Here is a 54,288-nt window from a genome sequence, read left to right on the forward strand (position 1 = left end):
CCCCCCCCCCCCCCCCCACCACTCCATAACTTCACCTCGCAACCTCGCCATGCCGAAATTAGGGCAGTAGGGCAGTAGGGCAGTAGGGCAGTAGGGCAGTAGGGCAGTAGGGCAGTAGGGCAGGGGTTCGAGCGCCCTTAAACATATTGCCCTACTGCCCTACTGCCCTACTGCCTTATTCCCCTTAACCACTCATTCCCCAGCGCCAGGGCGTCGGTAATCTCGAATCGTTCGGCAACGCCGACACGGATGATGTTCAGGCCGCCCTCGCGGGTGTAGCGGAATTCACCTGACGCGTTCGAGCCGGCGGGCCGACCGGCCTGGAATCTGATGACCCGGGTGCCGCCATCGGGCCAGGTCACGGTGATCTCGGCTTTGTCGCCCGTGTGGACAACGCCTGCCTTGCAGCTGGTCATCGGCTGGCCGACATGGCGCGCGCAAGGAATCTCGTTGCGGGCACCCAGCGCCGGCGCGGGCCTGCCTGGCGGCTGCAGCCGCGCAACGGTTTGCGCGTTGGCCGGAGGCGCCGCATTGGCGGCGCGATTGCGGATGGGCTTGTCCGCTGCCGCGGGCGCCTGCTTCTCGCCGGCCGAAGGATTTTCGCTGGCAAAAAGCGCCAGGCGGTAAGCATCCTCGATGGCCACTCTGCCGATTGCCTCAACGGCAGTCATCGTGGGTTCGCGACCGGTCGCATCCAGGCGCGCCGTCAGGTCCGGCGGTGGCTGATCTGCAGTTGCCGGGTTCGAGTCGCCGGCTGCAGCGGCCGTGCTTTCGCCGGTCGCTTCGATATCCACCTCCGCAACTGCCGCCGGATTCTCGGGGTTCAGGTAGCGCGCGGGAGCCCATCCCGCCAGTTGCGGGTTGTCAATTTCTGCGACCTTGCACCAACGATAGCCATTGACGTCGTTGCAGCCGAGATTGTTGACGCTCGTGCCATTCGGCAGCCGAGCCTTGATCTTGCCCATCGCCGATGCCGTGGCGCGGACGTTCAGGAGATCGCCCGGAGCAAGGTCGGTCACGATGGAGACGAAAGGCGCCTCCTCGGCCCTGGCCGGCAGCAGCGCCGTCAGCAGGAGAGGGGCGGCAATCAGCAGCGTCGTTCGGAGCGTAACTGTGCGCCTCATCATTTTGGCCGTGGGCGATATAAGCATTTCCGAGGCGCGGCCGGGCACAGAATCGCCGCCGCATTCCAGGACGATTTTATAAGCGACGACATGGCGCTATGTAAGCCGGAAAATGCGGCCGGGGAATGGTGTTCGGTCCGCGGCATGAGCAAGCTCAGCGTGCGGCATGAACGCGTTCCGCGTTCATGCCTGGGGTATGAACTCGTTGCGTTCAGTCGGACATAAATCCGGTGCGCAGTGCGTAGGCCCATTCCGGCCGCCCCGCCTGTTCGGCCTGCCGCGCTGCCGCCTCATGGTCATAGTCGACGGCGATGGCGTCGAAGCGGTCGGAGCGGCCCGGCCCACCCAATTCGACGATGCCGTAGCGTGCATGCGGAGAGCCTTGCTCGGAGACATGCGCCGGTGGCGTGTCGTCACCATAAGCGGGGCAGCCGATGCTGCCCGGATTGAAGACCACCGGGCCGTCGGGGATACGGATCAGTTCGCTGCGGTGGCTGTGGCCACACAGCACGATGCGGCAAGCGGGATCGAGCGTGGCCAGCCGCCGCTTGATGGCGACGAGCGGCGCGCGCGCCAGCCGGCCGTCGGCCATCGTATCGGTAAGGTATTTTTCGTCATGGTCGGGTCGGGCATGAAAGGCGGTCACGGCTGGGGCGATCTCCAGCGTGAGCGGCAAGGCCAACAGTGCCTCGCGCTGGACCGATGTCAGCCGTTCCTGCGCATAGCGGTCGGACGGCCACATGGCTTCATCCGCGGTATCGCGGGCGACGCGGCGGTCGTGGTTGCCGCGAACTGTCGGCAGGGCGAGCGCTTCAAGCCGCTCCATGGTTTCGCGCGGCCAGAGCGGGCCGGAGACGCAATCGCCGAGATTGAGGATGAGGTCAGCACCACCGCGCTGGCGCAGATCGTCGAGCACGGCGTCCAGGGCGAGGATGTTGCCGTGGATATCGGCGAGAACGGCAATGCGCATGGGAAGCTCCGTGAGTTGACGAATGACTGGCAGGGGAAGAGCGGACCCTACAGGACTTGGGTTCCTCGCCCCCACCAAAGTGGGGGAGAGGTGGCTCGGCGAAGCCGAGACGGAGAGGGGGACTGCGCCGACGTGATTCCGAATGCTTTTAGACAACTTTCCCCTGGTGTGCCACTTCAGAGGCCCCCCTCTCCGACCGCTTCGCGGCCACCTCTCCCCCGCTATGCGGGGCGAGGAACCCAAGTCCTGCTAGGCTAGGCGCGAACTTCAATCTCGGAGGCGCCGACCGCGGGCAGAGCTGGGTCGTCGACGGCTGCGGCAATGACGCTATCGAGCAGCCCCGGAAAGCGTGCATTGAGATCGTCGCGGCGCAGCGTGATCAGCCGGCTGGTGCCGACGACCTCGGTGCGGGTGACGCCGGCCTCGCGCAATTTGGCCAGGTGGTAACTGAGATTGGTCTTTGAGCCGAGATCGAGGAACTGGCTGCAATTCAGCGGCACGCCCTCCTTGCTGGCGAGATAGCGCACGATGGCCAGCCGGGTGGGATCGCCGAGCACGGCAAGCACGTTCGGCAGGCTGATCTGGTCGGCGGTGGGGTGGGGCAGCGTCATGCCGGAGAACTAAGCGCAATCAGGGCCGATTTCAACGCATCTCCTCCTGGTGGATGCCCTCAGTTTCCACCTCCCGCTACCTTATCCTGACATGGGGCTGTCAGCAGTGTTCGGCTATTCTCGGGCGGCTCATTGACAACATGCGCCATTATGTACAATTGTTCAATGACTTTTGAACTAAGGATTTCACCATGGACAAGCGCCTCTTCTGGCTTGCGCTCGGATCATTCACGATCGCGACCGAAGGCTTCGTCATCTCCAGCCTGCTGCCTGACATCGCGGGGGATGCCGGCATCTCGGTCTCGCTCGCCGGGACGCTGATCACCGCCTTCGCGCTCGCCTATGCGCTCGGCGCGCCGATCCTGGCGACGCTGACCGGCGAATGGGACCGGCGACGCGTCATCTTGTGGACGCTGGTGTTTTTCGTGCTGGGCAACCTGGCGGCGGCGCTCAGTTCCTCCTTCGAACTGCTGCTGATCGCGCGCATCGTCATGGCGCTGTCGTCCGGCCTGTTTGCGGCGACGGCGCAGGGGACGGCCGTGGCGCTTGTCGATGATCATCACCGCGCCCGCGCCATTGCCGTCGTCGTCGGCGGCACTACGGTGGCGGTGGCGGTCGGCGCACCCCTCGGCGCGCTTGTCGCGACGGTTGCGGGCTGGCGCGGCACGTTCTTTGCCATCGCCGGGCTCGGCGCACTGGCCGGCGCAATCCTGTGGTACCGGCTGCCGCGCGGCATCGTCGGCACCAAGCTGCCGCTCAGGCAGCGGCTGGCCGCAACGCTTCGCCCCGGCGTGCCGTCGATCCTGCTGACTACACTTTTGGCGCTCACCGGCGCCTTCACGGTCTTTGCCTTTGTCGCGCCGCTAGCCATCGAAGGCGGCGGCTTGAGCCCGATCGCGCTGCCCGGCATGCTGCTTGCGTTCGGTGTCGGCGCCGTCATCGGCAACATCGCCGGCGGGCAGGCGGCCGACCGCTTCGGTGCGACGCGCACCGTCACTTGGTCGCTGGCGCTGAGTGCGGTCATGCTGGTGATGCTTTCGGTCATCCCGGCCTTCCTGCCGCACAGCATCGCCGGGCCGGCGCTGATGGCCATGATGGTGCCGTGGGGCATCGTCGGCTGGGCCTTCCCGCCGGCGCAGGCCAGCCGCATCATCAGGCTGGCGCCCGACGCAGCGCCCATCGTGCTGTCGCTCAACGCTTCGGCGCTCTATCTCGGCGTGGCGCTGGGCGCCGTCGTCGGCGGCGCGGTGCTGCGCTATGGCGCGCCGGCTGATCTCGGCCTGATCGCAGCGGTGTTCCCGATCCTGGGTCTTGGCGTCATGCTGGCCGGCCACCGGGCCGCCCGGGCGGTGGCCATGCCGGCGGAGTAAAGGAAGATCGCGGAAGCGTGGCGCTGTCCTCATCGCGCTGCCGGGCAGAATTTGGGTTCCGAGCAAGGAACTCAGGTCCTGTAACCCCACACTACTTCCAGGTCCGGCGCCTCTCGATCTCGGCTTCGGACGGCTGTTGCTGGGCGAAGGATCCAGTCTTGATCTCACCGGCGCGTTCATAGCTCGCTATGATGACGCCGGTGGTCGATGCCTGTGAGCGGTTCAGCTTGAAAGCCGCCGGGATTGCGCCGCTGCCAAACAGCCGCTTGCCCTTGCCCAGTACCAGCGGGAAGGTCAGCAGGCTGATCTCGTCGATCAGGTCGTTGGCGAGCAAGGTCTGGACGAGTTCGCTCGATCCCTGGATGAGCAAGCCCGGCCCATCCTCCTGCTTGAGCTGGCGCAGGGTAGCCACGACGTCGTCGCCAAGCGACTGGCTGTTTTGCCACGACAGCGTGTCGGGCCGGTGGGTGGCCACATATTTGGTGACGGCGTTGAAACGGTCGGCGATCGGATCGTCTTTCTGGTACGGCCAATGCGCGGCGAAGATGTCGTAGGTCTTGCGGCCGAGGAGCAGCGCGAAGGGTTTTGCGAAGGTCTCACCAATAAAGGCGCCCCCGACGTCGTCCCAGTAATGGAACGTCCAGCCACCGAATTCGAAGCCGCCGAGCGGGTCTTCTTGCGGCCCACCGGGCGCTTGCATGACGCCGTCGAGGCTGACGAATGTCGCAGTGGTGATCTTCCTCATTGGATTCTCCCTTTCATTATCCGTGCCGTTGCCGCCGAATTTCGGCCAAAGGACGTGCGAGCGGAAGCCTGCCCGACAGGGCCGGAAAATTTCTGGGTCCCCGGCGCATATCGAGCGGCAAGCACGGGACGCCTCGACGCGGCGACGTCATTGCGACCGCCTGCCGCCAACACTTTGCGACGAGAACCAGACGTCGCCGATGACGGCGGTGGCGGTGCGGTCCGGTGCCTTGTCGGCCGTCAGCCAGATCTTTCGGCTGCGTGCCGCCTTGTCGCGGTCGATTTTTGTCGAGGCCGCCGAGGCGCCGATGCAAGGGATAAACCATGATCGCATGAACGGATCGCAGGCAAACCCCTTATCCGTGCGTGTCACCATCACCGCGAGGCCAATGCGCTCGGCCGGACGCCACGGAAAGACCATGCGGCCGCCGGGCTTCAGCGCCTTCAGCCATTCGGCTGGGGGTGCCGCAACGCCGGCATTGACATAGATGATGTCGGACGGTGGCAGGCCGCCGACGACCGCATCGCCATGGATGGCGGTCACATTGCCGTAGGCTTCGAGATTCTTGATCGCACGTTCGGCGAGACTGGAATCCAGTTCGAAAGCGGTGACTGCGCCGCCCGGCGAAACCAGTTTTGCCAGCAGAGCTGTGTAATAGCCGGTGCCGGCGCCGACATGAGTGACGGCCTCGCCGGGTTTTGGCGCCACCTTGCCGATCCACATGGCATGCAGGAACGGCTCGCCATTGTTGATGCCCTTTTCGGCGTCGAGCGACACCAGCACGTTCTGATAGATGTGAACAGGATCGGCGCTCGGCGTTTCTACCTTGCCGTTGCCGGCGACGACCGTCCACGGCCCGGGCCCGAGAAAAGCTTCGCGCGGCACCGCGGCGAACACGTCCTCGAGACGCGGATCGGCCGAACCTGCATTGGCAGCCATCAGTCGCGCGTAGAATTTTCTGGCTTCGGCAATTCTGGTCATGTCGCGTGAGAAGATAGCGCGATTGACCGAATTGTCGCGCAGCCCCACGAGCTCACTCAATGCATGGTCGAGAAAACCCTCAGCCGACGCGGCGAAGCGCGGCGCCGTGCGCTGCTCAAAGATTATATGCAGCTTGTCGCCGACCTGATCGAGAACGGCAACGAGGCCCGGTCGACATCGCGGCGCGGCTCGGCGTCGCCCAGCCGACGGTGGCCAAGATGCGGATGCGGCCGACAGTCCTGCCGGAACCGCCGCGCTGCCGCGGCGTTTGAGATCGTGCCAGCAATTGGCGCGAGACCGAGGAGGATACGATGGGCGTTGAACAGGCACCGACAGCGAAGGGCAAGCAAGCGGCCAAGGGATTAAAGCAGGCTGCGGCGAAGGACGAACGCAAGACCGAAGCGGATACTGGACGCCCGCTCAAGAAGGGCGGGGCCCGCTTCGAGGAGCGCTCGAAAAGCTCGGACGGCAAGAGCGCGGGCACCAAGCAGAAGATCTGAGCGTGACTGACCAAGTCCAAGACCAAAAAAAGCGCCGGCAGGGCTCTCAGCCGCGGGTGTCGTGCACGGACTGACCCCAGAGCCGGCGGGCCCGTCATGCGAAAAATACTGTGACTTGGCGCAACCATTGGGATAATTGTTTGTTGGGTCGGATCGGGCCATGAGATCGGCAAGGTACCGATACGTGCATCGCGGGGAGTTGCCATGCTCTGGAAAGGTCGTCGTCAAAGTGACAATGTCGAGGACCAACGCGGCCAGGGCGGCGGGCTCAACCTGCCGCGCGGCGGCCCCGGCCGTCTCCGCATCCCGATCGGCGGCCGCTCCGGCGGCGGAATGTCGCTGTCGACCATCATCATTCTCGTGGTCCTCTATTTCGGGCTGAAGGCCATCGGCATCGACCCGCTTCAGATCCTGGCCGGTGGCGGCTTGGTGCCGGGTGGCGGCGGTCAGATCACCGACAACAGCGGAGAACAGGGCGGTGGCACCGGGGCACCCGCCTCCGACGAGATGAAGCAGTTCGTTTCGACTGTCCTGGCCGAGACCGAGGACACCTGGACCGGCATTTTCCGGGCCGAGGGCCTGACCTACGAGGACCCCAAGCTGGTCCTGTTCAGCGGGCAGATCCGTTCGGCTTGCGGCTTCGCCTCGTCCGCGGCCGGCCCGTTCTACTGCCCCGGCGACCGCAAGGTCTATCTCGACACCACCTTCTTCCAGCAGCTCGACCAGCAATTCGGCGCTTCGGGCGATTTTGCCCAAGCCTATGTGATCGCGCATGAGGTCGGCCACCATGTCCAGAACCTCACCGGCATCCTGCCCAAGTTCAACCAGATGCGGCAGCAGATGGGCGAGGCCGAGGCCAACCACATGTCGGTGCAGGTCGAGCTCCAGGCGGATTGCTTCGCCGGCGTCTGGGCGCATTTCACCGGGCAGAAAGGCATTCTGGAACAGGGCGACATGGACGAGGCGCTGAACGCCGCCCAGCAGATCGGCGACGACACGATGCAGAAGAAGATGCAGGGCTATGTCGTGCCGGAAAGCTTCAACCATGGCACCTCGCAGCAGCGTCAAACCTGGCTGGCACGCGGCTACAAGAGCGGCAAGCTGTCGGACTGCGATACGTTCAACACCCCGATCTGAGGTGTTTGGGCTCTCGTTGAAATGGCGTTGAAAGGGGCGGCGGTGCAGCCGCGCTCATATCGACAGTTGATGTCAGGATGAAAATTCCTGGCCTGTTCCCTTATTGTTCTGTGGGGCTTGCTCGCCTATAACGAGCTTTCCACCTTCGCTGCGAGGCGGCTCCAGGAGTCGATACCGTCATGATCGAAGCCAAAACCGCCAGGCGGGGCCTTGCGCTTGTTTTCACCACGCTGCTGCTCGACATCACCGGCATCGGCATCATCATGCCGGTGCTGCCGGCCTATCTGCAGGAACTGACCGGCGTCGGGGTCAGCGAAGCGGCGATCGAAGGCGGCTGGCTGTTCTTCGTCTATGCGGCCATGCAGTTCCTGTTCGCGCCGCTGGTCGGCAATCTCAGCGACCGCTTCGGCCGTCGTCCGATCCTGCTGGCCTCGGTGCTGACCTTCGCCGTCGACAATCTGATCTGCGCGGTGGCCTGGTCCTATTGGGTCCTGTTCATCGGCCGGGTGCTGGCCGGCATCAGCGGCGCCAGCTATTCGACCGCCTCCGCCTTCATCGCCGATGTCAGCACCGACGAGAACAGGGCGAAGAATTTCGGCCTGCTTGGCATCGCCTTCGGCGTCGGTTTCGTCATCGGCCCGGTGCTGGGCGGGTTGCTCGGCGAATTCGGGCCGCGCGTGCCGTTCTGGGGCGCGGCGGTGCTTGCTCTGATCAACTTCATCGTCGGCTGGTTCTTCCTGCCGGAAACGCTGGAGCAGCATCACCGGCGCCGCTTCGAATGGCGCCGCGCCAATCCTCTCGGCGCCCTGAAGCAGATGCGCAATTACAAGGGGATCGGCTGGATCGGCCTGGTGTTCTTCCTGATGACGCTCGGTCACATGATGTACCCTGCCGTGTGGTCGTTCGTCGGCAGTTACCGCTACGGCTGGAGCGAACAGCAGATCGGCTTCTCACTCGGCGTCTTCGGCCTTGGCGGGGCGTTGGTGATGGGTTTTGTCCTGCCGCGCGTCATCCCACGGCTCGGCGAATGGCGGACCGCCGCCATCGGCCTTGCTTTTACCGCGCTCGCCGCCTTCGGCTATGCCGCGGCGTGGAAGGGCTGGATGATCTATGCGGTGATCGTGGCGACCTGCCTCGAGGCGCTGGCCGATCCGCCGCTGCGGAGCCTGGCGGCGGCCAAGGTGCCGCCCTCCGCGCAAGGCGAACTGCAAGGTGCGATGACGAGCGTGTTTTCGATCACCAGCATCATAACGCCGCTGCTTTATACGGGAATCTTCGCCTGGTTCACCGGGCCGAGCGCGCCGGTGACGTTCGGCGGCGCGCCCTTTGTGCTCGGCGGTATCTTTCTTGCTTTGTCGCTGATCGCGTTTGTGCTCAGGGTCGAGAAGCCGAGCGCGGTGAGGGACGTCACGACGGCGACGGTGCGAACCTGAATCAGGCGCGCTCCGCCAGCGCCGGCTCGCCGCGCTTTTCGCGGATGAGATTGACGAAGCGGCGGAACAGATAATGCGAGTCCTGCGGGCCCGGCGAGGCTTCGGGATGATGCTGGACCGAAAACACCGGCCTGCCAGTCAGGGTGATGCCGCAGTTCGAGCCGTCGAACAGCGAGACATGGGTTTCTTCGACGCCCGTGGGCAACGAGCCGGCATCGACGGCAAAGCCGTGGTTCATCGAGACGATCTCAACCTTGCCGGTGGTGTGATCCTTGACCGGATGATTGGCGCCGTGATGGCCTTGATGCATTTTGGCGGTCCTGCCGCCAAGCGCCAGCGCCAGCATCTGGTGGCCGAGGCAGATGCCGAAGACCGGGATGTCGGTCTTCAGCAAGTCCTGGATGACCGGAACGGCATAGTCGCCAGTGGCTTCCGGGTCGCCGGGACCGTTGGAGAGAAAGATGCCGTCGGGCCGCATGGCGAGGATATCCTCGGCGCCGGTGTTGGCCGGCACCACGGTGACCTTGGCGCCCAGGCCGGCAAGCAGGCGCAATATGTTGCGTTTTACGCCGTAGTCGATGGCGACGACATGCATGGACGGATCGGTCTGTTCGCCAAAGCCCTCGTCCCAGACCCACGGCGTCTCGCGCCAGACCGAGGACTGGCCGGAAGTGACGTCCTTGGCCAGGTCAAGCCCGATCAGGCCGGACCAGGCAGCGGCGCGGCGCTTCAGCTCCTCGATGTCGAAGATGCCGTCGGGCGCGTGCGCGATGACGGCGTTGGGCATGCCCTTTTCGCGGATCAGCGCGGTCAGCGCGCGGGTGTCGATGCCCGAAAGCGCCACTATGCCGCGTTTCTTCAGCCATTGGTCAAGACCAGAAGCGGCGCGATAGCTGGACGGATTGGTGACGTCGGCCTTGAACACGGCGCCGACTGCGCCGGCGCGGGCAACCGGGTTGAGATCCTCGATGTCCTCGTCATTGGTGCCGATATTGCCGATATGCGGAAAGGTGAAGGTGACGATCTGGCCGGCATAGGACGGGTCGGTGAGGATTTCCTGATAGCCTGTCAGCGCGGTGTTGAAGCAGACTTCGGCGACGGCGGAGCCGGTGGCGCCAAGGCCGCGGCCCTCGATGACGGTGCCGTCGGCCAGCACCAGCAGGGCGGTCGGCTTCTCGGTGGCCCAAGTGGGGGTCGACGCGGCGGTCATCGTTGCCATGGCGGCACTCCTAAAGGCTGCGCCCTTCAATCGGTCCGGCGGACCATTCTGCGCAGCAAACCGCGCGCAGCGGCGATTTCGCAGCCAGCGCGCGCAACAAAAACTCAGTTCATGCAAGGCCCAGTACATAGGGGAAGGCGCCAGAGCGGTCAATGATGCTACGCCCGCAGGCGCGATTTATTTCGTCGAACAATATCAGCGGTTTGCCGGGCGGCGTCGAATTTACCTTGGGCTTTCGGCACGGCTATTGTCCGTCGCATTCGAAGGAGAAAGCATCATGCGCGGCAAAATCGCTGAATCCCTGAAGAGCGCGATGAAGGCGCAGGACAAGCGCCGGCTGCCGACATTGCGGCTGATCCAGGCGGCCATTCACGACCGCGACATCGCCAATCGCGGCGCCGGCAAGGAGCCGGCCAGCGACGACGAGATCCTGCAGATACTGGCCAAGATGGTGAAGCAGCGCGAAGAGTCGGCCAAGGCTTTCGACGACGGCAAGCGGCCGGAGCTTGCCGCGCAGGAGCGCGACGAGATGGCCATCATCCGCGATTTCCTGCCGACGCAACTGGGCCAGGCAGAGACCGAAACGGCGATCCGCGCCGCCATCGCCGAGACCGGCGCCAGCAGCGTCAAGGACATGGGCAAGGTTATGGCCGTGCTCAAGGAGAAATACGCCGGCCAGATGGATTTCTCCAAGGCGAGCGGGATCGTCAAGGGACTGCTGCAGTAGGATTTTGCCGCTGCAGCGAGCTCGTAAGGCATTGGAGGAGGCGACAGCGAGGCGCCAGCCCTGGCCGCATATGATTGATTCTCAGGCGCTCTTCGGTTTCTGAGAGCGGGCGGGGCGGGCGGCAGCTCGCACCGACAGGTTCAGTGCCACGGCGGCGCGAATGAGCGCCTTCAACGCCTCTTCATCGATCTTGTCGCCCTCATGGATGTCGATGGCGCGCCTGGTGTTGCCTTCGAGGCTGGAGTTGAAGAGGCCAGATGGGTCCTCCAGCGTGGCGCCCCTGGCGAAAGTCATTTTCACGACATTCTTGTAGGTCTCACCGGTGCAGATAATTCCGGCGTGTTCCCACACCGGAACCCCTCTCCACTTCCACTCCTCGACCACTTCGGGATCGACCTGCTTGATGAGGGTTCGGATCCGAGCGAGCATCTCGCCCCGCCAATCGCTCAGCTCTTTGATTCTCGCATCTATCAATTGAGAGGGGGTGTCTCCTCCTGCTCCCTCCGTCGAGCCGCCCTTCTTCATGGCTGTTGTCGCTTTGGTCATGATTGGTCCCAGTGGCTTTGTGCACGTCGACGCCTGGCGTCTGGGCTTTGTGCCAATGCCGGGCGACAAACTCTCAACGTCGCGGAGGAACCTTCGTCCCTCCGGACCCGATTTGCAACGAGGATCACACGAAAATGGAGCTACGATTTGGCGGCGCTTGTTGAACATTGTCGGCGCCGCCACCAGCGCCAGCGACCTTTCGGCGACATGGGCTCGCAGAGATGCTCGCGAGCCGAGGCCGAACCATGAGGGGTCACGGCGATGTTGCACCGTCCCGATGGCAGACGCCCTTGGCTAATTCGCGATGCATCTCACAGTCGCTCGCCGGGCAATTGGCTGGCTTGCTTCACCCAGGCGGCAAATTGAGCTTCGTCGAGCTGGTCCTCATAAATGTCGAGGTAGCGCACGTCCTTGTGCTTGGACTCGCCGAGAGGGACAGGACGCAGCGACGTGCCCCGGAAGAAGGTCACTTTGACGTAGCGGGTGAAGACATGGAACGACAGGAACCAGCCCTGGCCCTTGATGCCGTAAAACGGCGAGTTCCATTTGACGGCCTTGTGCACGCCGGGGACGGTGCGCGCGATGATTGCGTCGAGGCGGCGCCCGACGTCGCTTTTCCAGCCCGGCATGGCCGCGATGTAGGCCTGCACGGGAGCGTCGCCTTCGGCCTTCGCGATCTGGGGGTTGCCGCCGGCGAGGAGTGCCGGCTTCGCTTCCTTGCCGGACTGCGGCTTCGGCGTCGCCTTGCGCGGTTTGGTTGCCGCGCCCCGCTCGGCGGCGGCCTTCGCCGACTTCTCGGACCTGTGGTCGGCCATTGTGTTCACTCCAAAGTAGGTGGACCCAATCGATGACATTTGATTTTAGAAAGCCGCCCCTGAAGATCAACTTCAGAATCCGAGGGCGGCAGCGGAGCGATCGTACGTCATGGTTGAACTCGTCAAACCGGCGCTTGAACATCTGCCGTCGTATAAGGCCGCCCTTGAGCGCGGCTGGTCGCCGGACAATGTGCGGCTGATGGAGGCGACGCGCGAGCAGCTTGCGGCCATCGAAAAGAATCCAACGGCCTTCCTCGCCGATCTCGACGACCCCGATGCCAAGGGTGGTCCGATCACCTTGCCTGATGGGACGAACGTGCCGCGCCTGCCGGGATTCCGGCGCTGGATCTGGGACGGCGAAGTCGCCGGCTCGATCGGCCTTCGCTGGCAGCGCGGCACCGCCGAGCTGCCGCCACATGTGCTCGGCCACATCGGCTATGCCGTAGTGCCATGGAAGCGGCGGCGCGGCCATGCGACAGAGGCAGTGAGGCTGATGCTCGGCGAGGCGAGGGCGCTCGGCCTGCCCTTCGTCGAGATCACCGCCAAGCCGGGTAATCTCGCCTCGCAGAAGGTGGTCCTGGCCAATGGCGGACGGCTCGTCGGGCGATTCTTCGAGGACGCTGCCTATGGCGGCGCCGAAAGCCTGCGCTATCGCATCGACCTGTAGCGCCTGCCGACTATTCGGCAGCGGCCGGCAGCGGCGGCATCGTGTTTCGGCGCCACTCCCAGATATGTGAGGCGAGCGCTACCGCCACGGCGACCAGCATGGCCATGGCGCCAACCACCGGCAGGCTGCGATAGCCATAACCGGCATTGAGCATGGCGGCGCCGAGCGAGGCGGCGAGCGCGATGCCGACATTGAAGCCGGCCGGGATAAGCGATGAGGCGAGATTGGAGGCGTCCGCCGTCCAGGTCAGGATACGGGTCTGGATCGGGGTGCCGATGGCAAAGCTGAGACCACCCCAGATAGTGGTCGCAACGACCATCGGCACCGGGTACGGGCTGGCGGCGTAAATGACGGCAAGTGTCACCGCCTGCATGAAAAGCATGGTGATGAGCGACGGCATCAGTTTCCAGTCGGCGAGCCGCCCGCCAAGAAAGACGCCGATCGTCGCGCCGACACCGTTGAGTAGCAGCACCCAGGGCACCAGGCCCTCGCCGAGGCCGGTGACTTCAAGCAGCGTCGGCGTGATGTAGGTGAACAGGCCGAACTGGCCGATCATCAGCATCAGCATGAGGATTAGCGACGTCCAAACCTGCTGGCGTGCGAGCACGCGGACCTCGCTGCCGAAACTGACGGGCCGGCGCGACGATCCCGTCCGGCGCGGTAGGAGGGCGGCCATGGCGGCGATGGAAACCACACCAAGCGCGCACATCACCCAGAACGTCGCGCGCCACCCCCAAATATTGCCGATCGCCGTGCCGGCCGGCACGCCGATGACATTGGAGACCGTGAGGCCCGACAGGATGAGCGCCACGGCCATTCCACGCTGATCCTGGCGGACCAGGCCGACCGCAACCACCATCGCGACGCCGAAGTAGGCGCCGTGCGCCACGGCCACTGCAATCCGCAACAGCAACATGGAGGCGAAGTCGGGCCCAAGGGCGCAGGCGGCCTGGCCGATGGTGAAGGCTGCGGCAAGGCCAAGCAGCAACGCCTTGCGGGAAAGCGTCTTGGTGGCGAGCGTCAACAGCGGTCCGCCGATCGCGATGCCGCCGGCGTAGCCGGAGACGAGGTAGCCGGCGGTTGGGATGGAGACGCCAAGGCCGTCCGCCACCTGCGGCAGCACGCCGGCGATGACGAACTCGGTGGTGCCGAATGCGAACGCAGCGATGAACAGGGCGATGAGGGGAAGCATGGCGCGGGAAGGCGATCCTTGAACGAGATGGCTCAAATCACGGACGAGAGCGGCGGGCAATCCAGAAATTCTCGACGCCGCTTTAGGTTTTCTTCATCGGTTCAGCCAGGCTCCGGCCGCACAAGGCTAGACGGTCGTCGTCTTCCTTCCGTAGGGGATTTTCAACCACGCCCGCTCGTGAAAATAGTAGAGCAGCGATTTGGTGATGACCTCGGTCACGCCGATGGCCGCAGCGAGCTTGATGCTGCCCGTCACGATGAGCGAAATGATTATCGTGTCGACCGTGCCGGTGACGCGCCAGGAAAGCGCCTTGGCGAAACTGCGCGAATGGGTATCCATAGACTTTCTCCCGGCGGATTTTAAGCGATCCTTAGAGCGCCTTGCGTTCTGGTGGAACCAAAACCGCGCTCCAGGTCTTTGCTTGACGCGTGTTGTCCGACGCCAAGCGAAGACGGTTGGCTGAAAAATGCTCTAGCCGACAGACAGAAGGGTTAGCAAAGACTAATTTTCGCGCGCCGGCTCCAGGCAATTCCCGCGCTGGGCCCAATCTATCCGGCCTTCAGCCGCGAGCCGGTGAGCAGGCCGCGTTCCTCGAGCACGGGGTAGGCTATCGAGGCAAGCAGCGAATTGATCTGCTTCAGGTCGCGGATTGTGTCGAGATGGATGGAACTGGTCTCGACGCTCTTGGCGGTGCCGTCGCGCAGCCGCACGAAATGGCTGGCGCTGGTCTCCTTCTCGCGGTCGCGCAGCCGATCCTTTTCCAGCACCAGCTGGCGGGCGGTCTCCGGATCGCGCGAGACCAGCACGTTGAAGGCAAGCCGCGCGTTGGCGAGCACCGAAGCATGGAAGCCGCTAAGCTCGCGCCAACCCTCGGGCGTGAACTCCAGCCTGCGCTCAAGCTTTTTCCTGACATGCACCAGCATGTTGCGCACGATGATGTCGCCGACCTGTTCGAGCTTGACGCAGGCGCCGATCAACTCCTGGCAGCGCAGCGCCTCGTCCTCGCTCAGCGGGTTCCTGGTGACCTTGGCCAGATAGAGCTTTATCGACGCATGTTTCTTGTCGACGCGGTCGTCGAGCGCGGCCAGCGCCTTGATCTTGTCGGCGTCGGCGCTTTCATAGAGCTCGATGATGCGCTTCAGCATGATCTCGACCGTCTCGCAGACCCGCACCACCTCACGGGTGGCGTTGGCCAGCGCCTGGCTCGGCACATCAAGGGCGCTGTCGTTGAGCGCGGACAACTCGACGACGTCGAGCGCTTCTGCCGGCGCCGGTTTGGTGCCGAGCGCCACGATCTTTTCCGAAACGCGGTAGACAAGGCCGGCCAGCGGCAGGCCGGCAACCAGGATCAGGATGTTGAAGAGGATGTGGGCGTTGACGATCTGGTCGGGCACGGTGGCGCCGGGAAAGGCGACCGGCGGCTTCAACCACAGGAACAGGATCAGCATGGCCAGCGAGCCCATGCCGCGCATCAGGAGATTGCCGATCGGTACGACACGCACGCCCGGCTCCGCATTGCGGGTGAGCAGCGGCGCGATGATCGACGAACCCAGATTGACGCCGAGCACCAGCACGATGCCGAGTTCGGGCGGGATGAAGCCGCGGCCGGCGAGCGTCACCATCAAAAGGACCGCGGCGATCGAGGAATGGAACAGCCAGGTGACCAGCGCCGCCAGCAGATAGGCGGTGACCGGGTCGCCGGAGAAGTAATCGACGACGACCGGCATCAGCGTGCTCTGGCGCAGCGGCTCCGAGGCCTGGCCGATCATTTCCAGCGACAACACCAGCAGGCCGATGCCGACCAGGATGCGGCCGAACTGGCGCCAGTCGCGCCGCTCGGTGGCCATGAACATGACGGTGCCGGCGACAAGACAGACCGGCACCAGCAGCGACAGGTCGAAGGTGAGCAGCTTGACCACCAGCGCCGAGCCGATCTCGGCGCCGCGCACGGCAAGCTGGCCCGATATACCGCTGACGATGCCGGCGCCGGCGAAGGACCCGACCAGCAAGGTGACGGCAGTGGAGCTTTGCAGGGCGATCGCCAGGCCGCAGCCGGCCAGAACCGCCATGAAAGGATTGCGCATGGTGGCGCGCAGCTTGTGGCGCAGCACATCGCCATAGGCGCGCTCGACACCTGTCTTCACCAAGCGGGTGGCAAACAGCATCAGCGCCACCGCGCCGGCAAGATGCAGCAAAACGACCGAACCGCTCATGTCAGGCTCGCATTCCGACAGCCACCAGCAATATGGGAGCCGTGATGGCAAAGGCGCAAAAGAGGGGGCGAATCAAGGACATTGCAAAGGTCGATACTACTCCGATTACTTTTAGCCGGATAATAAATTTTGCGCAATTCGGCCGGCTGTTGCGCGACAGGGCGTGTCGGAAATGGATGGATCGCAAAATGGTTGCATCGCCGGCCGGCTTCTTGATGGTCGCGCGCTCAAGTGCCGACGACCGCTTCAGATCAGGTTTGAGCCGAGTGTTGAGTTGGATGTTATAAATACATGAAATCATTACAAAAACCTAATCCGCGTGTTCAGTTTCGGTTCATTCTTCGGGCTCTATTGCTTGGGCATCGACAACCAAGGAGTACCCCGTCATGAAAACGCATCATTCTTTCCGCAGTCGCCGTATCGATGCTGGCTGCGACGTCCCTGCAGGGTCAGGCAGCGCCGCTGAACGCGCCGAATGCACCGCAGTCGACCTACAGCCAGGTCGACTGGAAGAAGCCGGACAGGCACGTCAAGACGCGCGTCGTGGTGAAGAAGAAAGTCGTCGTCAAGAGGAACCATTGGCGCAACGGCCAGAGATATTCGAGTTGGAGGCGCCACCAGCCGGTCCGCGACTATCGCCACTATGGCCTGCGTCGTCCGGGCCGTGGCCAGGAATGGATCCGCGTCGGCAACGACTATCTCTTGGTCAGCGTCGTCTCCGGCATCATCTTCGGCGCGATTGCCGCGCACTGACCGTCAAACGTCGATCGGCGCAATGCCGGACAGGAAGGAGGGCTTGCAACCGGCCCCTAAGCCTAACTGAATGTGGATGTTCAGTCGGATAGTCGATGGTTATCCCTGGCATCGCAACGACTTGCAGAGGCTTGACCTGCTGGAGAAATCCGAAGAAGCGAGCATCCTTCCGGTTTGCAGCGCTTCGGATTTCTCCTGCTTCTAGCCAGGATTGTCACAGGGTCAGCACTATGCGCGAGAGCCGGCCGAGTTCGATCAGTCGGTCGAGCAGGCCCGGCGTGCTTGCGAAATCGTCGGAACTCACGACGCCGATCGACGACGTGTCGACGCGGGTCCCGAACAGGATCAGGCATTTTTCTTCGTCGAAGCGCCGCGATGTCCAGATCATGCCGTCGAGTGTCTGATCGGCGTCGTGGATCGCTTGTGCCCAACCTCTTGTTGAGGGGTAGGAGGATGGCGGCGTGTCGATCAATGACTGACGGGTGATGCCCCACTTGTTGAGATCCGGCTCGAAAAGGCGGGCTAGCTTCAAGTTGCGATCGATCTCGATGCGCGAGCCGGCGAGTTCTTCGACCTTGCTCAGCGGGACCGACTTGAAGGTCGCTGCAGGGTTGATGTCGTGGAACATTGACTCGTATGCGGCGCATCCGAAAGAAGTCGCTGCGTACATGGTCGGCACCTGGATGCTCCGGCTTGTGAAGGGAGCGAACCTCGAGGAGCCGGAGCCGGGATTGAACTCGTGGGCGCGCCGGTTGCGTGAGTGTACGCGATGCAGTTCCGTCCCGGCGGGAAGCACGAGGACGTTGCATTCCAGGTCCGGAGGCGGAGCAGGGACGGATGTCAACCTGCCGCTTCCTCTCCCAACTTACGTGCCGCTTCGACGACCGCGTCTACCTTGCCCAGATTTTCCGAAGGAACCCCTCCGTCCAGCCACGGATTGGACGAAAGGAACCAGAAGGCGACCTGCCACTGGCTCATGCCGGGCGGCAGCGCGTCCAGTACCCGCGCAACCGCCGGATCAGGCTTGCCGTCCTTGAACTGGAACGCGGGAAACAGCTCGCGGCCACTCAACTGTATGGAGAACGCCTTCCTTTCGGCCTTCCACCTGGACCCCGTGGCGCTCCTGTTGCGGGCGCTGTGGCCTGCCAGTTCGGCTAGCTCGGCACTCGTGAGGCAGGGGACTTCCTCCGCGAACCTCACGCGCGCCCTGGCGTTGTCAGCCTCGATCTTCGATCGGACTGCCGACATGGGGTCGTTGGCGGGCAACATGGCCTCCACCAAGAGTTCCATGTTCCGCTCCGACATCTCGGCTCGCTTTCTTGCAACAACTGCGCTGATCGGTTCCAGCAACCGCACGGCGGCGGGATCCAGTTTTTCGGAGGCCCCCACACCGTCGAAGACGTCCCTTACCGCCTTCCTCACGACGGCTTTCAATCGCTTTAACCCTGCGGCCTTGAGGTTCCGGCTTCGGGCTACATTCTTTCCGCCGGCCTTCCTCGGCGCCTCTGCTGCGGTCAATCTTTCCATCAGCGTGTCCGCCATCAGCCGTTCGATTTCGGCCTCCTTGAGCATGCTGGACAGTGCGTTCGTCATTGGAGCCTCCACGAGGTGAGATCAGTAATGATCGACGCAACTTACTTATATCATGTGCCGGCGTTCTTCAAGCGGAAGGCCGGCAACGGCCGTTCCGGCGCAGCCTTGACACATGCCTGCCGGCGGCCTGCTGGACGGTGCCGGGTGTGTCTCAGGCAAGTTGATGAGAACCATTGACACGGAGTTCTTGACGGTGCGGCTGCCGACTACAAGATCGTGGGCACAGATATTCTCCGTGCGCTCACATGCATCCCACATTTCGGTTACGGGCCGGGGCTTGCAACGGCCGCCTTCTTTTTGCCCTGTGAAAACCGGGTATGGTTCGCATTAGGAGTCGTCGGGTTTCGCCGGCGTGATTATATGGACGCAAACGAGCCGTTTCCGATGCGCTTTCCACCTGCCTTCCTCGACGAGATACGCGACCGCGTGCCGATTTCCTCGGTGATCGGCCAGCGCGTGGCGTGGGACAGGAAGAAGACCAACGCGCCGCGCGGCGATTATTGGGCGTGCTGTCCCTTCCATGGCGAGAAGAGCCCGTCCTTTCACTGCGAGGACAAGAAGGGACGCTATCATTGCTTCGGCTGCTCGGTTTCGGGCGACCACTTCAAATTCCTCACCGAACTCGACGGAATGAGCTTTCCCGAAGCGGTCGAGAAGATCGCCGACATGGCCGGGGTGCCGATGCCGTTGCGCGATGCCTGGGAGGAACGGCGCGAAAAGGAACGCGCCAGCCTGACCGAAGTCATGGAAATGGCGACCGCCTTCTTCCAGGAGCGGCTGCAGGGACCGGAAGGCGCAAAAGCCCGCGCCTATCTGCGCGACCGCGGGCTGACGCCGGCGACGCAGCAGTCGTTCCGGCTCGGCTATGCGCCCGACAGTCGCAATGCGCTGAAGGAGCATCTTGCCGCCAAGGGCGTGCCCAAGGCCGATATCGAGGCATGCGGGCTGGTGCGCCATGGCGACGACGTTCCGGTTTCCTACGATTGGTTCCGCGACCGCATCATGTTCCCGATCCCGGACTCCAGAGGCAAGATAATCGCCTTTGGCGGGCGGGCGCTGGCAGCCGATGCGCTCGCCAAATACATGAATTCGCCCGACACCGAGCTCTTCCACAAGGGTAACGTGCTCTATAATTTCGCCCGGGCGCGCAAGGCAGTGGCCAAGGGCGGCACGGTGATTGCCGTCGAGGGCTATATGGACGTGATCGCGCTGGCGCAGGCCGGTTTCGAGAATGTCGTGGCGCCGCTCGGCACCGCGCTGACCGAAAACCAGCTCGAACTGCTGTGGCGGATGGCCGGCGAGCCGGTGCTGTGCTTCGATGGCGACCAGGCCGGTCTGAAGGCGGCATGGCGCGCCGCCGACATGGCGCTGCCGGCGGTCCAGGCAGGCCGCTCGGTGCGCTTTGCGCTTCTGCCCGAAGGCAAGGACCCCGACGATCTGGTCAAGGCCGAAGGGCCGGACGCGTTTGGCGCCGTGCTTTCCGAGGCGCGGCCGCTCGCCGACCTTTTGTGGATGCGAGAAACGGCCGGCGGCATCTTCGACACGCCGGAACGACGGGCGGAACTGGAAAAAACGCTGCGCGAACTGACCAGCCGCATCCGCGACGAGAGCTTGCGCTATCACTACCAACAGGAAATGCGCGAGCGAGTGCTAAGCTTTTTCGGCGCCCAGCGCGGCGCGCGCCAAACCTATCAAGGGGGGCGCCAAGATGGGCGGTCCGGCGGGCGCTTTCAGGGCAAGGGCTCAGCTGCTGGCGGGCAGTTCGCACGCGGCGGCAATGCCGGTGGACGCACCGCGATCACCGAAAGCCTTGGCCGCTCGGCGCTGGTCAAGCGCGGCAGCGAGGGGATGTCGGTGCGCGAGGCGACGATCATCGCAGCTCTTGTCAATCATCCGGCGCTGATCGACGAGAATTTCGCGCATGTCGAGTTCCTCGACCTCGCCAACACCGATCTGAAGCGATTGCACGCGGCGATCCTCGATGCGATGGCGCATGACATGGCCAACGACCGCAACGCGGTGATCGCGACGATCGAACGTGCCGGCTGCGGCGAGATCTGGGCGCGCGTGGTGGCGCTGATCAAACGGGCGCGGCAATGGCCGGCGCTGGAAACGGCCGGACTTGACGATGCCCGCGACGCCTTCAGCCAGGCGCTCCACTTGCAGCGCAGCGCGCGCACCTTACATAAGGAGCTGAAACAGGCAGAAGCAGCGCTCGCCAGCGATCCCACGGACGAAAACTACCGGCATCTCGTCGAGATCCAGGCGCAATTTCGTGATGTGCAGGCAACGGAGGCGCTGATTGAAGGGTTCGGCGTGTCTTCGGGCAGGGCCGGGCGGGTGTAGGTCGAAGCTTACGAAAGAGTGAAAGTGCAGAACCGTGCTTGCGCGTCGAATCAGCCGCGGCGCTTAAGTCGGGTAATTGATTCGCTTTTTTCATGCGAATCATGCGAGAGGCGCTTGACCTTCTGGCAGAATGACGGAATCAGGACGATTCGAAACGTTAACCCGCGCCGGCGTCGACGGAAATGCAGCGATGTGAGGTACCGGTCACTGGACAGGCGGTCAGCCTGACACAGTTACCAGGGTTAATCTGGACTTAACGAGAGATGCAGTTACTGGCCCGGGGAACGCGTTCTAGCGAGAGCGCATCTGATTTAACCGGTACGGCAGCTTACGCGGCTTGATACTTATGCGGCTAGATACCTGGCCGCTTGGAGAAAATAAAGAATGGCGACAAAAGAAAAGGAAGAGGTCGAGACCGAACGTGAAGGCGCCACCGATGGCCCTCTGCTCGACCTTTCCGACGATGCTGTCAAGAAGATGATCAAGGCCGCCAAGAAGCGCGGCTATGTCACCATGGACGAACTGAATTCGGTGCTGCCCTCGGAGGAAGTGACCTCCGAGCAGATCGAGGACACGATGGCCATGCTCTCCGACATGGGCATCAACGTGGTCGAGGACGACGAGCAGGGCGAGGAGCCCGAAGCCGCCGACGCGGCTGCCGACGCCGAGGAAGACGCCAACGAACTGGCCGAGCAGACCGGTACCGCCGTTGCTGCGACGACCACCAAGAAAGAGCCGACCGATCGCACCGACGATCCGGTTCGCATGTATCTGCGCGAGATGGGCTCGGTCGAGCTTCTGTCGCGCGAGGGCGAAATCGCGATTGCCAAGCGCATCGAGGCTGGCCGCGAGACGATGATCGCGGGCCTGTGCGAAAGCCCGCTGACCTTCCAGGCCATCATCATCTGGCGTGACGAGCTCAACGAATCGAAGATCCTCTTGCGCGAGATCATCGACCTCGAAGCGACCTATGCCGGACCGGAGGCCAAGCAGGCGCCGGTGGTCGAGCGGATCGAGGAAGCCAAGACCGACGACAAGCCGCGCCGTTCGCGCGAGGACGAGGACGACATCACCAATGTCGGCGGCGACACGCGCGGTCTGACTGATGACGACGAGGAAGACGAGGACGAAGCCAGCCTGTCGCTGGCGGCGATGGAAGCGGAGCTGCGTCCGCAGGTGATGGAGACGCTCGACGTCATCGCCGACACCTACAAGAAGTTGCGCAAGCTGCAGGACCAGCAGGTCGAGAACCGGCTGGCTGCCGCCGGCACGCTGTCGCCCAGCCAGGACCGCCGGCTGAAGGAGCTGAAGGACCAGCTGATCAAGGCGGTGAAGTCGCTATCCCTGAACACGGCGCGCATCGAGGCATTGGTCGAGCAGCTCTACGACATCAACAAGCGCCTGGTGCAGAACGAAGGCAAGCTGTTGCGGCTGGCCGAAAGCTATGGCGTGCGCCGCGAGGAATTCCTGAAGGAGTACCAGGGCTCGGAGCTCGATCCGAACTGGACGCGCTCGATCGGCAATCTGACCTCGCGCGGCTGGAAGGAATTCACCAAGAACGAAAAGGACGCGATCCGCGACCTGCGCGCCGAGATCCAGAATCTCGCCACCGAAACGGCGATCTCGATCCTGGAATTCCGCAAGATCGTCAACCAGGTGCAGAAGGGCGAGCGCGAAGCCGCGATCGCCAAGAAGGAAATGGTCGAGGCCAATTTGCGCCTCGTCATTTCCATCGCCAAGAAATACACCAATCGCGGCCTGCAGTTCCTCGACCTGATCCAGGAAGGCAATATCGGCCTGATGAAGGCGGTCGACAAGTTCGAATACCGCCGCGGCTACAAGTTCTCGACCTATGCGACGTGGTGGATCCGGCAAGCGATCACCCGCTCGATTGCCGACCAGGCACGCACAATCCGCATTCCGGTGCACATGATCGAGACGATCAACAAGATCGTGCGCACCTCGCGCCAGATGCTGCACGAGATCGGCCGCGAGCCGACGCCGGAGGAACTGGCGGAAAAGCTCGCCATGCCGCTGGAAAAAGTGCGCAAGGTGCTGAAGATCGCCAAGGAGCCGATTTCGCTCGAAACGCCGGTCGGCGACGAGGAGGATTCGCATCTCGGCGATTTCATCGAGGACAAGATGGCGATCCTGCCGATCGACGCAGCGATCCAGGCCAATCTGCGCGAGACGACGACGCGGGTGCTTGCTTCACTCACCCCGCGTGAAGAGCGCGTGCTCAGAATGCGCTTCGGCATCGGCATGAACACCGACCACACGCTGGAGGAAGTCGGCCAGCAGTTCTCGGTCACCCGCGAGCGCATCCGCCAGATCGAAGCCAAGGCGCTGCGCAAGCTCAAGCACCCGAGCCGCTCGCGCAAGCTGCGGAGCTTCCTCGACAGCTGATGCCGGGTAACGGATAGCAATTTAAAGGGCGCTGCGCAGGCTGTGTGAGAATCGAAACGATCCCGCTGATTGGCGGGGTCGTTTCGATGATGCAGCCCTATGCGGGTTGGGCTGATCTGAGGTTGATGCTGCGGATGCTGTTGTAGGCTAGGACCGACCATTTCGGTTCTGATCCCTAGAGGCTTCGGATGAGGAACCGCGATCATTCATGCGTTGCAGCGCTTCCTCATGGATATGTTGTCGTGAACCGCGGCATCGCCGAAAGTGCCTTTTCAGGGGGTCAATGTTCATAGGAACATTACCTTGAGCCTGTCCCACCAGCCGGGCTCGGGTTTTGCCGGTTTCCGGACGTTGTTGGTGAGGCCGTTGATATAAAGAACCATATTCAGCGGGTCGAACCTGAGGCCGTGGAACTTGGCAGCGAAGCGTCCGCCGCGATCGATGACGTGGGTGACGGCCCCATGCATCTGCTGGCCGTCTTTCAGCGGCTCGAAGCGTACATTGTAAGCCTCTGACAATTTCCGGGTCGTGCGGTCCGGCTGGCCCGGCCGTGTCGTCAAAAACATCCAGTTGCTGGCATCCAACCCGTGCGCTGGACCATAGGCATCGAGGACTTCGGACGTGTCCCTTACCGGGTCGGTTGTCACTGCCAGGAACTGCACCCTGTCTTTCATCGGCGTAGCGTTGACCTTGCGCTGAATGTCCGCGATCACCTCGGAATGGATTGGACACAGATCGGTACAACTCGCGAAGATGAAGGAGAGCACCACGATCTTGTCCGAGAAATCAGAAAGGCGGACGGCCTTTCCGTCCGCGTCGGCCAGTTCGAACGGCGGCGCAGCCGGTTCGTCGATGATCTGAAAGAACTTCTCCTCACTGCCCATCATCTTGTCGAGATCGGCGCCCGGATGATGCGCCAGCGCGGGCGGCGCGGCGGCCAGCAACAGAGAAAGCATTGCGATCAGGATTCTTACTTTCATAACCCATGCTTTCCAGTTGAGGAGGGATTTGGCGGGGCGCGGTCCAACCGCACCTGCTCCTGCTCCCGGCGGCTCATCTCCGCCTGATATTGTCGCTCCCGTTCAGGCCAGGTGCTCTTGATGAAGGTGAGCACGGCCCGGATTTCCTCGTCGGTCATCACACCCGCAAATGCCGGCATGTCGCTCTCGTAGCCGCCGCCGACGACCGCGGCCGGTCCTTCCTTGGTGACACGGAAGAGCACGCCGTCCGGATGATGCCAGGAGTGACCGGAGGCATCGTGCGGTGGTGCCGGCATGCGTCCCGAAAGCAGCGGGCTTTTCCAGTCGCGTTGTCCTTCGAGGTTGGCGCCATGGCAGGTGGCGCAACGCTCGGCATAGATCGTCTTTCCGAGCGCGACGGTGGCAGCCGAGACGCCGCCGGCCATCCGGTTCGCGAGCCAGGGCCAGGAAAATCCAAGGACTACCGCAGCCACGCCGAGCATCGAGAAGAGGACCGACGTCCTTTTCATTTGCCGCCGCCGAAGAACAGGTACTTGACCAGTGCGGCCGCCCCAAGGACGAGCACAAGCACGGCGAGCAGCCACGCGAAGCTCATGCCCCACATCATCATTCCGCTCGTGCCTTCCATCATCGCAGCCTCCTATTCCTTGGCGTAGACGCCGCCGGTCCCACCAGACTTCTGGATTTCGAGAATCTCGAACGGACCCTCCTTCGTGCCGGTCATGCCGGGGGAACCCATCGGCATGCCGGGCAGCGTCACGCCCTTGATATCGGGCCGCTCGGTCAAGAGCTTTTTGACCGTGCCGACCGGCACATGGCCGCTCACCACATAGCCGTCGATGAAGGAGAGATGGCAGCCCTCGGCTTCCGCCGGAATGCCCGCTTCCCGGCTCATGGCGGAAAGGTCGTGCGTCGGCTTGACGGTGACCGCGAAGCCGTTCTCCCTGAGATAATCGGCATAGCCTTCGCAGCAGCCGCATTGCGGGTTTTTGTAAAGCGTGACGTCCTTTTCGCCGGCAAGCGCCGGAGCGGCACTGGAGAGCAAGGACGCAAGGGCGAGAGCTTTCAGAATATTGGACATGTTTTTTCTCCTTTCGGGTTTTTCGGAAGATTAGGCGACGCGGAAGACCGCCATCATGCCACCGGCCTGGTGTTCAAGAATGTGGCAGTGGAACATCCAGTCACCGGGGTTGTCGGCGACGAAGGCGATCTCGACCTTTTCGCGCGGCGAAACCAGCACCGTGTCCTGCCATTCGCGATGACGGGTGGGCTGGCCATTGCGGGAAATCACCCGGAATGAATGGCCGTGCAGATGGATCGGATGATGCCAGGCTGTCGCATTGGTCATTGCGATGACATGGTTCTTGTTCCGCGCAAGCGTCAGCGCCGGTTTCATGTCGTGGCGAGCCTGGTCGGCGGCGATGCCATTGATGAACCAAGCGGTGCTGGAGTTCATGGTCTGCGTCATCCTCTCTCCGCCCATCATCGAATTCATGTCGCGCGTCGTGCCGCCCGGCGCACCCGGGCCGATGCTTTCACCCATGTCCTGGGCCACCATCCGGCCCAGCATGCCGCCGGTGAAAACGACCTCGTTGCGGGATGCGGTTTCGAGGTCCGGCTCCGGTAGCGGGTTGGCCGGCAAGGCCAGCGGCCAGTCGGGCGCGCGCTCGCGGAGCGGAGTGTCGGAATAAGCGATATCGACGAGCTTGTATTCCAGCCCTTCGTAGAACCGGTCGAAGATCGAAACCCGTCTACCGGGCTTGCCCGTCATGTCGAGGATCAGGTCGGCGCGCGTGGCCGGGCCAAGCACCACCAGCCCGCCATCCGGCGCGTGTGGCGCGACCGGCCGGCCGTCGAGCGCGATGACGATGGGCTGAAGACCTGTGAAGTCGGGGCTGAAGATGCGCGCATTGGCGGCGTTGATCAGCCGCAGGCGGATGCGCTCACCCGCCCTGACGGCGAAGGTAGTCGGCACGCGACCGTTGATAGTAACCGTGTTGCCGACGCGGCCGTTGTGGTGGATGTCGTGCCGGTTGCCGAAATCCTCGCTGATTGCGCCCGATTTGGTCAGCCGCCAGTCGTCGAGCACCCAGGTCACGTCGCGGTCGACGCGCGCCGGTTCGCGTTCCTCGATAATCAGCGGTCCGTAAAGCCCGCGCTCGACCTGCTCGAAGCTCCGTTGGTGCGGGTGATACCAGAAGGTGCCGGCGTCGACCGCATCGAATTCATAGACGAAGCGCTCTCCCGCTCTGATCGGCTTCTAGGTAAGGTGCGGGCGCCGTCCATGGCGTGCGGCACGCGCACGCCGTGCCAGTGCACTGTCGTTTCCTCGGCGAGGCCGTTCTCGACCACGACCCGCAGCCGCTCGCCCTGCCGGACCCGTATCTCGGGACCGGGAACAGTCCCGCCGTAGCACCAGGCGGCAATCTCGCCGGATGGTCCGGGCATAAGCCGCGTACGATCCGGCGCCGCCCGCAATTGCACCTCTTGCGGAGCCGCGGCATGGACGGGCGACCGCCACAACACGGGAAGCATCGCATCCGCGGTACTCGCGGCCGCCGATGCAAGAAAGGCTCGACGCGTCAGCGCCGGCATGGGAAATCTGGACATGGTTCAATCATCCTGAAAAGTCGGTCGATCGCGCACATGGCGGCGCGGAAAGACACCTCACGCGAAACTGCGATCACGGCCGGTACGACGCGCCCATGGTCGTTACACCGGCAACCGGGGAAGCCCTGCCGGCGTCAGCTACAGGATGATGGTTCGGGGAGGAGAGGGATCGGGTGGGCCGGTGTGGCCGACCAATTCCACCAGCGGTGAAGTCGCAATTTCGGCTGCCACAAAGGAAAGCACGAGACTGATCCGCGCAGGAATTGCTGCGAATGGCACAAGGCAGGCCGCACCGCATAGCTGAGGCTTGCCGCTGTCGTTGGGAGGGCAGGCATTACAATCGCCCATGTCTCCGTCAGCCATCGCAGCGGAAGACATCGCCAATGCCATGCTCGTCGCGTTAGTTGCATGCGCAACCGTGCCTGCTGCGAACACTACGAGCAGTACAATTGCGAAGATGTGGGCAAGTCTGCGCATGACGCTGCATGCTAGCCTGTTTCTGCGTCATGTCCAGTTACAGGCTGTCGCAGCCTCGACGTCGTGAATTGTCCCGAGTCTGGGAACAGACCTTCCCAGCCTGGCGTGGTAAATCATCGCTTGGGAGCGAGCTACCAGCTATGGGGCTCTCCAAAAATCCTCCTGATGACTTCGTCGGCGCGGGTGTCGAAACATCGGCCATGGCTGAGCAAAATACGGTCTGGCTGCCATGAGTGGATTTTTCGCAGCGCTGCCTTCGCCTTCCGCCGCTGAAGAAGGAGCGGCAGGCGCATACCGAAGAAGATCTGACCGTGAGGATGATACATACCGGTCAGTTTTGTGGCCGTTCGCCAAGGCTCGGCAATCTTGTCCAACTCGAGGTTAATGATCGTGTCGGTGAGGATCAGCGCCTTCGAGTCCCTGTGGAAGAAAATGTACTCCTTGAAGTACCCACCAGGGAAAAGCGTCTGGTCGATTTCCCGACCCCACTCTTCAGGCGGAGTAGGGCCGAGGTCTCTGGCAAACTCGATTGCTGTACGGCGGGCGCGGGCTCTTTGGCGGACGCGCGGCGAGGCCCAGGTGATCGCTTCTGGAAAGGTCTTCGCCCACTCTCCGATATGAGCGTAGTGAAATTGATTGGGCGACACGAGGTGACGGGGCGTCCCTAGCGCCTGTAGTTCGTTCGCCAGCCTCTTGTCGAACTTGATTGGCGAGTGGAGAAACAGATCCATTCGAAAAACGCACGACCGTCATTCGCGTCGTGAACGGGAGCGGCAATCTTACGCCAGCCACGGTCAGATACTCGAACGGCCCGTCGACGACACCGATGTTCGTCGCGACGGGTTTGTATACGTTGATCGGCTCGTAGAGAGAGGCGCCCATAGGCGATCGCCGAAGATTGATCCAAGCGACAGTCTAAGATGACGCTATCGCGCAAAGCTAGGCCCGATCGCATTATGTCCGCTCCCGGTCCGACCACGGCCGAAACGGGAAGGTCCGTTTCGGAGAAGCGCCAGAAACGTGTGAAAAAAACGGTGCTCCCTGGTCCTTCCGTTCGGCGACAAGAAGGGCGACATTCCACCGATTCAGACATTTCGCTTGTTCACGACGTCAAGAATCGAGCGAAGGCCCAGCGCTTTTGCAGGCCCTCATCATTTTAACACAGCCTGTGCGGAGCCCTTTTTCGTTCGTCGCACTGGGATTGTCTCGCCAGACGGTGCGGTTGTTGTTGCAGCATACCGGCTGTGGGAGGATAATCGCGTGTCGGATGCATTTTCTGGGCGACAAACCCGGATGCCCGCCCCGGCGGTGACGCCGCGCTCCGAGGCCCGGAGGGAGGTGTGCATGACAACCTATATCGTGCTGATCAACTGGACTGAGCAGGGCGCCAAAAATGTGCGCGAGTCGCCGAAGCGGCTCGATGCCGCCAAGAAGCTGCTGGGGGACATGGGCGGCTCGTTCAAGGCTTTTTATCTCACCATGGGCGAATGCGATATGGTGGCGGTCGTCGAAGCGCCCGACGATGCGGTGCTCGCGCGTTTCTCGCTGATGCTGGCGTCAGGCGGTAACGTGAGGACGCGGACGCTCAAGGCTTTCCCGGAATTGGCCTATCGCGAAATCATCGCCTCGCTCGGCTGAGGCGTGCGCGGCTATAGACCCGCGCAGCTGCCGGACATCGGACGGTCAGGCGCCGCTCGACGGCGCCCGGCCAATCCGGCCCGAAGGTGGCTGGCGCGAAAGTGTCTGGCCCGAAAGTGTCTGGCCCGAAAGTGGCTGGCCCGAAATGTTGCGGGGCGAAGGTGTTTCCCGGATAGTCAGCGCAGCACTTCAACGCGCGTATCGAGACACATGCCCAAGCCTCTGCTGACCGTCTGGTACAATACCCGTTGTCCGGTTTGCGATGCCGGCATCGTCAGGCAGAAGCGGGCGGCTGGTCGAGGCGATCAAGGCCGGGCGGATCGCGTTTCGCGACATCAATGCCGAACCGGCGGCGCTGGCCGGATACGGCGTGTCGCTGGAGGACATCCGCCGCCGGCTGCACGCAACCGATGCGGACGGCAGGCTGCTGGTCGGCGCCGACGTCGCAATTGCCGTCTGGCTGAGAACGCCGGGCGAGGGCTGGCTGGCAGCGCTGTTCGGCAATCGCGCCGTGCTGCCGCTGACGCGCTATGCCTATGATCGCTTCGCCGATCTTTTCTATGCCTGGAACCGGCGCAAAGGCCGCTGGTAACCGATATTAGCCAAGCTCGGTGACGAACTCAATCTGGTGGCACCGTTCTCAGATACATCGTAAGATATATCTTGACTCAACGGCCTCATTCGCATAATTGAGATATATCGTAAGACATAACTCAAGGAGCAGACGATGCACGGACATCCTCATTTCGGCGAGCATGCCGAGCGCGTTTTCGTGCATATGGCCGGCAAGTTCGGCGGTCGTGGCGGCGGCTTCGGCCCATTCGGCCACGGCATGAGGGGCGGCGGGCGCGGCGGGCCGGGCGACATGTTCCGCGCCGGGCGTATGCTGGCCGACGGCGATCTCAAGCTGATCACGCTGTCGCTGCTGGCCGAGGCGCCGCGCCATGGCTATGACATCATCAAGGCGCTGGAGGAACGCACCAGCGGCGTCTACAGCCCGAGCCCCGGCGTGGTCTATCCGACGCTGACCTTCCTCGAAGAGGCCGGCTATGCCGTCTCGTCGGCGGAAGGCAACAAGAAGGTGTTTTCGATTACCGAGGCAGGGCAGGCGCATCTCAATGACAATCGCGAGATGATCGACCATGTGCTCGATCATCTCGAGCGTTTCGGCCGCAAGATGGCAAAGGCGCGTGACTGGTTCGGCTGGAACGACGATGGCGAGGATAGCGGGCGTCGCGGCCGCGGCGGTTCGGAAAAGCGCGACGAATTCCGCGCCGTGCGCCACCGGCTACGCGCAGCCCTCGGCGACATTGTCGACGCGCCCGCTGAAAAACAGGCCGAGGCGATCGCGATATTGAAAGGGGCGGCCGAAGCCCTCGAAGCGCTGTCGCGCGACTGACTTCCAGGCCGGATGCGGGCCTTGCCCGTTTGCCTAAGGACCGCTAGTGAAATCATCCTGCACCACGCTATGTGATACAGGATGATTGCCGTTGGAGGGCGCGCTCATGTCTTTTCTGAAACGTCTTTTCGGCGGCGGCGGCGGCGCGGGCGAGCCAAAGAGTGCTGCACCGGCAAAGCAGATCGAGCACAAGGGATTTTTGATCAGCGCCACGCCGTACAAGGCGGAAGGCCAATACCAGACCTGCGGCGTGGTTTCCAAGGAGATCGACGGCGTGATGAAGGAGCACAAATTCATCCGCGCCGATCGTTTTGCCGGGCTCGACGACGCTGTCGACATCTCGATCAAAAAGGGCATTCAGCTGGTCGACGAACAGGGCGAGAAGATGTTCGGGTGAGACCCGATCGGTCTCCGGCGCATCTTGAAACGAACAAGGCAAGCGCCCTGTCAGGCGCCTGCCTTTGATTTCAAGTTGCCGACGGCTGGCGGCCTACGCCGCCGCAGCCTGTTTGCTTACGGTCGATGTCACCAAGGCATCCACCTTGGCTGATGCCTTGGCCAGAGCGGCAGTGACCGCATCCGGCCCCATGCCGACGCCTTCGATGCGGATGACTTCGACGTCGGTCATGCCGATGAAGCCAAGCACGCTGCGCAGGTAAGGGATGGCGTGGTCCATCTGCACGGCAGCGCCTTCCGAATAGATGCCGCCCGAGGCGAGGACGATGTAGACCTTCTTGCCGGTGACGAGGCCCTTCGGGCCATTCTCGCCATAAGAGAAAGTCTTGCCGGTGCGGGAGACGTGGTCGACCCAGGATTTCAGCGTCGACGAGATGCCGAAATTGATGAATCCGGTGGCGAGGATGATGGTGTCGGCCGCAAACAGTTCATCGAGCACGCCGTCGGAAACGCCGACGACCTCGGCCTGGCGCTGGGTGCGGGCCTCGGCGGGCGTATAGATGCCGGTCGAATAGTCCGGATCGATGTGCGGCAGCGGGTTTGCCACGAGATCGCGTGCGACCAGCTTGGCCGAAGGATCGGCGGCGAGCAGCTTTTCCGCAAGTTCAGTGGCGATGCGGGTCGAATGCGAGGCATTGCCGCGCGGACTGGATGTGACGAGAAGGATGGACATGGCGGGTCTCCAGGGTTGGCTGAACTGTCCCGACCTATATGGGCGAGCTGACCCATTTGAAAAACCGGTATATTTTATGTATGTTCCATCCAAATAGTGGATAGAACGATGCAGCCAAACCCGACGCTCGATCAGCTTCAGATCCTTGTCACCGTCGCCGACACCGGCAGCTTCTCCGCCGCCGGCCGCAAGCTCAACCGAGCGCAGTCGGTCATCAGCTACGCCATCGCCAATCTCGAGGCGCAGCTTGGGCTGAAACTGTTCGAGCGCGAGGGCACGCGCGAGCCGCATCTGACCGATGTCGGCCGGGCGACGCTGGAAGATGCGCGGCGCATGGTCGGCGTATTGCAGCGCATCCGCTCTCGCGTCGACAGCCACAAGCAGGGCCTGGAGGCTGAAGTCGCGCTGTCGGTCGATGCGACGCTGCCTTCCACCGTGCTGGTGCGCGTGTTGAAGGCGTTCGAGGCGCAATTTCCAACCGTGATGCTGCGCCTGCATATCGGCACGCTCGGGCTGATCCCCGATCATGTCGTCAATGGACATGCCGATCTCGGTATTGGCGGCCTGCTGGGCGAGGTCGACGCGCATCTTGTGCGCATTGGCTTCATGTCGATGGTGCCGGCGGCCGCGCCAAGCCATCCGCTGGCGCTGCTTCCCAAGCCGGTGCCGCTGGAGGAGGTGCGCGAACACATCCAACTTGTCGTCAGCGACCAGTCCGAGCGCACCAAAGGGCGCGACTACGGCGTCTATGCCTACCGCACCTGGCGACTTACGGATATGCGAACCAAGCATGCGCTGATGCGCGAAGGGTTGGGCTGGGGCGGACTGCCGCGATGGTTGATTGCTGACGATGTGGCCAACGGCCGGCTGGTGGAACTCGATCTGGAGCCGTATCGCGAAGTCCGCGCGCCGCTTTATGCCATGCACCGCGCCGACCGCAGCCCGAAGCCGGCTGCGGCCTGGCTGATCGACCAGTTCAAGCGCCAGCTTGGCTGTTTCAACGAGTTCGAGCCGAACCAGGGGCCTGGGGCGACAGACCATCAATCAGCGCCATGAGAACGGCACGGTAGTCCTCGGTCGAAGCGCCTGCTTCGATGGCGAGCGCCGCGCGGTCGAAGGCGGCGGCAAGCAGCGCGGTCAGCGCTTCCACCGGCAATCTCATCATGGACTGCGAGCGCATCGCGGCAACCAGGCCTTCGCGCAACGAGCGGTTGCCGTGGCGGTTGTCGATCTCGTCCATGGCGGCGCGGCCGAGCACGGCCGGCCCGTCGAGCAGCAGCAGCCGGGTGCGGCCGGGTGCGCGCATGGCGGCAAGATAGGCATCCGAGCCGGCGATCAGTGCGTCGCGGGCAAACAGCGAGGGCGGCGAGGCGCGCTCGATCTCTTCCGCCACAGCCGCCGCCTCCTGCTCGACCACTGCGGCGAACAGCGCCTGCTTGTCGGCAAAGTGGTGATAGAGCGCGCCGCGCGTGACGCCGGCCGCAGCCACGATCTCGGGCGTGCCGGTCTCCGCATAGGATTTCTCGGTGAACAGTTTTCGCGCCGCGGCGATCAGGTCGGCGCGCGTCGCTTCGGTGCGATCGCGGTTGGAGCGGCGCGCGCTTTTTCGTTGCATACATTCAGCCTGTATGTTAATGCGTATTCGCATGCAGACTGTATGTTATTTGACGGGAGAAGGAAAGATGAAGACGACAAGCTATTACCCGGTGCTGATGACCGGCGACGTTGCCGGCACGAAGGCCTTCTATGTCGCGCACTTCGGCTTCAAGCCGCTGTTCGAGAGCGACTGGTACGTGCATCTGCAATCAACCGAGGATCGCCGCGTCAATCTCGGCATCGTCCAGGGCGATCATGAAACCATTCCTGAGGAAGGGCGCGGCCGGACCTCCGGCCTGCTGATCAATTTCGAGGTCAAGAACCCGGATGCTATCTATGAGCGGGTCATCGCCGCCGGCCTGCCGATCCTGCGAACGCTCCGCGACGAAGCCTTCGGCCAGCGTCATTTCATCACCAAAGACCCCAATGGCGTGCTGATCGACGTGATCAAGCCGATCCCGCCGAGCGCCGAGTTTCTGGAGCAGTTTGTCGAAGGCGCGGCGGGCTGAGCGAGACAGGGGCTGGCAGGAATTGTCTGTAGATATCAGCTGAAGCCTTCAGCCGCGTGGCCGGTCATGTCTTTGCGGTCTATGCTGAGCTCATCAGCCTGGGCCCATTCCATGCGTGAAATCTGCCTTGTCCGCGCACCCTCCAACCTTGGCCTGCGTCCGCTGAGGCCAGGTCATATTCCGGGCACGTGGCGTGCGCCGCAGGCGTTGACCGAAGCCGGCCTGATCGAGACGCTTTCGCCCCTCAAAGTGGTTGATCTTGATCGGCCCGCCTATAACACGGAGCCGCAGCCGGGCACCCGGCTGCGCAACGGCAATGCGATACGCAGCTTCAATCTCGGACTCGCCGAAGTGGTTGCCGGCGCGCTGAGACGAGGCGAGTTCCCGCTGGTCGTCGGCGGCGACTGCGCGGTCCTGCTTGGCGCGCTGGCTGGTGCACGGCGATCCGGTCCGCTGGCACTGGTCCATGTCGATGGCCATAGCGATTTCCGCCATCCGGGCAACTACGACGTCGATGCTTCGCTCGGCTCGGCCGCCGGCATGGACCTTGCGCTCGCCACCGGACGTGGTGAGCCGTTGCTGACCGACTGGCCTGTGATCGCGAGCCCACTTGTTGCGGACGAACAGGTGGTTTAGATCGGCGAACGCGAGAACCGCAACCCCGACTTCGCCTGGCCCGACATCACTTCGACCGCGATGACGCTGATCGATGTCTTTGCCGCGCGGGAGCTCGGCGCGGCAGAGGTCCTGGAAAAGACCTTGACCACGCTGGCGCGAACCGGCTGGCCCTATTGGGTGCATTTCGATGTCGATGCGCTCGATCAGACGGTGATGCCTGCGGTGGATTCACCAGGCAGCCCCGGTATCGATCCCGACGATCTCATCGCCGTCCTCGCGGCGCTGGTGGCGGATCCGCGCTGTACCGGAATGGACATGACCATTTTCGATCCGGACCTCGATCCGACCGGCGAGTTGGCAGTGCTGTTGGTTTCGCTGCTTGGCCAACTGTTTGCGCCGCGATAGTTATTACGTCCGCGCCACCGGCATCAGCGTGACCTGAGAAATGCCGGAGCGGCGCACCACTGTGCACAGCGTTTCGCGGCCGATGCGCTCGGCGTCGAGCATGCGCACCAGATCGTCGACGCCGGTGACCGGGCGGCCGTCGATGGCGGCGATGATGTCGCCCTCTTTCAGGCCGGCTCTGGCGGCCGGGCTGTTCGCCTCGACACTGTGCAGGCGCACCGCCGTGCTGCTCGACACTTGCGACAAAAGGGCGGCGCGACGCGGCAGGGTTGTCGTGTCGGCCGAGACACCGATGAAGGCGCGGCGGACGCGGCCGAAGCGGATGATCTCCGAAATGACGAAATTGGCGGTGTTGGAGGCAACCGCGAAGGCAATGCCTTGCGCGCCATGGATCATGGCTGTGTTGACGCCGATAACCTCGCCCGCCGACGACACCAGCGGTCCGCCGGAATTGCCGGGGTTGAGCGCTGCGTCGGTCTGGATGACATCGTCGATCAGCCGGCCGGTGGAAGCACGCATCGAGCGGCCGAGCGCCGAGACGACACCTGATGTGACGGTCCATTCGAAGCCGAGCGGGTTGCCGATGGCAATGGCGATCTGGCCGCGCCGCAGGCGCTTGGAATCGCCGAGTGGCGCGATATCGCCAAAGCTGCCGTCGGCACGCACCAGCGCGATGTCGGTGTCGGGGTCGCGGCCGAGAACGCGGCCTTCTCTGGACACGCCGTCCGGCATGGTGACGCGGACGCTGCGGGCATCGCCGACGACGTGGAAATTGGTGACGACCAGCCCATCCGGCGTGATGACGAAGCCGGAGCCTCGGCCGCCGGCGCCACCGATGCGCTCGATGCGGCAGACGGCGGGACCGATGCGGTCCACGGCATCGGCGACCGTTGCCGAATAATCGTCGAGCAGCGCATCGTCGAACTGCAATTGCTGGGCGGGGAGGGACATGGCAGGGCTCCGTGTCTTTAGAGCAAGATGAAGGATGCCTATATGTGCGGAACGGCCGGATCGGCCGCGACCTGACCAGATGGCCAGTCCAACGCCCAACTAGCCGTCAGGCGAGTACCCGCCAACGCGCTGCCGAGCGATATCTGGGGTAGAGCGATGAGCGTCCATTGGACGCTCAAAGTGCGCTCTAAGACTTTGAGTTCTCGCATCGTGCTTTCCGACAAATCGATGCCGATTTTCGGGCCGATGCGAAAAAGACCCAGGAGACCGACATGAGCGACTTCAATCTGAGCGCATTTTCCGACGCCATAGCCGATATCGCCGCCGCAGCGGCGCCGGCGACGGCGAGTTTCGCCACGCATCAGCATCGCACCGCGACCGCCTTCCATTGGCGCGACGGCTATTTTGTCGCTGCCGAGGAGGCGGTTGAGGCCGGCGAGGAGATCGAGCTGACGCTTTCTTCGGGCGACAAGGTGAAGGCTGAGCTGGTCGGCCGCGATCCATCCACCGGGACCGCCCTTCTGAAGCCGACCGGCGCACCGGACGTGCCGCCGCTGGCCGAGGCAGGCACGGCGCGGCCGGGCCATCTGGCCATTGCCGTCGGCAATAGCGACGGTGCGTCGCTCGCTGCATTCGGAACGGTTGGTGAGGTCGGTCCGGCCTGGCGCTCTATGCGCGGCGGCACGATCGACCGGCGCATCAATCTGGCCGTCAATGCCGGTGGCCGTTTCGAGGGCGGCCCGGTGCTCGACGCCAAGGGCGCACTGATCGGCATGCTGCTGTTCGGGCCGCGCCGGCGGGCGCTGGTTATGCCTTACGAGACGATCGAACGGGCGGTGGCGACGCTGCGCGAGAAGGGCCATGTCGCGCGCGGCTATCTCGGCGCCGGCCTGCACCCGATCCGCAACGGCGACACGCATGGCGCGATGGTGATGAGCCTCGACGACAACGGCCCGGCGAAGGCGGCCGGCCTGCATCTTGGCGACATCATCGCGTCGTGGAACGGCGAGGCCGTGCACGGCCCGCGCGAGCTGATCCGCAGGCTCGGGCCGGACAGCGCCGGCGCGTCGGTGACGCTCGGCGTGGTGCGCGGCGGCGAACGGCGCGACGTCGTGCTGACCATCGGCGAAAAGCCGCTAAACTGAGAAGATCGATGGCAAGTCACAGGATCACGGGGCGGCGGCTGACGGTGCTGATCGCGCTCGATGACGTCGTGCGCGCCGAGCACCTGTCCACCGCTCTTGCCGGGACCGGCGATCTGCTGCCGATTGTGGCCGGTAGCAGCAATAGCGCCGACAGAGCGGATGTCGCGATCGTCGATGGCGTTTACCTGGAAAGAGGGGGCGTGGAAGGCGGGCCCAGCGATCCCGCGATACCTCGGGTGCTCCTGTCGCAACGAGCGAGCCGGCAGCGGCCGGCCGATACCGTGTTTGCCGTGCTGCCGCCGGCAGTGGACGATCTGCTTATCGCTGCCGCCGCGCGACTGGCGGCGGCTGGCTATCGGATCTCGGGCGAGGGCCGCCCCTTGTCCGATCGACATGACGATTTCGCCTTCCATGACGACGATCTCTCCGACGAGGAGCCGGTCGGCGACAGCGCCGGCCGGCCGGTGCTGTCGCCGCGCGAGAGCGAAGTGCTGGCGCTTTTGGCCGAGGGCGCGCCCAACAAGGTGATCGCGCGGCGCCTGAACATTTCCGTGCATACGGCGAAGTTCCACGTCGCGGCGATCCTGATCAAGCTAGGTGCGGCCAACCGCACCGACGCCATCGCCATCGCCATGCGGCAAGGCCTGGTGCTGGTTTAGTGAATGACGTCCCAAGGCAGGATGTGGGGCGACCATTGTCAAAGTTTGCGCTGCCCCTCATCCGCCTGCCGGCACCTTCTCCCCGTATAGTGACGGGGAGAAGGGAGCTGAACGCAGCCACGGCTCCATTCTTGCGACGTTGCCAGTTGGCGAAGGCTGTGATGAAGGCGTCCTTCTCCCCGTCTCTATACGGGGAGAAGTGCCCGGCAGGCGGATGAGGGGCAGCGCGACGCCGCGGAAATCCTCCGCAGCGTCACCATCTCTCGATGCTCCCCGCTCTTGTATCCGGCGACGGCACGGGGCAAGGATCGCGACCAACCGATTTGCAACGGAGGCGCAAGACATGTCGCTCAAGGGAAAGACGCTGTTCATCTCCGGCGGGTCGCGCGGCATCGGGCTGGCGATCGCGCTGCGCGCCGCGCGCGACGGCGCCAATGTGACCATCGCGGCCAAGACCGCCGAGCCCCACCCGAAGCTGCCGGGCACAATCTATACGGCGGCTGAGGAGATCGAGCAGGCCGGCGGCAAGGCATTGCCGATGCTATGCGACATACGCGAGGAGGGGCAGGTGGCCGAGGCGGTCGCCAGAACCGTCGAAAAATTCGGCGGCATCGACATCTGCATCAACAATGCCAGCGCCATCCAACTCACCGGCACGCTGGAAACCGACATGAAGCGCTACGACCTGATGCACCAGATCAACACACGCGGCACGTTCCTGGTTTCCAAAATGTGCATTCCACACCTGAAGTTGGCCGACAATCCTCACATCTTGAATCTGGCGCCGCCACTCGACATGAAGGCCAAATGGTTCAAGAACCATGTCGCCTATACGATGGCCAAATTCGGCATGTCGATGTGCACGCTGGGCATGAGCGCGGAGTTCGCCAGGGACGGCATCGCCGTCAATTCGCTGTGGCCGATCTCGACGATCGATACGGCAGCGGTGCGCAATCTTCTGGGCGGGGCGACAGTGGCGGCGATGAGCCGTTCGCCCGATATCATGGCCGATGCCGCGCATGCGATCCTGCTCAGGCCGTCGCGCGAAGCGACCGGCAATTTCTACATCGACGAGGAGGTGCTGGGCGCCGAGGGCGTCAGCGATTTTTCGATCTATGCGCCTGACGCGACAGGTCCGCTTGCCGGCGATTTCTTCGTGCCGGACGAGGTGTTTGCGAATTCGAAAACCAACGTGAAAAATATCTACTGACTGGCACCGGCATAGCCCTCGTTTCCCAACCGAAGCAGGAAACAAAAACCCCGCCGGCGAGGGGGTACCGGCGGGGCTCATGTGTCCCGCTGGAGTCGGGACAGGGCAGGGAAGCCCTAGCCAGAATCTGGGGTGGACGACCTCGCGATTCAATGCCTGGTTAAATCGCGACTTACATTCTCCTTCAACCTCGGCTGATTGCCGGAAATTGCCCAACCCGGAGAAACCGGGGTGGGCTATGTCTTCCCGCATAGATTCCAGAAACCAGTTCAGGTTTCTGAAACTGCGAGTTAATTCGCGCTGGCGACCGGCGCAACCAGCGAGGTGATGCGGCGGATGGCGACGCGACGGTTCTCGCGCTCCGGCTCCGACGTATCGACCTTGAGATACTCCTCGCCATAGCCCTGTGTCGTCAGGTTCTCCGGCGGGATGCTGAAGGCATTGCTCAGGGCTTCGGCGACCGCCTCCGCGCGACGGTCGGACAACGCGAGGTTCGCCTCCGGCTTGCCGACGGCATCGGTATGGCCTTCGATCAGGAAGGTTTCCGCCGGGTTCTTCTCCAGCAGCTTCTCCATGGCGCTGGCGACGCCTTCCAGTTTCTGCACCTCGGTTTCGGGGATCGAGGCTGAACCGAATTCGAAGTTCAGCGTGTCGAGGTCGATGCGGCGGGCGATGTCGCGCACGCGGGCCGAGCGCTTGACCTCGTCGATCGAGTAGAGGCGCTGCACCCTCTCCACCGGCGGCTGTTCAAGGAAGGCATAGTAGTCGTCCGGATCCTCGACCTCCTCGGAATCCAGAATGTACTCCTCGCGCGGAATGTCGATCCGAATCGGCGGCAGGTCGTCGCCTGGATCGCGCCAGTCGCCATCGTCCTCATAGTGCCGCTCGTCGACATAGCTCAGCACATATTCGCGTCCGTCGGGCGCGATGCGTGAACGCTGGACGACATCACCGTAGCGGTTGCGGATGGTGACGATCTGGATACCATTGTCACGCTCGACGATTTCCCGGGTGCGATTGCTCGACAACTCCTCATAGTAGACGTTCCGCGCGCCACGCCGCATGCGCGGCGCATCGTCGCTTTCCACGATCGTCTGGTTGTTGAACTGGAGGATGACGCGGTCGCCCAGTTCCCTGACGACGTCGACCCCGCGCGGGCGTTCACGGCGGCGGCGAATGTTTTCCTCGTCGGGCGCACGCTCAACGCGTCTGCCCTTTTCCTCCGTCGCCCGAACCATCCTCTCAAGCTTGATCGCCTGCTGGGCCGCCCTGTCGTCGGTGGGCGGCGGTCCCTGGTCGACCGGAGCCGGCCTCGGGGCTTCCGCCCGTTCGCCGTCCTGCTGGGTGGGCTGACCACCCGCGTCCTGGCCGCCGGTCTCTTGCGCGTTGTCCCTGCCGCCCTTGCGCTTGCGCCTGGCATCCTTCTGGCTGTCGAACACGGGAGCCTCGCCTTGGGCCGGACCCTCCCCTTCAGCGGGCGCGGCCTGTTCGCGCTCGGCGGGCTGCTCGCCGGTTGAAGGCTGCTCGCCTGTCGCCGGCTGTTCGTCGACAGGCTTCTTGCCGCGTTCCCTGGCCTGATCCCGGGGCTTGTCGCCCTCAGCGGGAGCCGTTTGCTGGTCGGTCGGAAGCGGCTCGGCCTGCTCGCCGGCTTCCTTGCTGGCTGGCTGTTCGGATGGTGCGGCTTCGATCTGCTGGTCCTGTTCCCGCTTCTTCCTCCGCGGCGTGACCTGCTCGTTGTCATTTGCGGGTGCGACCTCTTCGCCAGGCGCAGCCTGCTCGGCTTCCTGCTGCTGTTGCCGGTCGCGCTTCTTTCTGCGCGGTTCGGGCTGTTCGTCGCTGGCAGGCGCCGCCTGCTCGGCGGGCTTTTCGGCAGGTGCTGCTTCCTCCTGCTGTTGCCGGTCGCGCTTCTTCCTGCGCGGCTCGGGCTGTTCGTCGCTGGCAGGTGCGGCCTGCTCGGCGGGCCGTTCGGCCGGTGCGGCTTCCTCCTGCTGTTGCCGGTCACGCTTCTTTCTGCGCGGCTCGGGCTGTTCGTCGCTCGCAGGTGCGGCCCGCTCGGCGGGTGCGGCTTCCTCTTGCTGTTGCTGCTCGCGCTTCTTCCTGCGCTGACCGCCCTGCTGCTCCTCGCCGGAAGGCGCGGCCTGTTCCTCGCGCTTCTTGCGAGGCTTCTGCTCCGGTTCCGCCTGCGGTGCGCAGCCTTCCGCCGACTCGCCTTCGGGGCAATTCGATTGCACGGGGATCAACGGCGTGGCGGTACTCTGCGGTGGGTCGAACGCGGCGCTGCCCTGCAACGGGAATGCGCCCAACGGCGCGGACGCCATCAGCAGGCCAAGTGCCGTGCCTGCCAGAATCCGTGGTTGGCGTTTCATTAAAAATCCTCCTTTGGCGTCCCATCCCGGCCCAAACTGTTCATCAACCGGATTGGTTCCGGTTAGCGGGCATTAACGGCTACGAAGGGCAATTGGCCGGCGTTTTGAAGGCGACTTCGTGTTATTCCTATGGTGCCGGCCTATGGTGCTGGCCGGGTCTGCGGCTGTTGCGGTGCTTGACCTTCACCCGGCCAGGGGCCACATCCCGTCGATGGAAACGCCGTTCTGGAAAATCAAGACGCTCGAGGCGATGACCCCGGCCGAGTGGGAATCGCTTTGCGACGGCTGCGGCAAATGCTGCCTGTCGAAACTCGAGGACGAAGACACTGGCGCGATTTACTGGACGAGCGTCGGCTGCCGGCTGTTCGACGCCGAAACTTGTCGCTGTTCCGATTATGCCAACCGGTTGGCGCGCGTCCCGGACTGCGTCGGTCTGACGCCGCAGAATGTGCGCACCATCAGTTGGCTGCCCAAAACCTGCGCCTACCGGCTGGTCGCGGAGGGCCACGATCTCTACTGGTGGCACAGGCTGGTGTCAGGCAGTGCCGAGACGGTGCATGAGGCCGGCATCTCAATGCGGGGCCGGGTCAGCGCCAGCGAGACCGATCTTGCCGAGCCCGACGACTATTTCGAGCACATGCTGGACGACGAGCCGTAGCGACGGGCCTTCAGGACCCGGAACCGGCTGCCCGACAGCGCGTTTTCCACCCATGGTTCAGAACCGGCCGGATTGTTCAGAACCGGAAAGCCGAGAAGACTGCCCAATTGCTTGTGCTACATGAACCGGAAATGAACGGCCGGTTCCTAAAAAGTTCAGATACGTAAGCGTATTCTTCTCGCCATCGGTAAGACACATTGGTTCGATCAAAGGCGGGCGGAAGCCCTGAACAAGGAGAGAAGACATGTTCAACACGATCAAGACTGCGGCCCTTTCGGCGCTTATCGGCCTCGGCACGCTTGCCGCCATCCCCGCCACAGCCCATGCAGACAGCATCTATCTCGGCTTCGGCGACAACGACGAACCGCGCGTCGGCGTCTATTCCGGCGATGACGATGGTTACTACCGCGAACGCCGCCGCGAACGCGACTGGCGCCGGTCCTGCTCGCCAAACCGTGCCCTCGGCAAGGCAGAGCGCATGGGTCTGCGCCGTGCCCGTATCATCGACGTTGGCCGCCGCACAGTGAAAGTAGCGGGCCGCCAGTATGGCGACCGCGTCGTGGTCGTGTTCGCCAATGAGCGCGGCTGCCCGGTCCTCTACCGGTAAGCGTTCGGCACGTTGCCTACCGGCAACGGCCAGCTTGGTAGTATGACCTTCTGCGAAGGTCAGTCCGGAGTAGTAGAGCCCCCTGAGATAGAAGGGTGCGGCTCGAACAAACCCCGGAGGACCAGTCCTCCGGGGTTTTTTTAATGCAGCAAAATCGATGTTGCCGGTTACCCGCGCTTCAGCGGGCGGTCACTTCAACTCGAAAGTGACTGTGACCTGCACGGTGTAGGAATTCTCGCCGGCCTGCACCGGAACCGATTCGCGGGCCGCGTCAAAGGCCTTGGCGGTCATCGGTATCGGCGGCGGCGCGACGTTCTGGTCGGTGATTTCCAGCACCCGCCCGATGCTGACGCCGGCGGCTTCGGCCAGCGTCCTGGCCTTGGCCATGGCGTCGGCGACCGCCTTCTTGCGGGCTTCGGTGACAGTTGCCGTTGGATCCTCGTTGGAGAACGAGATGCCGCCGCCCTGGTTGACGCCGAGCGATACCGCCTTGTCGAGAATTTCGCCTGTCTTGTCGATGTCGCGGATGCGCACCGAAAGCGTGTTGGTCACCTGGTAGGCGATGAGTTCGGCTTCCTGGCTGCCGTCCGGCTTGTTGGTATAATTGTAGCGCGGGCTGATCTGGATACCGGCTGTCTGCAGGTCGCGCTCCTTGATGCCGGCCGACTTCATTGCGGCGATCACCGAGGCCATGGCGTCGTTGTTGGCATCGAGCGCGGCACGCGCGGTCTTGGCCTCGCGCATGACGCTGAGCGTCAGCAGCGCCAGATCGGGGGCCGCGGTCGCTTCGCCTTCGCCAGTGACGACGATGCGGGGCGGCGGCGGCGAATCGGCCGCGCCGGCCATCGCCGGAAAAGCGATTGCGGCGGCGAGCGCCAAGGGCAAAAGATGTCTGGTCATAAAAATCTCCTCGGTCTGCGATCCAGTCGCGCTTGTCGACTACCGCATCGGCATAAAAATCGGAATCGATTTTCGGGAAGCTCGATGCGTAGATTCAAAGCGTTAGGGCGTATTTTGTATTTTGCGCGTCTAAGTGGACGCACCTCGCTCTAATGTCTGAATATGGGCTGATTTGGACGATTTCGGCCAGCCCATCCGGAAAGCCTTGTGCGGTTCGGGGAAAAACATTAATCCAGCCGCGTGTGGGGCCTGTAGCTCAATGGTTAGAGCCGGCGGCTCATAACCGCTTGGTTGGGGGTTCGAGTCCCTCCGGGCCCACCATAACCTTTGATTTCATTTAGAAAAAGTGGCCTGGGCCCAAAACGTTTTGGGCCCATTATGGGCCCAAGGCAAAGACCATGGTCCCGGTTTGTTCCGACTCGATTTGATTATCTGACGATGCGGAGGTTAGCCCGTCGCGTCATGGCATCCCGTTTTGCCTCGCGCTCGTTGATAGCGCGAGCAATATCAACCGCGATCCGCTTCTTGTTGGCCTCACGCACATATTCATCAGTTACGGTCATGGAGGAATGGCCCATCGCTTCCATGATGGCCCGCGCTTGGATGTTGCATTCAGCGAGGTAGGTGCCGAAGGTGCGGCGCAGGCCATGGAGCGTGTAGCCGGCAGGAATTCCCGCCTGCCGCGTCCAGTGCTGCATCATACCCGTCAGGCTCTTTTCCGAAAATGGTCTGCCATAGGCGTTCTTCAAGACAGTGCCGCCTTTCGAGCGATCGAGCGGATCCATGGCCGCAGCGAGCTTGTCGACGACTGGAATGAACATCTCCCGCCCGCCATGGCGGTTGCGGTTCTTCTTCTGACGGAAATCAAATGCCTCGATTAGCACGAGCGAGCCGTCGAACAGTTCGATCTCTTCGGTTAGAAGATCATCCCACGCAAGCGCAGCGATATCGCCGCGACGATTTCCAAGCCAGAAGCCGAGTGCATAGCAGGTGCGTGCGGCTGTCCCGATGGGGTGTCGCTCCTCGAACCTTTCGCGAATCGTGATCGGCCAGGCTGGGTTCTTGGTCGATTTGGGCACTCGCACGCGGATGGACAACGAGGGATCGTCCTGCGGCTTTATCCATTTTTCGATGTCGGTCGCGACCCATACAAGCTTCTTTATGGCCACCAACATGTGTTTGGCGACCGTACGATTTGTCCTGAAGAGGCCTTCAATTATAGCGCGAAGCCGATCCGCGTCGAGGTGTTCGACTGGCGTTTCGCGCCACGTCAGCGGATAGGCAGGATCGACTTTCAGGCTGAGAAAGCGCTCGATCAGTCGCGCATTCTTCCGCTGCGTTGCTTCATCAAAATCCAGCCACTCCATCGTAGTCTCAAGTCGACGCGCGGCATGGCCAAATGTTTTTGGCAGTGCCCGACCGGGCAAATCGATAATAACTGCATTCTTATGTTGGCCCTGTGTGGCCTTCTCGTAAGCCACCTCGAACTCGGGATCTCCTGGCTTGCCGGGAAGGTGGGTTTCAGGCATGCCTTTTGCACGGTAGCGATAAACCAGCTTGCCATTCTTGAGACGCGAAGAGAGCCCAGGATAGCGCGCATCCTTGAAGGGCCTAGCCATCAACTTTCCTTCCAGACTTCTGCCGCCGCTGATCAACTCGCGGGGAGTTCTCCAGCATCGCTTGTAGCGAAAGGGTTTTGCTTTGGATGGCAACGCGCAGGAGCACCGGGTAGGGGAACCCTCTGCCTTGCTCTATGCCTTCCAAGGTGCGCTTCGGTATTCCCAGCGCCTTGGCCGCGGCTTCGGCAGTGACCCCGCCCTTGGCCCGCCAAGCTTTCACTTCTTGCGCAAGTTTCTCATTCTCGTTCACATTATGCCTTCCGCACAGGATAACATTGTACTACGCCTGCAGCGTACAGATAACGAGCGTAGTGTCTACCTTTTTTCTACGTCCCGTTTGCTTCGTTCCAACAGCTCTTGAAGGCCGCTATCTTTGTCCGGCAAAGAAGTGAAAGCTATGTCCAGGGCTATACGATCCCAGACGGCACGGCTGTTGATGCGCTTAGGCTTGGGCATCCGCCCATCGGCAACCATCTCGTCAAAAAGCGTCGATCCGACACCGACGTAACGAGCTGCTTCCTCGCGCGATAGCCCTCGTGGAGCATACGAGATTGCGTCGTTCTTCATGGACGCTGCCTCGGCCCTAAGAATCCTGGGTTGTTGGTGTCGAAGCACACAGTTTGTTGCCATTTCGCAGCTATGGGATCGTGCGCCTAAAAATAAGAAGAGCCTCGCTAAGCGGAAGCGGCCTCACTAGTTCGTGCGGCGTAAACTGGCAATAACGTGCGAACTGTGGATCAAGGGAGGAAAGCTGATTGTGCTGCAGGTCAGCGCTCGCCTTGCTGGGATGGCGATCAGAGAGCCACGCTAGGGTCACGTTTGGGGCCGAGAACTGCCTAGCCGCTTCGTTGGGCCAAGATGAGAAAAGCACTGCATCTAAGTTGTAGAGATCTCCAAAATCCTGCCTTACAAGCCGACGTGTGCTTATATGCACCGTGCTCGGCGGGCCTACCAAAAGACTGAAGACATTGAGAACGCTCCAGGGGTTTGCTTCTGGCGAACCGCAGGCCAATGACGGACGGCATGACGATCTCTATTCATCGGCGCCCGGATTGTACTGGAGCCGTCATCCGCGAAGTGCCAGGCCATGTCGTCATCATCCGCCGGAACGAAAATGGAACAGTCCAGAACGATTCTTCTAGATGTCGCATTCGCGACTCCGAAATCGACAGCTCTGTCCAACCGACCTCCCTGAATTCGCGTTAGGTAAGCGAGCCGGCGGCTTTAGCGTCGACTTTCTGTTTGGGGCTGACCCAAGAGCGAAGAAGCAACTTGTGTGAATCTAAAGAGCACATCTATAACCGCTCGGGGCAGTTCAATCCAAAGATTGAATCGGAGGGCATGCATTGTCGATTGTGGCGTCGTTACTTACGATCCCTGACGCCGCAGGGGGCGGCAAGGTCGCCATCGAGCGGTTGGATTATCAGACTGCCTGGGGTCTATCGCGGGCGATGGTGCTCCACTCTGGCGGTGAACCATACGCCGTCGGATTCGAGTTCCATGATGACATCGTCGAGCTGAAGGGCTCAGACAGCTCCGACAAGGCTTCCTTCTACCAGGTCAAGACCGACAAGGCCAAAGACTGGTCGCTGAACAGGATCGCGGCGAGGAAGAAGGTGAAGGGCGTTCACACCCCTTCGTTTGCATGGCGGATGTTCGAGAACCGGAAGAAGTTTGGCGCGGTCGCACAACGCCTGGTGTTCGTCAGCAACCAGCCGTGTCCGGCGCTCGGGAACGATCACAAGGACTATTCCTTCACGGCCGCTCCCAAGAAGGACCTCGAATCCTTCCTCAAGTCACTGCAGGCAGAAGACGGCTCGTTCAAGGAAGAGCATCTGAGCCTCTTCAGTTTCTCATACTCGCCGTTCAACCTCGGGAGCTTCGACAAGGCCCTACTTGGCGAGGTTACCACGTTCATCCACGATGAGACGGGCCTCGACAACATCGGCCCGAGGGCGTTCGCTCTCATGCTCGTCGACCAGTGCCGCAGGCGGTCTAGGCAGCTCTCGGACATAAGCGACCTTCCGGCGCTGCTGAAATCGAAGTTCGTGACCCGGGTGGACATGGAGCAGTGGCTCAAGGAATTGAAGGATAAGAATGAGAACCGGGTGCAATGGTCGGAGGTCTCGGGCTGGTTTGCCAGCATCACCGAGGCACAAGCGATCAAGCCGCACTTCTTCTCCTACGATATCGAGCGCAAGAGCAGGCTTGGCGCGTCTGCCCTGAAGTTCCAAGGGGACGTGAAGAAGCTGGTCGTGCCGCATATGGAAACAGGCAGATCTCTGATGGAGATGCTCGACGCCGCGCTTCCGGAGGTCCGGAAGATCGCATCCCATTGGTCAAGCGACGGGCTCCTGTCCAACGACTACCTAAGGGCGATCATGCTCTACGAGTATTGCTATGTCGGATAGTGCCAGGTTCCGACTCCTCGTCCGTAATCTGAGAAAGCGACAGAATGAAAAACTTGCGCTTCGAGAAGTTAGAGCTCCTGTCGACGATCGAGAAGAGAGCGAAGACGGTGGAGTTCCACCCTCGGTTGACCGTGATCAACGGCGAGAATGACGTCGGCAAATCCTCGGTCATAAAGAGCCTGTATTGGGCGTTCGGCGCATCGACCAAGACCCACCCGTCCTGGAAGAGGGCGAAGGTGAAGGCGCTCGTGACCTTCACCGTCGACGGAAACCGTCATTTCATTCTCCGCGACGGTTCCAGGATCGCGCTGTTCGATAAGGACTCAAAGGTGATGCTGTCGACCACGAGCATCACCTCAGAGCTGGGGCCCGCCTTTGCCGAATTGGTGAACTTCCGGCTGGTCCTTACCGACAAGAATGGCTCGTCAGGGACGCCGCCTCCGGCCTTCGCCCTGCTGCCGTTCTACATCGATCAGGACAACGGCTGGGGCCAGACGCTGGAATCGTTCGACAACATCCAGCAATACCCCGGCGTCCGCAGAAGCGTCGTCGAGTTCCATTCCGGTATCCGCTCCAACGAATTTTACGAACTGACCGCCGAAAAGCGGAAGGCCATGATCGAACGGGATGAAGTCGGACGCGACAAGAAGGCCGTCGAAAACGCCATCACAAAGTTGGGCCTGGAACCTGATTTCACTGGTCTGGAACTCAATAGAGTCGAACATGAGGCTTCCATCGAGCAACTGCTCCTGCGCTTCCGGACGTTGAGGGACGCACGACAGCGACGTGCCGCAGAGCTGACCGTCCTGGTTGACGAACGCTCGATAGTCCGCGAGCAAATGGAAATCGCAACCGCCGCCGCGAAGGAATTCGACGAGGATTTCCGCTGGGTGTCGAAAGTTGACGACAGCGAGATAATGTGTCCGACCTGCGGTACGGTCCACCAGAACAATTTCGCCAACAAATTTGCCATCGTCGACGACAGCGAGGCCTGTTCCGATTTCGTGAGCGACTGTCTCGAGCGCATGAGGGTTATCGCATCCAAGGCGAAAGTGATCGAGAACTCCATGCGGGAGACCGACCACACCATGGAGGAGATTTCGCGGATCCTGGCACACAGGCGGGGCGACCTCACCCTTGAGGACGTGATCAAGGCCGAAAGCCGGAGAAGCGCCCGGGCTATGTTGGACGCGCAGGTGTCCGAACTTTCGGAACAGATGGCCGGCATCGCAGGCGACATCGCGGCGGCCGATGATAAGCTCAAGGAATTCGAGAAGGGTTCCCGGAAGCGCAAGAAGGAGATCGAGGCCTTTTACGCGGCTGAGATGCTGAACTTCCTCAATGCCTTGGCTGTACAGAACATTGATCACGACTCGGTGACGAAGATCGACCGGAAAATTAACGATACTGGCAGCGACCTACCGCGCGCGGTCCTGTCGTACCATCTCGCCCTGATGCGAACCATCTTCAAGTTCACAACGGCTCTCACGGCGCCGATGGTTATCGACAGCCCCAACCAGCAGGACCAGGATGCCGGAAACGTCGCGGCGATGATCTCGCTGATCGTGGAAAGCCGCCCCCGGGACGGACAGACGATCCTTGGGACCGTTTCGCTACACGATCAGGAGATCGTTGACGGCAAGGTCATAACCTTTCACGAGAAGGGTGCCGTGCTCACCGCTGAAAAGTATGACTCCGTAGCGGCCAGCTTCCGACCATTTCTTGACCAGATGACCTAGGCGCGGGAAGACACTTGTGAAGCTTGTTCGATTCCGCATCTACAACTTCCGCTCATTCGGCCCCGAAGCGAAGGAAATCACCTTCAACGACACCACTTTCCTGCTCGGGCCGAACGGCGCGGGTAAAACCACTGTACTTCAGGCCCTGGCAAGAATGTTCAGCTTGGACCCGGCAGAGCGCCGGATCCGGAAGTCCGACTTCCACGTCCCATTCGACGAGGATTCCGCCAACTCGCCAGCATCACGAGTCCTTTGGCTCGAAGCGGATTTCGAGTTCCCGGACCTTGAAGCGAACGGAGACGATGATCCCGCCGTACCCACGCAGTTCACCCACATGCAGCTGATGGGCGAAACCGGGCCTGCCCAAGTACGCTATCGGTTCCTTGCCGAGATGGATAGCGACGAGGACATCGAAGAGCGCTTCACATACGTAATCACCGTCGACGAACATGGGGAACCCGCAACCGAAGGCAGGGTTTCGAAGCAGGAGCGGAATGCGATCCAGGTACACTACCTTCCTGCCCGCCGTGATCCCGCCGACCACATCTCGTATTCGGCGAACGCCCTTATAGGACGCGCCTTGCGGGCTGCAAACTGGTCGGCGCAAAGGGAGCAGATAGGCGACCTCACCCAGCAGATCAGCAATACGCTTTCGGCGAACGCCGCAATCGATCGCATGACCCAGGCGGTTTCCGATCGTTGGAGCGCTCTGCATAAGGGCGATTTCTTTAAGGATCCATCGATCTCCTTCGCCCGCAGTGATATCGAACGACTGCTCCGGCATCTCAGCATCGACTTCACACCCGGCCACGGCGAGAACGTGGTCGACTTCTCGCGGCTGAGTGACGGACAGCAATCGCTGCTCTACCTCTCGATCGTACTCGGAGTGCACGAGATCGGGATGAAGACAATGGCCGGAGACCTCGACGGCGCCTTCGATATCGACAAACTTCGGCCCGCAGTCTTCACCTTAATCGCGATCGAGGAACCCGAGAACAGCCTCTCCCCTCACTATCTTGGGCGCGTCGTGAAGGTGCTAAAAGAGTTCGGGAAGGGCGTCGCAGGGCAGGCGGTATTCGCAACGCACTCCCCAGCCATGATGCGCCGGATTCCTCCCGGCGAAGTCCGATACCTGAGGCTGGCCTCCGACCGTACGACCATGGTTAGGACCATCAGGCTGCCAGCTGCCGGAACGGAGGAAAGGAAGTTCGTTCGCGAGGCGGTCCAGGCGTTCCCCGAATTGTACTTCTCCAGGCTCGTCGTGCTTGGAGAAGGTGACAGCGAAGAAATAGTACTGCCCCGCCTTTTGGCAGCGAAAGAAATCCTTGCCGACGATTCGTCGATCTCTGTGGTCCCGTTGGGCGGCCGGCACGTGAACCATTTCTGGCGACTGCTGAGCGGCCTGGGGATCCCGTTCGTGACCCTACTGGATCTCGATGCCGGTCGCTATCAGGGCGGATGGGGAAGGATACGGAACGCCGCCAACAAACTTTCCGACTACGGACTGGCGCCGGAGGGTGAGATCGACGGAGTTTCCTTAGCCTCGATACCCGCGTGGAATAGCAATGACTCCGTCGTCTCCGACGATAAGGGATGGCTCGCGCGGCTCGAGGGACACGACGTGTTCTTCTCGGCTCCGCTCGATCTCGACTTCATGATGATGACTGCGTTCAGCGACCAGTACGACATCGCCGAGGCAGACCGCGAAGCGCCGGATGCGGCCACGACCACGCAGGTTCTCGGAAAGTCGCATGGAAATACCCACGACTATGTCGCCGCGGAGCTTTCATACTTCGATGCCTATCACTCCAAGTTCCAGCTCGGAAGCAAACCTTCATCTCATATCGAGGCAATGGCGAGCCTCACCGACGAGCAACTCCGCGACGACATGCCGGACGTCCTCGAACGACTTCTCGAACGCGTGAGGACGATGCTGGGAAATCTTCCTGAATGATCCGTGCGGAACATTGGAAACCTTCGGACGGGTTCGTTCTGGAGCCCAATGCCCTAGCGGCAGCAACAGAGACCGAAGCCAACCTAGCGCTCACTGCCGGACCGGGAGCCGGCAAGACGGAGATGCTCGCGCAACGCGCCGACTTTCTCCTGCGCACGCGAAGCTGCAGATACCCAAACCGAATCCTTGCGATCTCCTTCAAGGTCGACGCCAGCACGAATCTTAAGGCGCGTGTGAGGAGCCGGTGCGGCCATCAGCTTGCGGGACGCTTCGACAGCTTCACATTCCATGGCTTCGCACTCCGCATAATCCAGCAGTTCCGCCTCGCACTCACCGGGCATGACGCGCTGGCTGCGGACTTTTCCGTGGGGCCGGCTCGCATCCAGGGCCAGTCGATTACGTTCAGCGACATGATCCCTCTTGCGAAGACGATCGTCGAGGGCAGCGTGATCGCGCGGAACGCGCTGAGGAAAACATACAGCCAGGTATTCTTGGACGAGTTCCAGGACTGCACCGATCTCCAGTACGGCCTCATTAAGGCCTGTTTCCTTGGAACCGGCGCGCAACTCATAGCCGTAGGGGATGTAAAGCAATCCATTATGGGGTTCGCCGGCGCCATGGACGGCATCTTCGAGGCCTACGCCGAAGATTTCCACGCTACGACCCTCCACCTCTACCAGAACTTCAGGTCCGCGCCCGTATTGCGCCGAATGCAGAACGCCATGGTAAAGGTGATGGATGCGGACGCAGCCGTCGACGACTCCGATATCGTGGGCGAAGACGGAGAGATCGAGGTCCTCGACTTCCGGGATGATTCAGAGGAAGCGACTATGCTCGCTGCACGCATTCAGACCTGGATTGACGCGGGCGAGGATCCGTCAGAGATCGCGATACTAATATCGAGGCGCGAGGATCTCTACGGTCGTAAGCTGCGCCAGGCGCTGCGAGACGCGCATATCGCCTTCCGTGTCGAAGACCAGTCCCAGAGCACGGGAGCCGAGCCAGCATGCGTGTTGCTCACAGACCTGCTTCTCGTCACGGTCGGAGGCCCGCATCCCGTGGCCTTCAAGCGATTGCTGGATTTAGTCGTTTACGGTCAGGACCTCGACGAAGATGACGAATACCGAGCGCGCGGCAAATGGAGCGCCTTCGTCGACGAAACGAGAAGACGGATTAGATTGGGGCAGCTTGACCTGGCCGCACGGGATGCGCTGGCCGCCCTCGCGCAAGCCCTCATTTCTGCTCTCGGGAGGGAAACAGTTGTGGCGCTTTCTCCCGAGTATGCCCGGGCCGGAAGGCTTGAGGAGGTTATCGGCACATGTGTGGACCTCCTGCATGAGCAACTGGCCGCCGAGCCGAACATCGTCAACGCACTCGAGGCCTTTTCGACCGATCGGGCCGTAAGGGTGATGACAATCCACAAAAGTAAGGGTCTCGAATTCGGAACGGTCATAGTGCTCGGGGTCGAAGAGCAGACCTTCTGGGGTAACGCCGACACGGAGCGCCGGGCATTCTTCGTCGCCTGTTCGAGGGCGAAGGAGCGACTGTTCCTTACCACCTGCAGCACACGTGCCCGTCCGCCGGGCGCAGGGAACTGGTCCGTCAACCGAGTTCCGCACGCCGAGTTCCTGGCCTATACAGAGCCCGAACCCGAAGAGCCTCCACTCACTCTCTTCTGAATGCTATCGCGGATGACACAGACAAGAACCTCCGCGAGATCGAGAGCAACGTCGGGTTTCAGGCACCACGAATTGCGTCTATAACCACTGAAGGGTTTCGGGTGCCGTCAGGCGTACGAAAGTCTCTCACGCAGCAACCCGCGGCCGCAGACGATCGCATCTGGGGATTTGTGCCTGTGCCAGCACCTGTCGCAGATTTCAGCATAGGACTTGCTGGGTAGGTTATGAAAAGGGCTTTCAGGCCAAGTCGCAGAGCCTGGAGCATTGACTTCGACGGGATCGGTGCCACGCGTTTCAATGACTCTTCGTATTGGTCATTGGGTTCGCCAGACGGGTCGTCCAGTTTTGGCGGTCTTCAACCGCCGGAAAAATTTTCACCTCGCGTATTTTTGCTCTCGAGGTCATCGAGATAATCGGCCCACCATTGCATCATCCTGACGCGCTCGTCCCAGTGCTCTGCCCGAGCGTAGGCGCGACGAACGTCATTGTTTTCAACATGGGCCAGCTGCCGCTCTATGGCGTCCGCATGCCATTTTCCACATTCATTTAGCAAAGTTGATGCCGTTGCTCGAAAGCCGTGCGAGGTAGCTTCTTCTTTGCCATAGCCCATGCGGCGAAGGGCGGCGTTAAGCGTGTTATCGGAAATCGGACGCGAAGCCGATCGAACACTTGGAAACAGCAGCCATGCGGTGCCGGAAATGTCTCTGAGATTGGTCAGGATTTTGATGGCCTGCCTTGAAAGTGGAACACGGTGCGGCCGTCGCATTTTCATGCGTGCTTCCGGGATGGTCCACACCGAGCTTTCGAGATCGAACTCGTCCCACCCGGCCGCGCGCAGCTCGCCGGGGCGGGGAAACAGGAGTGCCATCAGCTTCAGGGCAGCTCGGGTTGTAGGCTGTCCGTCAAATGCATTGATCGCCCTCAGCAAGCCCCCCAAGGCCCTAGGATCGGTAATCGCGGCACGTGACGTGACCGTCGGGCTGATGAGTGCGCCTCTCAGGGCGATTGTCGGATCTGCCTCGGCGCGTGCGGTCGCGATTGCATACCGAAACACGCTGCCGATGGTGGAGCGCAGTCGCCTGGCCGATTCGTATCGACCGCGAACCTCCACGCTGCGGAGAGCGGCAAGAACTGTGGCCGGATCGATCTCCCGAACGCTTTTGTCCCCAAACGTTGGATAGGCAAAGTCGAGCAACCATTTGATCTTGGTGATGGTCCGGTCGGCACGTCCCTCCTTCTTCAGCTTGTCGACATAGTCCTCCGCGATTGAGCGAAAGGTGTCCTCTGCCGAAGCCTTTTGCGACTTACGCTCCTGTGCAGGGTCGATGCCACGTAGGAGGAGACGTTTGGCGGCATCGCGCGCCTCGCGTGCCTCAGCGAGGGAGATGAGGGGATAGCTGCCCATCGCCAGAAGCTTCTGCTTGCCGCCAAAACGATAGGCGAGGCGCCATAGGCGAGATCCGGTAGGCTGCACCCAAAGCTGGAGCCCGCCACCGTCAGTCAATTTCACGAGCTTGGAAGCGGGTCGGGCATTTCGGCATTTTACGTCGGAAAGGGCCATTTTCGGGACCTCCATTTGCTGCATCGATACCATCAGGATCTCCAATACCAGCGAAAATACCAGCCCTCCGCCTCGTTGGACCAACTACGCCGAAACTCCACAAAACCCGACCAACCGCGC

At 62.4% G+C, this 54,288-nt stretch carries 53 protein-coding genes, 1 tRNA gene and 3 pseudogenes; 27 read left to right on the top strand and 30 right to left on the bottom strand.

Annotated elements, in window-relative coordinates; genetic code table 11:
• Positions 1-167 precede the first annotated feature (167 nt).
• From AC0L3O_RS00005 to AC0L3O_RS00015, 3 genes are all read right to left on the bottom strand, one after another.
• Positions 168-965: an SH3 domain-containing protein gene (locus tag AC0L3O_RS00005; RefSeq protein WP_473534281.1), complete on the bottom strand. Its 798-nt coding sequence runs from the start codon at positions 963-965 to the stop codon at positions 168-170.
• A 370-nt stretch (positions 966-1,335) separates the two neighbouring features.
• On the bottom strand, positions 1,336-2,094 hold the full coding sequence (locus AC0L3O_RS00010; protein WP_473534282.1) for a metallophosphoesterase family protein: 759 nt from the start codon (positions 2,092-2,094) through the stop codon (positions 1,336-1,338).
• Positions 2,095-2,348: 254 nt separating this feature from the next.
• Positions 2,349-2,705: an ArsR/SmtB family transcription factor gene (locus tag AC0L3O_RS00015; protein WP_027151146.1), complete on the bottom strand. Its 357-nt coding sequence runs from the start codon at positions 2,703-2,705 to the stop codon at positions 2,349-2,351.
• 191 nt (positions 2,706-2,896) lie between these two features.
• Here AC0L3O_RS00015 and AC0L3O_RS00020 point away from each other — a divergent pair, with 191 nt between their 5' ends.
• Positions 2,897-4,075 carry an MFS transporter gene (locus AC0L3O_RS00020; protein ID WP_473481496.1) on the top strand — a complete coding sequence of 393 codons (1,179 nt, stop codon included), beginning with the start codon at positions 2,897-2,899 and terminating at the stop codon, positions 4,073-4,075.
• A 91-nt stretch (positions 4,076-4,166) separates the two neighbouring features.
• Here AC0L3O_RS00020 and AC0L3O_RS00025 read toward each other — a convergent pair whose 3' ends face one another.
• Together AC0L3O_RS00025 and AC0L3O_RS00030 are read right to left on the bottom strand one after the other, a co-directional pair.
• Positions 4,167-4,820: a dihydrofolate reductase family protein gene (locus AC0L3O_RS00025; RefSeq protein WP_473534283.1), complete on the bottom strand. Its 654-nt coding sequence runs from the start codon at positions 4,818-4,820 to the stop codon at positions 4,167-4,169.
• 147 nt (positions 4,821-4,967) lie between these two features.
• A complete protein-coding gene (locus AC0L3O_RS00030) occupies positions 4,968-5,801 on the bottom strand; it encodes a protein-L-isoaspartate O-methyltransferase family protein (protein WP_236387360.1) in 834 nt (277 codons plus the stop codon).
• A 93-nt stretch (positions 5,802-5,894) separates the two neighbouring features.
• Here AC0L3O_RS00030 and AC0L3O_RS00035 point away from each other — a divergent pair.
• The 4 genes and pseudogenes from AC0L3O_RS00035 to AC0L3O_RS00050 all read left to right on the top strand — a co-directional run.
• Positions 5,895-6,031, top strand: a pseudogene (locus AC0L3O_RS00035) (manganese-binding transcriptional regulator MntR); the annotation flags it as partial.
• An 81-nt stretch (positions 6,032-6,112) separates the two neighbouring features.
• Positions 6,113-6,301, top strand: coding sequence for a hypothetical protein (locus AC0L3O_RS00040; RefSeq protein ID WP_023799765.1), 189 nt, complete (start codon positions 6,113-6,115; stop codon positions 6,299-6,301).
• Positions 6,302-6,505: 204 nt separating this feature from the next.
• Positions 6,506-7,438 (top strand): KPN_02809 family neutral zinc metallopeptidase, encoded by a 933-nt coding sequence (ypfJ, locus tag AC0L3O_RS00045; RefSeq protein WP_023799764.1) that lies wholly within the window; start codon positions 6,506-6,508, stop codon positions 7,436-7,438.
• Positions 7,439-7,617: 179 nt separating this feature from the next.
• Entirely contained in the window at positions 7,618-8,871 is a 1,254-nt protein-coding gene (locus tag AC0L3O_RS00050) for a TCR/Tet family MFS transporter (RefSeq protein WP_128247800.1), read from the top strand.
• Position 8,872: 1 nt separating this feature from the next.
• Here the strand turns inward: AC0L3O_RS00050 and carA are convergent, their stop codons facing one another.
• Positions 8,873-10,090: a glutamine-hydrolyzing carbamoyl-phosphate synthase small subunit gene (carA, locus tag AC0L3O_RS00055; RefSeq protein WP_128171088.1), complete on the bottom strand. Its 1,218-nt coding sequence runs from the start codon at positions 10,088-10,090 to the stop codon at positions 8,873-8,875.
• A gap of 277 nt (positions 10,091-10,367) precedes the next feature.
• Between carA and AC0L3O_RS00060 the strand changes: the two genes are divergently transcribed.
• Positions 10,368-10,817, top strand: a complete 450-nt coding sequence (locus AC0L3O_RS00060) for a GatB/YqeY domain-containing protein (RefSeq protein WP_031255180.1) — start codon at positions 10,368-10,370, stop codon at positions 10,815-10,817.
• A gap of 81 nt (positions 10,818-10,898) precedes the next feature.
• On the opposite strand, the gene AC0L3O_RS00065 is transcribed toward AC0L3O_RS00060, so the two are convergent.
• Positions 10,899-11,363: a DUF1801 domain-containing protein gene (locus tag AC0L3O_RS00065; protein WP_031255178.1), complete on the bottom strand. Its 465-nt coding sequence runs from the start codon at positions 11,361-11,363 to the stop codon at positions 10,899-10,901.
• 311 nt (positions 11,364-11,674) lie between these two features.
• A complete protein-coding gene (locus tag AC0L3O_RS00070) occupies positions 11,675-12,178 on the bottom strand; it encodes a DUF1801 domain-containing protein (RefSeq protein ID WP_473614401.1) in 504 nt (167 codons plus the stop codon).
• Positions 12,179-12,287: 109 nt separating this feature from the next.
• Here AC0L3O_RS00070 and AC0L3O_RS00075 point away from each other — a divergent pair, with 109 nt between their 5' ends.
• Positions 12,288-12,845 carry a GNAT family N-acetyltransferase gene (locus AC0L3O_RS00075; protein WP_287176070.1) on the top strand — a complete coding sequence of 186 codons (558 nt, stop codon included), beginning with the start codon at positions 12,288-12,290 and terminating at the stop codon, positions 12,843-12,845.
• A gap of 10 nt (positions 12,846-12,855) precedes the next feature.
• On the opposite strand, the gene AC0L3O_RS00080 is transcribed toward AC0L3O_RS00075, so the two are convergent.
• The 3 genes from AC0L3O_RS00080 to AC0L3O_RS00090 all read right to left on the bottom strand — a co-directional run bounded on the left by AC0L3O_RS00080 (position 12,856) and on the right by AC0L3O_RS00090 (position 16,250).
• Positions 12,856-14,037, bottom strand: coding sequence for an MFS transporter (locus AC0L3O_RS00080; protein ID WP_473614402.1), 1,182 nt, complete (start codon positions 14,035-14,037; stop codon positions 12,856-12,858).
• A 126-nt stretch (positions 14,038-14,163) separates the two neighbouring features.
• A complete protein-coding gene (locus AC0L3O_RS00085; RefSeq protein ID WP_023799755.1) occupies positions 14,164-14,376 on the bottom strand; it encodes a DUF2061 domain-containing protein in 213 nt (70 codons plus the stop codon).
• A 209-nt stretch (positions 14,377-14,585) separates the two neighbouring features.
• Positions 14,586-16,250, bottom strand: a complete 1,665-nt coding sequence (locus tag AC0L3O_RS00090) for a Na/Pi cotransporter family protein (protein WP_473614403.1) — start codon at positions 16,248-16,250, stop codon at positions 14,586-14,588.
• Between the two features lie 423 nt (positions 16,251-16,673).
• On the opposite strand from AC0L3O_RS00090, the gene AC0L3O_RS00095 reads away from it, so the two are divergent.
• A complete protein-coding gene (locus tag AC0L3O_RS00095; RefSeq protein WP_473614405.1) occupies positions 16,674-17,003 on the top strand; it encodes an RcnB family protein in 330 nt (109 codons plus the stop codon).
• Between the two features lie 214 nt (positions 17,004-17,217).
• Here the strand turns inward: AC0L3O_RS00095 and AC0L3O_RS00100 are convergent, their stop codons facing one another.
• Positions 17,218-17,799 (bottom strand): RES family NAD+ phosphorylase, encoded by a 582-nt coding sequence (locus AC0L3O_RS00100; RefSeq protein ID WP_473614716.1) that lies wholly within the window; start codon positions 17,797-17,799, stop codon positions 17,218-17,220.
• A gap of 44 nt (positions 17,800-17,843) precedes the next feature.
• Positions 17,844-18,596, bottom strand: coding sequence for a hypothetical protein (locus AC0L3O_RS00105; RefSeq protein ID WP_473614406.1), 753 nt, complete (start codon positions 18,594-18,596; stop codon positions 17,844-17,846).
• A gap of 384 nt (positions 18,597-18,980) precedes the next feature.
• Between AC0L3O_RS00105 and dnaG the strand changes: the two genes are divergently transcribed.
• On the top strand, positions 18,981-20,942 hold the full coding sequence (gene dnaG / locus AC0L3O_RS00110) for a DNA primase (RefSeq protein WP_473614717.1): 1,962 nt from the start codon (positions 18,981-18,983) through the stop codon (positions 20,940-20,942).
• Between the two features lie 384 nt (positions 20,943-21,326).
• On the top strand, positions 21,327-23,348 hold the full coding sequence (rpoD, locus tag AC0L3O_RS00115) for an RNA polymerase sigma factor RpoD (protein WP_027151164.1): 2,022 nt from the start codon (positions 21,327-21,329) through the stop codon (positions 23,346-23,348).
• Between the two features lie 287 nt (positions 23,349-23,635).
• Here the strand turns inward: rpoD and AC0L3O_RS00120 are convergent, their stop codons facing one another.
• The 8 genes from AC0L3O_RS00120 to AC0L3O_RS00155 form a co-directional block, all read right to left on the bottom strand.
• Entirely contained in the window at positions 23,636-24,292 is a 657-nt protein-coding gene (locus AC0L3O_RS00120) for an SCO family protein (protein ID WP_473614407.1), read from the bottom strand.
• Between the two features lie 32 nt (positions 24,293-24,324).
• On the bottom strand, positions 24,325-24,837 hold the full coding sequence (locus AC0L3O_RS00125; RefSeq protein ID WP_473614409.1) for a c-type cytochrome: 513 nt from the start codon (positions 24,835-24,837) through the stop codon (positions 24,325-24,327).
• A complete protein-coding gene (locus AC0L3O_RS00130) occupies positions 24,834-24,959 on the bottom strand; it encodes a hypothetical protein (protein WP_268929523.1) in 126 nt (41 codons plus the stop codon). The genes AC0L3O_RS00125 and AC0L3O_RS00130 overlap by 4 nt, the downstream gene beginning before the upstream one ends.
• A 9-nt stretch (positions 24,960-24,968) precedes the next feature.
• Complete coding sequence (locus AC0L3O_RS00135; RefSeq protein ID WP_027151166.1) at positions 24,969-25,409, bottom strand: DUF411 domain-containing protein; 441 nt, start codon at positions 25,407-25,409, stop codon at positions 24,969-24,971.
• A 30-nt stretch (positions 25,410-25,439) separates the two neighbouring features.
• Complete coding sequence (locus tag AC0L3O_RS00140) at positions 25,440-26,582, bottom strand: multicopper oxidase family protein (RefSeq protein WP_473614719.1); 1,143 nt, start codon at positions 26,580-26,582, stop codon at positions 25,440-25,442.
• On the bottom strand, positions 26,465-26,938 hold the full coding sequence (locus AC0L3O_RS00145) for a multicopper oxidase domain-containing protein (protein WP_473614410.1): 474 nt from the start codon (positions 26,936-26,938) through the stop codon (positions 26,465-26,467). The genes AC0L3O_RS00140 and AC0L3O_RS00145 overlap by 118 nt, the downstream gene beginning before the upstream one ends.
• A 138-nt stretch (positions 26,939-27,076) precedes the next feature.
• On the bottom strand, positions 27,077-27,415 hold the full coding sequence (locus tag AC0L3O_RS00150; RefSeq protein WP_236375350.1) for a hypothetical protein: 339 nt from the start codon (positions 27,413-27,415) through the stop codon (positions 27,077-27,079).
• 131 nt (positions 27,416-27,546) lie between these two features.
• Positions 27,547-28,146: a DUF4336 domain-containing protein gene (locus AC0L3O_RS00155; RefSeq protein WP_473614412.1), complete on the bottom strand. Its 600-nt coding sequence runs from the start codon at positions 28,144-28,146 to the stop codon at positions 27,547-27,549.
• Between the two features lie 613 nt (positions 28,147-28,759).
• Here AC0L3O_RS00155 and AC0L3O_RS00160 point away from each other — a divergent pair.
• The 4 genes and pseudogenes from AC0L3O_RS00160 to AC0L3O_RS00175 all read left to right on the top strand — a co-directional run bounded on the left by AC0L3O_RS00160 (position 28,760) and on the right by AC0L3O_RS00175 (position 30,849).
• Positions 28,760-29,053 carry a GYD domain-containing protein gene (locus AC0L3O_RS00160; protein WP_287067695.1) on the top strand — a complete coding sequence of 98 codons (294 nt, stop codon included), beginning with the start codon at positions 28,760-28,762 and terminating at the stop codon, positions 29,051-29,053.
• A gap of 210 nt (positions 29,054-29,263) precedes the next feature.
• Positions 29,264-29,645 (top strand): annotated as a pseudogene (locus AC0L3O_RS00165) (thiol-disulfide oxidoreductase DCC family protein).
• Positions 29,646-29,780: 135 nt separating this feature from the next.
• On the top strand, positions 29,781-30,452 hold the full coding sequence (locus AC0L3O_RS00170; RefSeq protein ID WP_473614413.1) for a PadR family transcriptional regulator: 672 nt from the start codon (positions 29,781-29,783) through the stop codon (positions 30,450-30,452).
• A 106-nt stretch (positions 30,453-30,558) separates the two neighbouring features.
• Positions 30,559-30,849, top strand: coding sequence for an HlyU family transcriptional regulator (locus tag AC0L3O_RS00175; protein ID WP_473614414.1), 291 nt, complete (start codon positions 30,559-30,561; stop codon positions 30,847-30,849).
• Positions 30,850-30,942: 93 nt separating this feature from the next.
• On the opposite strand, the gene AC0L3O_RS00180 is transcribed toward AC0L3O_RS00175, so the two are convergent.
• Positions 30,943-31,581 carry an FMN-dependent NADH-azoreductase gene (locus tag AC0L3O_RS00180; RefSeq protein WP_023799745.1) on the bottom strand — a complete coding sequence of 213 codons (639 nt, stop codon included), beginning with the start codon at positions 31,579-31,581 and terminating at the stop codon, positions 30,943-30,945.
• A gap of 108 nt (positions 31,582-31,689) precedes the next feature.
• Between AC0L3O_RS00180 and AC0L3O_RS00185 the strand changes: the two genes are divergently transcribed.
• The gene (locus AC0L3O_RS00185; RefSeq protein WP_128170293.1) at positions 31,690-32,637 is read left to right on the top strand and encodes a LysR family transcriptional regulator; all 948 of its coding nucleotides are present in this window, start codon (positions 31,690-31,692) and stop codon (positions 32,635-32,637) included.
• Here the strand turns inward: AC0L3O_RS00185 and AC0L3O_RS00190 are convergent.
• Positions 32,579-33,196, bottom strand: a complete 618-nt coding sequence (locus tag AC0L3O_RS00190) for a TetR/AcrR family transcriptional regulator (protein ID WP_128173820.1) — start codon at positions 33,194-33,196, stop codon at positions 32,579-32,581. The genes AC0L3O_RS00185 and AC0L3O_RS00190 overlap by 59 nt on opposite strands.
• 67 nt (positions 33,197-33,263) lie before the next feature.
• Between AC0L3O_RS00190 and AC0L3O_RS00195 the strand changes: the two genes are divergently transcribed.
• Together AC0L3O_RS00195 and AC0L3O_RS00200 are read left to right on the top strand one after the other, a co-directional pair.
• Positions 33,264-33,686 carry a VOC family protein gene (locus tag AC0L3O_RS00195; protein WP_023799742.1) on the top strand — a complete coding sequence of 141 codons (423 nt, stop codon included), beginning with the start codon at positions 33,264-33,266 and terminating at the stop codon, positions 33,684-33,686.
• A gap of 111 nt (positions 33,687-33,797) precedes the next feature.
• Positions 33,798-34,709, top strand: a pseudogene (locus AC0L3O_RS00200) (arginase family protein).
• A 3-nt stretch (positions 34,710-34,712) separates the two neighbouring features.
• Here the strand turns inward: AC0L3O_RS00200 and AC0L3O_RS00205 are convergent.
• The gene (locus AC0L3O_RS00205) at positions 34,713-35,660 is read right to left on the bottom strand and encodes a S1C family serine protease (protein ID WP_473614416.1); all 948 of its coding nucleotides are present in this window, start codon (positions 35,658-35,660) and stop codon (positions 34,713-34,715) included.
• A gap of 272 nt (positions 35,661-35,932) precedes the next feature.
• Here AC0L3O_RS00205 and AC0L3O_RS00210 point away from each other — a divergent pair, with 272 nt between their 5' ends.
• The 3 genes from AC0L3O_RS00210 (at position 35,933) to AC0L3O_RS00220 (ending at position 38,674) form a co-directional block, all read left to right on the top strand.
• On the top strand, positions 35,933-36,805 hold the full coding sequence (locus AC0L3O_RS00210; RefSeq protein ID WP_128170290.1) for a S1C family serine protease: 873 nt from the start codon (positions 35,933-35,935) through the stop codon (positions 36,803-36,805).
• An 8-nt stretch (positions 36,806-36,813) separates the two neighbouring features.
• A complete protein-coding gene (locus AC0L3O_RS00215) occupies positions 36,814-37,464 on the top strand; it encodes a helix-turn-helix transcriptional regulator (RefSeq protein ID WP_473614417.1) in 651 nt (216 codons plus the stop codon).
• Positions 37,465-37,807: 343 nt separating this feature from the next.
• Positions 37,808-38,674 carry an SDR family oxidoreductase gene (locus AC0L3O_RS00220; RefSeq protein ID WP_128175681.1) on the top strand — a complete coding sequence of 289 codons (867 nt, stop codon included), beginning with the start codon at positions 37,808-37,810 and terminating at the stop codon, positions 38,672-38,674.
• A gap of 290 nt (positions 38,675-38,964) precedes the next feature.
• Here AC0L3O_RS00220 and AC0L3O_RS00225 read toward each other — a convergent pair whose 3' ends face one another.
• Positions 38,965-41,040: an OmpA family protein gene (locus AC0L3O_RS00225; RefSeq protein ID WP_473614418.1), complete on the bottom strand. Its 2,076-nt coding sequence runs from the start codon at positions 41,038-41,040 to the stop codon at positions 38,965-38,967.
• 211 nt (positions 41,041-41,251) lie between these two features.
• Between AC0L3O_RS00225 and AC0L3O_RS00230 the strand changes: the two genes are divergently transcribed.
• Together AC0L3O_RS00230 and AC0L3O_RS00235 are read left to right on the top strand one after the other, a co-directional pair.
• Positions 41,252-41,698, top strand: coding sequence for a YcgN family cysteine cluster protein (locus tag AC0L3O_RS00230; RefSeq protein ID WP_287195921.1), 447 nt, complete (start codon positions 41,252-41,254; stop codon positions 41,696-41,698).
• Between the two features lie 244 nt (positions 41,699-41,942).
• On the top strand, positions 41,943-42,305 hold the full coding sequence (locus AC0L3O_RS00235; protein ID WP_473534297.1) for a hypothetical protein: 363 nt from the start codon (positions 41,943-41,945) through the stop codon (positions 42,303-42,305).
• 189 nt (positions 42,306-42,494) lie between these two features.
• Here the strand turns inward: AC0L3O_RS00235 and AC0L3O_RS00240 are convergent, their stop codons facing one another.
• Positions 42,495-43,205 (bottom strand): SIMPL domain-containing protein, encoded by a 711-nt coding sequence (locus AC0L3O_RS00240; RefSeq protein WP_027151186.1) that lies wholly within the window; start codon positions 43,203-43,205, stop codon positions 42,495-42,497.
• 245 nt (positions 43,206-43,450) lie between these two features.
• Here AC0L3O_RS00240 and AC0L3O_RS00245 point away from each other — a divergent pair.
• Positions 43,451-43,526, top strand: a tRNA-Ile gene (locus AC0L3O_RS00245).
• Positions 43,527-43,633: 107 nt separating this feature from the next.
• On the opposite strand, the gene AC0L3O_RS00250 is transcribed toward AC0L3O_RS00245, so the two are convergent.
• The 3 genes from AC0L3O_RS00250 to AC0L3O_RS00260 all read right to left on the bottom strand — a co-directional run bounded on the left by AC0L3O_RS00250 (position 43,634) and on the right by AC0L3O_RS00260 (position 45,391).
• Positions 43,634-44,824 (bottom strand): tyrosine-type recombinase/integrase, encoded by a 1,191-nt coding sequence (locus tag AC0L3O_RS00250; protein WP_473614420.1) that lies wholly within the window; start codon positions 44,822-44,824, stop codon positions 43,634-43,636.
• Positions 44,817-45,074, bottom strand: coding sequence for a helix-turn-helix domain-containing protein (locus tag AC0L3O_RS00255; protein WP_473614421.1), 258 nt, complete (start codon positions 45,072-45,074; stop codon positions 44,817-44,819). The genes AC0L3O_RS00250 and AC0L3O_RS00255 overlap by 8 nt, the downstream gene beginning before the upstream one ends.
• A gap of 65 nt (positions 45,075-45,139) precedes the next feature.
• Complete coding sequence (locus AC0L3O_RS00260; RefSeq protein ID WP_473614423.1) at positions 45,140-45,391, bottom strand: helix-turn-helix transcriptional regulator; 252 nt, start codon at positions 45,389-45,391, stop codon at positions 45,140-45,142.
• Positions 45,392-46,179: 788 nt separating this feature from the next.
• On the opposite strand from AC0L3O_RS00260, the gene AC0L3O_RS00265 reads away from it, so the two are divergent.
• The 4 genes from AC0L3O_RS00265 to AC0L3O_RS00280 are packed head-to-tail and all read left to right on the top strand — an operon-like array spanning position 46,180 to position 52,607.
• Entirely contained in the window at positions 46,180-47,235 is a 1,056-nt protein-coding gene (locus tag AC0L3O_RS00265) for a dsDNA nuclease domain-containing protein (protein WP_473614720.1), read from the top strand.
• Positions 47,236-47,279: 44 nt separating this feature from the next.
• Complete coding sequence (locus tag AC0L3O_RS00270) at positions 47,280-48,974, top strand: hypothetical protein (RefSeq protein ID WP_473614424.1); 1,695 nt, start codon at positions 47,280-47,282, stop codon at positions 48,972-48,974.
• Between the two features lie 16 nt (positions 48,975-48,990).
• A complete protein-coding gene (locus AC0L3O_RS00275) occupies positions 48,991-50,928 on the top strand; it encodes an ATP-dependent nuclease (RefSeq protein WP_473614425.1) in 1,938 nt (645 codons plus the stop codon).
• Positions 50,925-52,607 (top strand): UvrD-helicase domain-containing protein, encoded by a 1,683-nt coding sequence (locus AC0L3O_RS00280; protein WP_473614427.1) that lies wholly within the window; start codon positions 50,925-50,927, stop codon positions 52,605-52,607. Before AC0L3O_RS00275 ends, AC0L3O_RS00280 begins: the two co-directional genes overlap by 4 nt.
• A gap of 355 nt (positions 52,608-52,962) precedes the next feature.
• Here AC0L3O_RS00280 and AC0L3O_RS00285 read toward each other — a convergent pair whose 3' ends face one another.
• A complete protein-coding gene (locus AC0L3O_RS00285; protein WP_473614721.1) occupies positions 52,963-54,168 on the bottom strand; it encodes a tyrosine-type recombinase/integrase in 1,206 nt (401 codons plus the stop codon).
• Positions 54,169-54,288 lie beyond the last annotated feature (120 nt).

Source organism: Mesorhizobium sp. WSM4810 (genome assembly GCF_055811235.1).

What these genes read in the sequence shown, in the direction of transcription:
- dnaG (WP_473614717.1), top strand. Translation starts at nt 18,981, where the DNA reads ATGCGCTTTCCACCTGCCTTCCTCGACGAGATACGCGACCGCGTGCCG.
- AC0L3O_RS00250 (WP_473614420.1), bottom strand. Translation starts at nt 44,824, where the DNA reads ATGGCTAGGCCCTTCAAGGATGCGCGCTATCCTGGGCTCTCTTCGCGT.
- AC0L3O_RS00235 (WP_473534297.1), top strand. Translation starts at nt 41,943, where the DNA reads ATGTTCAACACGATCAAGACTGCGGCCCTTTCGGCGCTTATCGGCCTC.
- AC0L3O_RS00285 (WP_473614721.1), bottom strand. Translation starts at nt 54,168, where the DNA reads ATGGCCCTTTCCGACGTAAAATGCCGAAATGCCCGACCCGCTTCCAAG.
- AC0L3O_RS00220 (WP_128175681.1), top strand. Translation starts at nt 37,808, where the DNA reads ATGTCGCTCAAGGGAAAGACGCTGTTCATCTCCGGCGGGTCGCGCGGC.
- AC0L3O_RS00170 (WP_473614413.1), top strand. Translation starts at nt 29,781, where the DNA reads ATGCACGGACATCCTCATTTCGGCGAGCATGCCGAGCGCGTTTTCGTG.
- AC0L3O_RS00070 (WP_473614401.1), bottom strand. Translation starts at nt 12,178, where the DNA reads ATGGCCGACCACAGGTCCGAGAAGTCGGCGAAGGCCGCCGCCGAGCGG.
- AC0L3O_RS00175 (WP_473614414.1), top strand. Translation starts at nt 30,559, where the DNA reads ATGTCTTTTCTGAAACGTCTTTTCGGCGGCGGCGGCGGCGCGGGCGAG.
- AC0L3O_RS00185 (WP_128170293.1), top strand. Translation starts at nt 31,690, where the DNA reads ATGCAGCCAAACCCGACGCTCGATCAGCTTCAGATCCTTGTCACCGTC.
- AC0L3O_RS00225 (WP_473614418.1), bottom strand. Translation starts at nt 41,040, where the DNA reads ATGAAACGCCAACCACGGATTCTGGCAGGCACGGCACTTGGCCTGCTG.
- AC0L3O_RS00145 (WP_473614410.1), bottom strand. Translation starts at nt 26,938, where the DNA reads ATGTCCAGATTTCCCATGCCGGCGCTGACGCGTCGAGCCTTTCTTGCA.
- AC0L3O_RS00075 (WP_287176070.1), top strand. Translation starts at nt 12,288, where the DNA reads ATGGTTGAACTCGTCAAACCGGCGCTTGAACATCTGCCGTCGTATAAG.
- AC0L3O_RS00020 (WP_473481496.1), top strand. Translation starts at nt 2,897, where the DNA reads ATGGACAAGCGCCTCTTCTGGCTTGCGCTCGGATCATTCACGATCGCG.
- AC0L3O_RS00025 (WP_473534283.1), bottom strand. Translation starts at nt 4,820, where the DNA reads ATGAGGAAGATCACCACTGCGACATTCGTCAGCCTCGACGGCGTCATG.
- AC0L3O_RS00180 (WP_023799745.1), bottom strand. Translation starts at nt 31,581, where the DNA reads ATGTCCATCCTTCTCGTCACATCCAGTCCGCGCGGCAATGCCTCGCAT.
- AC0L3O_RS00060 (WP_031255180.1), top strand. Translation starts at nt 10,368, where the DNA reads ATGCGCGGCAAAATCGCTGAATCCCTGAAGAGCGCGATGAAGGCGCAG.
- AC0L3O_RS00050 (WP_128247800.1), top strand. Translation starts at nt 7,618, where the DNA reads ATGATCGAAGCCAAAACCGCCAGGCGGGGCCTTGCGCTTGTTTTCACC.
- AC0L3O_RS00155 (WP_473614412.1), bottom strand. Translation starts at nt 28,146, where the DNA reads ATGGATCTGTTTCTCCACTCGCCAATCAAGTTCGACAAGAGGCTGGCG.
- AC0L3O_RS00190 (WP_128173820.1), bottom strand. Translation starts at nt 33,196, where the DNA reads ATGCAACGAAAAAGCGCGCGCCGCTCCAACCGCGATCGCACCGAAGCG.
- AC0L3O_RS00030 (WP_236387360.1), bottom strand. Translation starts at nt 5,801, where the DNA reads ATGACCAGAATTGCCGAAGCCAGAAAATTCTACGCGCGACTGATGGCT.
- AC0L3O_RS00080 (WP_473614402.1), bottom strand. Translation starts at nt 14,037, where the DNA reads ATGCTTCCCCTCATCGCCCTGTTCATCGCTGCGTTCGCATTCGGCACC.
- AC0L3O_RS00270 (WP_473614424.1), top strand. Translation starts at nt 47,280, where the DNA reads ATGAAAAACTTGCGCTTCGAGAAGTTAGAGCTCCTGTCGACGATCGAG.
- AC0L3O_RS00240 (WP_027151186.1), bottom strand. Translation starts at nt 43,205, where the DNA reads ATGACCAGACATCTTTTGCCCTTGGCGCTCGCCGCCGCAATCGCTTTT.
- AC0L3O_RS00095 (WP_473614405.1), top strand. Translation starts at nt 16,674, where the DNA reads ATGCTGGCTGCGACGTCCCTGCAGGGTCAGGCAGCGCCGCTGAACGCG.
- AC0L3O_RS00065 (WP_031255178.1), bottom strand. Translation starts at nt 11,363, where the DNA reads ATGACCAAAGCGACAACAGCCATGAAGAAGGGCGGCTCGACGGAGGGA.
- AC0L3O_RS00105 (WP_473614406.1), bottom strand. Translation starts at nt 18,596, where the DNA reads ATGACGAACGCACTGTCCAGCATGCTCAAGGAGGCCGAAATCGAACGG.
- AC0L3O_RS00160 (WP_287067695.1), top strand. Translation starts at nt 28,760, where the DNA reads ATGACAACCTATATCGTGCTGATCAACTGGACTGAGCAGGGCGCCAAA.
- AC0L3O_RS00125 (WP_473614409.1), bottom strand. Translation starts at nt 24,837, where the DNA reads ATGAAAAGGACGTCGGTCCTCTTCTCGATGCTCGGCGTGGCTGCGGTA.
- AC0L3O_RS00085 (WP_023799755.1), bottom strand. Translation starts at nt 14,376, where the DNA reads ATGGATACCCATTCGCGCAGTTTCGCCAAGGCGCTTTCCTGGCGCGTC.
- AC0L3O_RS00260 (WP_473614423.1), bottom strand. Translation starts at nt 45,391, where the DNA reads ATGAAGAACGACGCAATCTCGTATGCTCCACGAGGGCTATCGCGCGAG.
- AC0L3O_RS00010 (WP_473534282.1), bottom strand. Translation starts at nt 2,094, where the DNA reads ATGCGCATTGCCGTTCTCGCCGATATCCACGGCAACATCCTCGCCCTG.
- AC0L3O_RS00005 (WP_473534281.1), bottom strand. Translation starts at nt 965, where the DNA reads ATGGGCAAGATCAAGGCTCGGCTGCCGAATGGCACGAGCGTCAACAAT.
- AC0L3O_RS00195 (WP_023799742.1), top strand. Translation starts at nt 33,264, where the DNA reads ATGAAGACGACAAGCTATTACCCGGTGCTGATGACCGGCGACGTTGCC.
- AC0L3O_RS00135 (WP_027151166.1), bottom strand. Translation starts at nt 25,409, where the DNA reads ATGTCCAATATTCTGAAAGCTCTCGCCCTTGCGTCCTTGCTCTCCAGT.
- AC0L3O_RS00150 (WP_236375350.1), bottom strand. Translation starts at nt 27,415, where the DNA reads ATGCGCAGACTTGCCCACATCTTCGCAATTGTACTGCTCGTAGTGTTC.
- AC0L3O_RS00280 (WP_473614427.1), top strand. Translation starts at nt 50,925, where the DNA reads ATGATCCGTGCGGAACATTGGAAACCTTCGGACGGGTTCGTTCTGGAG.
- AC0L3O_RS00040 (WP_023799765.1), top strand. Translation starts at nt 6,113, where the DNA reads ATGGGCGTTGAACAGGCACCGACAGCGAAGGGCAAGCAAGCGGCCAAG.
- rpoD (WP_027151164.1), top strand. Translation starts at nt 21,327, where the DNA reads ATGGCGACAAAAGAAAAGGAAGAGGTCGAGACCGAACGTGAAGGCGCC.
- AC0L3O_RS00090 (WP_473614403.1), bottom strand. Translation starts at nt 16,250, where the DNA reads ATGAGCGGTTCGGTCGTTTTGCTGCATCTTGCCGGCGCGGTGGCGCTG.
- AC0L3O_RS00205 (WP_473614416.1), bottom strand. Translation starts at nt 35,660, where the DNA reads ATGTCCCTCCCCGCCCAGCAATTGCAGTTCGACGATGCGCTGCTCGAC.
- AC0L3O_RS00015 (WP_027151146.1), bottom strand. Translation starts at nt 2,705, where the DNA reads ATGACGCTGCCCCACCCCACCGCCGACCAGATCAGCCTGCCGAACGTG.
- AC0L3O_RS00130 (WP_268929523.1), bottom strand. Translation starts at nt 24,959, where the DNA reads ATGATGGAAGGCACGAGCGGAATGATGATGTGGGGCATGAGCTTCGCG.
- carA (WP_128171088.1), bottom strand. Translation starts at nt 10,090, where the DNA reads ATGGCAACGATGACCGCCGCGTCGACCCCCACTTGGGCCACCGAGAAG.
- AC0L3O_RS00215 (WP_473614417.1), top strand. Translation starts at nt 36,814, where the DNA reads ATGGCAAGTCACAGGATCACGGGGCGGCGGCTGACGGTGCTGATCGCG.
- AC0L3O_RS00210 (WP_128170290.1), top strand. Translation starts at nt 35,933, where the DNA reads ATGAGCGACTTCAATCTGAGCGCATTTTCCGACGCCATAGCCGATATC.
- ypfJ (WP_023799764.1), top strand. Translation starts at nt 6,506, where the DNA reads ATGCTCTGGAAAGGTCGTCGTCAAAGTGACAATGTCGAGGACCAACGC.
- AC0L3O_RS00230 (WP_287195921.1), top strand. Translation starts at nt 41,252, where the DNA reads ATGGAAACGCCGTTCTGGAAAATCAAGACGCTCGAGGCGATGACCCCG.